The organism is Streptomyces sp. NPDC060031 (assembly GCF_042736805.1).
GTDB lineage: Bacteria > Actinomycetota > Actinomycetes > Streptomycetales > Streptomycetaceae > Streptomyces.
On record NZ_JBHWVM010000001.1, the window covers coordinates 168317 to 211927 of the forward strand.

31 protein-coding genes (1 of these 31 running past the window's edge) are annotated in these 43611 nt (G+C 72.6%); 19 read left to right on the top strand and 12 right to left on the bottom strand.

Features of this window, described 5'->3' with window-relative positions; translation table 11 throughout:
* Positions 1-1489, top strand: the 3' portion of a protein-coding gene (katG, locus tag ACFWB8_RS00740; RefSeq protein ID WP_385220391.1) for a catalase/peroxidase HPI. Its footprint begins 740 nt before the window's first position; the window shows 1489 of its 2229 coding nt (coding positions 741-2229); its start codon lies beyond the left edge, outside the window; its stop codon occupies positions 1487-1489.
* Positions 1490-1529: 40 nt separating this feature from the next.
* On the opposite strand, the gene ACFWB8_RS00745 is transcribed toward katG, so the two are convergent.
* Positions 1530-2849, bottom strand: a complete 1320-nt coding sequence (locus tag ACFWB8_RS00745; protein WP_385220393.1) for a M1 family metallopeptidase — start codon at positions 2847-2849, stop codon at positions 1530-1532.
* A 28-nt stretch (positions 2850-2877) separates the two neighbouring features.
* On the bottom strand, positions 2878-6801 hold the full coding sequence (locus tag ACFWB8_RS00750; RefSeq protein ID WP_385220396.1) for a Pls/PosA family non-ribosomal peptide synthetase: 3924 nt from the start codon (positions 6799-6801) through the stop codon (positions 2878-2880).
* 403 nt (positions 6802-7204) lie between these two features.
* Between ACFWB8_RS00750 and ACFWB8_RS00755 the strand changes: the two genes are divergently transcribed.
* The 6 genes from ACFWB8_RS00755 (at position 7205) to ACFWB8_RS00780 (ending at position 18565) form a co-directional block, all read left to right on the top strand.
* Positions 7205-8863 carry a glycosyltransferase gene (locus tag ACFWB8_RS00755; RefSeq protein WP_385220399.1) on the top strand — a complete coding sequence of 553 codons (1659 nt, stop codon included), beginning with the start codon at positions 7205-7207 and terminating at the stop codon, positions 8861-8863.
* A gap of 14 nt (positions 8864-8877) precedes the next feature.
* Positions 8878-11874 carry an SGNH hydrolase domain-containing protein gene (locus tag ACFWB8_RS00760; RefSeq protein WP_385220402.1) on the top strand — a complete coding sequence of 999 codons (2997 nt, stop codon included), beginning with the start codon at positions 8878-8880 and terminating at the stop codon, positions 11872-11874.
* A gap of 243 nt (positions 11875-12117) precedes the next feature.
* Positions 12118-13788, top strand: coding sequence for a carbohydrate binding domain-containing protein (locus ACFWB8_RS00765; RefSeq protein WP_385220405.1), 1671 nt, complete (start codon positions 12118-12120; stop codon positions 13786-13788).
* 298 nt (positions 13789-14086) lie between these two features.
* Positions 14087-14203 (top strand): class III lanthipeptide, encoded by a 117-nt coding sequence (locus ACFWB8_RS00770; RefSeq protein WP_385220408.1) that lies wholly within the window; start codon positions 14087-14089, stop codon positions 14201-14203.
* Positions 14204-14309: 106 nt separating this feature from the next.
* Positions 14310-17024: a class III lanthionine synthetase LanKC gene (gene lanKC, locus ACFWB8_RS00775; protein ID WP_385220411.1), complete on the top strand. Its 2715-nt coding sequence runs from the start codon at positions 14310-14312 to the stop codon at positions 17022-17024.
* Entirely contained in the window at positions 17021-18565 is a 1545-nt protein-coding gene (locus ACFWB8_RS00780; protein ID WP_385220414.1) for an ATP-binding cassette domain-containing protein, read from the top strand. The genes lanKC and ACFWB8_RS00780 overlap by 4 nt, the downstream gene beginning before the upstream one ends.
* Here ACFWB8_RS00780 and ACFWB8_RS00785 read toward each other — a convergent pair.
* The 6 genes from ACFWB8_RS00785 to ACFWB8_RS00810 form a co-directional block, all read right to left on the bottom strand.
* A complete protein-coding gene (locus ACFWB8_RS00785; protein WP_385220417.1) occupies positions 18562-21411 on the bottom strand; it encodes an AAA family ATPase in 2850 nt (949 codons plus the stop codon). The genes ACFWB8_RS00780 and ACFWB8_RS00785 overlap by 4 nt on opposite strands.
* 129 nt (positions 21412-21540) lie before the next feature.
* Complete coding sequence (locus ACFWB8_RS00790; RefSeq protein ID WP_385220420.1) at positions 21541-22215, bottom strand: response regulator; 675 nt, start codon at positions 22213-22215, stop codon at positions 21541-21543.
* A complete protein-coding gene (locus tag ACFWB8_RS00795) occupies positions 22203-23327 on the bottom strand; it encodes a sensor histidine kinase (RefSeq protein WP_385220422.1) in 1125 nt (374 codons plus the stop codon). Before ACFWB8_RS00795 ends, ACFWB8_RS00790 begins: the two co-directional genes overlap by 13 nt.
* A 243-nt stretch (positions 23328-23570) precedes the next feature.
* Complete coding sequence (locus ACFWB8_RS00800) at positions 23571-24560, bottom strand: hypothetical protein (RefSeq protein ID WP_385220425.1); 990 nt, start codon at positions 24558-24560, stop codon at positions 23571-23573.
* Complete coding sequence (locus tag ACFWB8_RS00805) at positions 24557-25813, bottom strand: MFS transporter (RefSeq protein WP_385220428.1); 1257 nt, start codon at positions 25811-25813, stop codon at positions 24557-24559. The genes ACFWB8_RS00800 and ACFWB8_RS00805 overlap by 4 nt, the downstream gene beginning before the upstream one ends.
* Positions 25813-27162 carry a discoidin domain-containing protein gene (locus tag ACFWB8_RS00810; RefSeq protein ID WP_385220431.1) on the bottom strand — a complete coding sequence of 450 codons (1350 nt, stop codon included), beginning with the start codon at positions 27160-27162 and terminating at the stop codon, positions 25813-25815. Before ACFWB8_RS00810 ends, ACFWB8_RS00805 begins: the two co-directional genes overlap by 1 nt.
* Positions 27163-27475: 313 nt before the next feature.
* Between ACFWB8_RS00810 and ACFWB8_RS00815 the strand changes: the two genes are divergently transcribed.
* Positions 27476-28963: a DUF2079 domain-containing protein gene (locus ACFWB8_RS00815; RefSeq protein WP_385220434.1), complete on the top strand. Its 1488-nt coding sequence runs from the start codon at positions 27476-27478 to the stop codon at positions 28961-28963.
* 26 nt (positions 28964-28989) lie between these two features.
* Here ACFWB8_RS00815 and ACFWB8_RS00820 read toward each other — a convergent pair whose 3' ends face one another.
* Complete coding sequence (locus ACFWB8_RS00820; protein ID WP_385220436.1) at positions 28990-29523, bottom strand: flavoprotein; 534 nt, start codon at positions 29521-29523, stop codon at positions 28990-28992.
* A 113-nt stretch (positions 29524-29636) separates the two neighbouring features.
* Here ACFWB8_RS00820 and ACFWB8_RS00825 point away from each other — a divergent pair, with 113 nt between their 5' ends.
* The 3 genes from ACFWB8_RS00825 to ACFWB8_RS00835 all read left to right on the top strand — a co-directional run bounded on the left by ACFWB8_RS00825 (position 29637) and on the right by ACFWB8_RS00835 (position 31755).
* The gene (locus ACFWB8_RS00825) at positions 29637-30812 is read left to right on the top strand and encodes a helix-turn-helix domain-containing protein (protein ID WP_385220439.1); all 1176 of its coding nucleotides are present in this window, start codon (positions 29637-29639) and stop codon (positions 30810-30812) included.
* 92 nt (positions 30813-30904) lie between these two features.
* A complete protein-coding gene (locus tag ACFWB8_RS00830; RefSeq protein WP_385220441.1) occupies positions 30905-31222 on the top strand; it encodes a hypothetical protein in 318 nt (105 codons plus the stop codon).
* Positions 31223-31431: 209 nt separating this feature from the next.
* Positions 31432-31755 carry a hypothetical protein gene (locus ACFWB8_RS00835; protein WP_385220444.1) on the top strand — a complete coding sequence of 108 codons (324 nt, stop codon included), beginning with the start codon at positions 31432-31434 and terminating at the stop codon, positions 31753-31755.
* Between the two features lie 148 nt (positions 31756-31903).
* On the opposite strand, the gene ACFWB8_RS00840 is transcribed toward ACFWB8_RS00835, so the two are convergent.
* Positions 31904-33190, bottom strand: coding sequence for a ricin-type beta-trefoil lectin domain protein (locus ACFWB8_RS00840; protein WP_385220446.1), 1287 nt, complete (start codon positions 33188-33190; stop codon positions 31904-31906).
* Positions 33191-33313: 123 nt separating this feature from the next.
* Complete coding sequence (locus ACFWB8_RS00845) at positions 33314-34060, bottom strand: PP2C family protein-serine/threonine phosphatase (RefSeq protein ID WP_385220449.1); 747 nt, start codon at positions 34058-34060, stop codon at positions 33314-33316.
* A 316-nt stretch (positions 34061-34376) separates the two neighbouring features.
* Here ACFWB8_RS00845 and ACFWB8_RS00850 point away from each other — a divergent pair, with 316 nt between their 5' ends.
* From ACFWB8_RS00850 to ACFWB8_RS00870, 5 genes are all read left to right on the top strand, one after another.
* On the top strand, positions 34377-35951 hold the full coding sequence (locus ACFWB8_RS00850; protein ID WP_385220452.1) for a sensor histidine kinase: 1575 nt from the start codon (positions 34377-34379) through the stop codon (positions 35949-35951).
* Positions 35948-36355, top strand: a complete 408-nt coding sequence (locus ACFWB8_RS00855) for a roadblock/LC7 domain-containing protein (RefSeq protein ID WP_385220455.1) — start codon at positions 35948-35950, stop codon at positions 36353-36355. The genes ACFWB8_RS00850 and ACFWB8_RS00855 overlap by 4 nt, the downstream gene beginning before the upstream one ends.
* The gene (locus tag ACFWB8_RS00860; protein ID WP_385220458.1) at positions 36352-36714 is read left to right on the top strand and encodes a DUF742 domain-containing protein; all 363 of its coding nucleotides are present in this window, start codon (positions 36352-36354) and stop codon (positions 36712-36714) included. Before ACFWB8_RS00855 ends, ACFWB8_RS00860 begins: the two co-directional genes overlap by 4 nt.
* Positions 36695-37315 (top strand): ATP/GTP-binding protein, encoded by a 621-nt coding sequence (locus ACFWB8_RS00865; RefSeq protein WP_385220461.1) that lies wholly within the window; start codon positions 36695-36697, stop codon positions 37313-37315. The genes ACFWB8_RS00860 and ACFWB8_RS00865 overlap by 20 nt, the downstream gene beginning before the upstream one ends.
* Before the next feature lie 218 nt (positions 37316-37533).
* Complete coding sequence (locus tag ACFWB8_RS00870; RefSeq protein WP_385220464.1) at positions 37534-38799, top strand: serine hydrolase domain-containing protein; 1266 nt, start codon at positions 37534-37536, stop codon at positions 38797-38799.
* 48 nt (positions 38800-38847) lie between these two features.
* Here ACFWB8_RS00870 and ACFWB8_RS00875 read toward each other — a convergent pair whose 3' ends face one another.
* Positions 38848-39360 (bottom strand): universal stress protein, encoded by a 513-nt coding sequence (locus ACFWB8_RS00875; protein ID WP_385220467.1) that lies wholly within the window; start codon positions 39358-39360, stop codon positions 38848-38850.
* A gap of 307 nt (positions 39361-39667) precedes the next feature.
* Between ACFWB8_RS00875 and ACFWB8_RS00880 the strand changes: the two genes are divergently transcribed.
* The 3 genes from ACFWB8_RS00880 to ACFWB8_RS00890 all read left to right on the top strand — a co-directional run bounded on the left by ACFWB8_RS00880 (position 39668) and on the right by ACFWB8_RS00890 (position 43590).
* Positions 39668-40027 (top strand): SAV_915 family protein, encoded by a 360-nt coding sequence (locus ACFWB8_RS00880; RefSeq protein WP_385220470.1) that lies wholly within the window; start codon positions 39668-39670, stop codon positions 40025-40027.
* Positions 40024-41358, top strand: coding sequence for a diaminopimelate decarboxylase (gene lysA, locus ACFWB8_RS00885; RefSeq protein WP_385220473.1), 1335 nt, complete (start codon positions 40024-40026; stop codon positions 41356-41358). The genes ACFWB8_RS00880 and lysA overlap by 4 nt, the downstream gene beginning before the upstream one ends.
* A gap of 240 nt (positions 41359-41598) precedes the next feature.
* Entirely contained in the window at positions 41599-43590 is a 1992-nt protein-coding gene (locus tag ACFWB8_RS00890; protein ID WP_385220491.1) for a discoidin domain-containing protein, read from the top strand.
* Positions 43591-43611 lie beyond the last annotated feature (21 nt).

A 43611-nucleotide genomic window follows, 5' to 3' on the forward strand; every position in this document is an offset into this window, starting at 1 on the left:
CGACATCCGCGAGACGTTCCGCCGGATGGCCATGAACGACGAGGAGACGGTCGCCCTGATCGCGGGCGGCCACACCTTCGGCAAGACCCACGGCGCGGGCCCGGCCGACAGCGTCGGCCCCGACCCCGAGGCCGCCCCGATCGAGGCGCAGGGCTTCGGCTGGAGCAGCTCCTTCGGTACCGGCAAGGGTGGCGACGCGATCACCAGCGGTCTCGAGGGCATCTGGACGAACACCCCGATCACCTGGGACAACAGCTTCTTCGAGATCCTGTTCGGCTACGAGTGGGAGCTGTTCGAGAGCCCCGCCGGTGCCCACCAGTGGCGGCCGAAGGAGGGCGCCGGGGCGGGCACCGTGCCCGACGCGCACGACCCGTCCAAGAGCCACGCCCCGACGATGCTGACGACCGACCTCTCGCTCCGGTTCGACCCGGCGTACGAGCGGATATCCCGGCGCTTCCTGGAGAACCCCGCCGAGTTCGCCGACGCCTTCGCCCGGGCCTGGTTCAAACTGACCCACCGCGACATGGGTCCGGTCGTGCGCTACCTCGGTCCGGAGGTGCCGGCCGAGGAGCTGCTGTGGCAGGACCCCCTGCCGGCGGTGACGCACGAGCTCGTCGGAGCCGACGACATCGCCTCCCTCAAGGAGCGGATCCTCGCCTCGGACCTGTCGGTGTCCCAGCTCGTCTCCACCGCGTGGGCCTCGGCCTCGTCCTTCCGCGGCAGCGACAAGCGCGGCGGCGCCAACGGCGCGCGCATCCGCCTCCAGCCGCAGAGCGGGTGGGAGGTCAACGACCCCGACCGGCTGGCGACGGTCCTGCGCACCCTGACGGGGATCCAGGAGTCCTTCAACTCCGCCCAGAGCGGCGGCAAGCGGGTCTCGCTCGCCGACCTGATCGTGCTCGCGGGCGCCGCCGCCGTCGAGCAGGCCGCCAAGGACGCCGGTTTCGACGTCGAGGTCCCCTTCACGCCGGGCCGCGCGGACGCCTCGCAGGAGCAGACCGACGTGGAGTCCTTCGCCGCGCTCGAGCCGGCCGCCGACGGTTTCCGCAACTACCTCGGCAAGGGCAACCGCCTGCCGGCCGAGTACCTGCTGATCGACAAGGCGAACCTGCTGAACCTGAGCGCCCCCGAGCTGACGGTCCTCGTCGGTGGCCTCCGCGTCCTGGGCGCGAACCACCAGCAGTCCCCGCTCGGTGTCCTGACGACGACCCCCGGGTCGCTGACCAACGACTTCTTCGTCAACCTGCTCGACCTGGGCACGACGTGGACGGCGGCCTCCGGGGACGCGAACACCTTCGAGGCCCGCGACCGCGCCACGGGCCGGGTCAAGTGGACCGGCACCCGGGCCGACCTCGTCTTCGGGTCGAACTCGGAGCTGCGCGCGCTCGCGGAGGTCTACGCGAGCGACGACGCGAAGGAGAAGTTCGTGAAGGACTTCGTCGCCGCGTGGGACAAGGTGATGAACCTCGACCGGTTCGACCTCGTCTGATCACGACGTCCGGGCCGGCCCGAACCGGCCGGCCCGGACGTCACGGCAACGGCGGCAGGGACGGCTCGTACAGCCAGGCCGAGTACAGGTCGTCCAGCGGCTCGGCCGCGTAGCCGGCCGCGTGGGCGGTGAAGGCGGCGGTGCTCACCACGCCGTGGCGGTACACGACGGCCCAGTCCCGCAGCATCCGGAAGAACGCCGCGTCGCCCAGGGCGCGGCGGATCGCGTGCACGGCGAGCCCCCCGCGCTCGTACAGGCGGTCGTCGAACATCAGCTTGCGGCCCGGGTCGACCAGCCGGAGATCCTGCGGCCGGGAGGCCAGCAGCCGGTGGGCGGCGGCCGCCAGCTCGTGCGCGGTGCGGCCGCCGGAGCGCTCCGACCAGAGCCATTCCGCGTACTTCGCGAAGCCCTCGTTCAGCCAGATGTGCCGCCAGTCGGCGATGGTCACGCTGTTGCCGAACCACTGGTGCGCCAGCTCGTGGGCGATGAGCCGCTCCGAACCGCGCACCCCGTCCACGTGGTTGGCGCCGAACAGCGAGAGGCCCTGGGCTTCCACCGGGACGTCGAGTTCCTCGTCGGCGACGACCACGGCGTACTCGCCGAAGGGGTAGGGCCCGAACAGTTCCTCGAACAGCCGCATCATGGCGGGCTGCCGGGCGAAGTCGCGGGAGAACCTCGGCAGCAGGTGGACCGGCACGTGGGCGCTCTGCGGGACGCCGCCGAGCCCGGGATCTCCGAGCAGCACCGTCTGGTACATGCCGATGGACAGCCCGACCAGGTAGCTGGAGGTCGGCGCGGACTGCTCGTACACCCAGGTGGTCGTGCTGGCCTTCGTCGTCCTGGTGAGCAGCCGGCCGCCGGCCACCACCGTATAGGCGGAAGGGGTGTTGACCGAGATGTGGTACGAGGCCTTGTCGGCGGGCCGGTCGTTGCACGGGTACCAGGACGGCGCGCCGACGGGCTGGCTGGCCACCAGCGCGCCGTCGGTCAGCTCCTCCCAGCCGAGGCCGCCCCAGGGGCTGCGCACCGGTTTGGGGTTGCCCGCCCAGTGCACCTCCACGGTGAAGGCGGCGCCGGCGGGCAGTGGCTTGGCCGGCCGGATGCGCAGCTTGCCGCCCCGGTGGCTGTGGTGCGGCGCCCGGCCGTTCAACAGGACCCGGCCCGTTTTGAACTCGGCCAGGTTGAGGTGGAACTCGGCGAGCGGTGCCCGCCCGGCGATCGCACTGAGCCGGGCCGTCCCGGCCAGCCGGTTGGGGCCGGGCCGGTATTCCAGAGCGAGTTCGTAACGGTGCACACGGTAACGGGAATCGCCGTTGGCCGGAAAGTACGGGTCCGATACCGCTGTCTGCTGGCCGTTCACTGCCGCTTCCGTTTCCGTTCTGGCCCTGTCAGGGCCGCCACGCCTCGATCGGATTGCCCAGCCACCGGGTGTCGGCGGGGACGGATTCCCCGGCCATCACGAGCGAGGCGGGACCCAGTGTGCTGCGGGCCCCGATCGTGCTCCCGGGCAGGACGATGCCGCCCGGGCCCAGGGTGGCGCCCTCACGGAGGACCACAGTATCCGTCCTCAAGATCCGGTCGTGGAAGAGGTGTGTCTGCAATACACAGCCGCGGTTCACGCTGACCGCGTCGCCCAGTGAGACCAGGTCCGTCTCGGGCAGCCAGTAGCTCTCGCACCACACGCCCCGGCCGATCCGGGCGCCGAGCCCGCGCAGCCACAGGGCCAGCAGCGGCGTGCCGGGCACCGATCCGGCCAGCCACGGCACGGCCAGCACCTCGACGAAGGTGTCCGCCAGCTCGTTGCGCCATACGAAGGAGCTCCACAGCGGGTGCTCCCCCGCCCGGTGGCGGCCCACCAGGAGCCACTTCGCGGCCACGCTGACCGCGCACGCGGCCGTGCCGGCGGCGATGAGGACCGCTCCGGACAGCAGCGCGGTTCCCCCGGTCCCCAGACCGCTCGCCGTGATCAGCGCACAGAGCGCCGCCACGGTCAGTACGGCCAGCGCGGCCGAGCAGCAGACCGGAACGAACCGGCACAGCTCCACCAGGCCGCGCGCCCACAGCAGTCGCGCCGGCGGATCGTAGGTCCGGCTCCGGTCGGCGGTCGCGGCGGACCGCGGCAGCCGGACCGGCGGCAGGCCGAGGTAGGAGCTGCCCTTCTTGGCCTTCTTCGGGGTGGCGGACAGTACGCCGACCAGCCCGTCATCGGGTACGGCGCGGCCCGGCGCGGTCATCCCGGAGTTGCCGAGGAAGGCACGGCGGCCGATCTCGGAGTGTCCGATCCGCACCCAGCCGCCGCCCAGTTCGCACGGGGCCGTCAGGGTGTCGTCGGCGAGGAACGCGCCTTCGCCCACGGTGGTGAGGCTCGGCAGCGCGAGGACGGTGGAGACCTCCGCGCCCCGGCCGATCTTCATGCCGAGCAGCCGCAGCCACACCGGAGTGATCAGCCCGGCGTAGAGGGGGAAGAGCGTTTCCCGGGAGAGGTCCATCAGCTGGGTGACCGTCCAGGCCTGCCAGCCGACCCGGCTGTGCGTGGGGTGGACCCCCGTACGCAGCCCCAGGCTGAGCAGACGTACCGAGACCAGCAGGAGCAGCGCGTACGCGAACCCGAAGGCGAGCGCGCCGGGCACCACCGCGAGCAGCGCTCCCCGCAGCGCCTGGGCGAACCCGGCGTCGGCGGGCACGAAGCGGCTCACCACGAGCAGGGCGGGCAGGGTCGCGAGCACGGGCAGGGCCGTGAGGCAGAAGCCGGTCGCCCCGTACATGGCGCGCCAGTGGACGGCGCGCGGCGGGCGCTCTCCCGGCCAGTTGTGCTTGGCCTTGCCGAGCTTGACGGCGGGCGCTCCGGCCCAGCGCTGGCCGGTCGGGACCTGTCCGACCACGGCGGAGCCGGGGGCGACCTCGGCGCGCTTGCCGACGCGGGCGCCGGGGAAGAGCATGCTGCGGGTGCCGACCACCGCGCCCGCCCCGACCTTGACCGGGCCGATCTCGAGGCGGTCGCCGTCGAGCCAGTGCCCGGAGAGGTCGACCTCGGACTCCACGGCGCAGCCGCGGCCGAGCTTGAGCATGCCGGTGACGGGGGGCAGCGAGTGCAGGTCCACCTCGGGGCCGACCTTGGCGCCGAGGGCCCGGGCGTAGCGCTCCAGCCAGGAGCCGGTGAGCGAGGTCGCGCCGACGTACTCGGCCAGCCGCTCGGCCGTCCACAGCCTCAGGTGCACGCTTCCGCCGCGCGGGTGGCGTCCGGCCTTGACCCCGCGCAGCAGCAGGCGCGCGCCGCCGGCCGCGAGGGCGAGGCGGCCCGGCGGGCTGTAGAGCAGCAGCGCGCCGGCGGCGACGAGCCACCACGAGGCGGTCGGCGCCCACGGGTACGCCCCGAACCGGTGCAGTACGTTGCCCAGGGCCAGCAGGGCCACCGTCCAGCGCAGGCCGACCAGGGTGAACAGCGGGAGCAGCAGGAGCGACTGGATCACCTTGGTCCGCAGCGGGACCGGCGCGATGGTGCGCGTCGCGCCGTCGTTCTGGGCGGACTTCTCCAGCCGGCGGGCCAGCTTGCGCAGGGTGGGCTGCTGGTAGATGTCGAGGACGGCCGCGCTCGGGTAGCGGGTGCGCAGCCGGGTGGTGAGCCGGGCGGCGGCGAGGCTGTTGCCGCCGATCGCGAAGAAGTCGTCGGCGGCGCCGGTGACGGCCACCCCGAGGGTCTCGCTCCACTGCTCGGCGAGCCAGGCCTCGGTGCCGTACAGCTGCTCGGCGTGACCGGTGTTCTCCGCTTCGGGCAGCGGCCAGGGCAGCGCGTCCCGGTCGACCTTGCCGGAGGTGCGGGTCGGCAGCTCGTCGACGGTCGCGAGCAGCGGGACGAGGGCCGCGGGCAGCTCTGCGCGCAGCCGCTCCACGGCGGCCGCGCGGTCCCAGCCCTCCTGGGTGACGAGGTAGCCGACGAGCAGCTGGTTGCCGCTGCGGGCGGTGCGTACGGCGGCGGCCGCGCCCGCGACGCCGGGCAGGGCCTGCAGCGCGGCGTCGACCTCGCCCAGCTCGATGCGGCGGCCGCCGAGCTTGATCTGCTCGTCGCCGCGGCCGAGGAAGACCAGTCCTTCCGGTTCGGCGCGCACGAGGTCGCCGCTGCGGTAGGCGCGCTCCCAGCCGAGGGATTCCAGCGGGGCGTACTTCTCGGCGTCCTTCGCGGGGTCGAGGTAGCGGGCGAGACCGACTCCCCCGATCACGAGTTGGCCGCTGCCGCCCATGGGCACCGGCTCGCCGGACTCGTCGACCACGGCCAGTTCCCAGCCGTTCAGCGGCAGGCCGATGCGGATCGGTTCCTCACCGGTCAGGAGCGAAGCACAGGCGACGACGGTGGCCTCGGTGGGGCCGTAGGTGTTCCAGACCTCGCGGCCCTCGGTGACCAGGCGCTGCGTGAGTTCGGGCGGGCAGGCCTCGCCGCCGAAGATCAGCAGCCGGACCTCGCCCAGCGCCTCGGGCTCCCAGAGTGCGGCCAGGGTCGGCACCGTGGAGACGACGGTGATCTCCTGTTCCACCAGCCAGGGGCCGAGGTCGGCGCCGCCGCGCACCTGGGAGCGGGGGACGGGCACGAGACAGGCGCCGTAGCGCCAGGCCAGCCACATCTCCTCGCAGGAGGCGTCGAAGGCGACGGACAGTCCGGCCATGACCCGGTCGCCGGGTCCGATCGGCTCGTCGGCGAGGAACAGGGCGGCCTCGGCGTCCACGAAGGCGGCGGCGCTGCGGTGGCTGACGGCGACGCCCTTGGGCTTGCCGGTGGAGCCGGAGGTGAAGATGATCCAGGCGTCGTGTTCGGGGCCGGGCCGCGCGGCGGAGCCGGCGGCGTCCGCGAGGCCGGTGGCGTCGATGCGCGCTCCGGCGCCCAGCACCGCCCGCACCCCGGCCTCGCCGAAGACCAGCTCCGCCCGTTCGTCGGGGTCCTCGGCATCGACGGGCACGTAGGCGGCGCCCGCGGCGAGGACGGCGAGGATGCCCGCGTACAGCTCGTTGGTCCCGGACGGCACGCGGACGCCGACCCGGTCGCCGAGCCCCACTCCGGCGGCTTCCAGGGCCCGTCGCCGGCGCTCGACCTCGGCGGCCAGCGCCCGGTAGGTCAGCTGGACGGTGCCGTCGTCGAGGGCGGGCTCGTCGGGGTACGCCCGTACGGAGGCCTCGAAGACGTCGACGAGGGTGCGCGCGGGGGCGGCGGGTCCGGCGGCGAACCGGGCGGACTTCCCGAATTCCCCGGAATCCCCGGCATCCCCGGGCACGTCCTCGTCTTCGAGCAGCCCGGGATCCCCGCGCTCAGGTGTGGCTGCCATCGGCCCTCGCGTCTCGTTCCCGGAACCTTCCGGGTCGGCGGGCGGAGCCCGGGTCTGCCCAGGTTGTTCCGGTCCAGCGCCAAACAACCCGCCAGTCTAGTGCGTCATCCAGCAACTTCTGGTTGATGTCTTGCGCGTGGCCGGAAGGAGCGGTATTGGGGCGGCCTTCCGCCCCACCGCGACGCGGTCTTCCCGGACTGTTCACCCCCCTGTGGCTTGCACCTTCCCGGACCGGTGGGGCGCGGTCGGTCAAATGAAGCCACTACAGAGGTCTGGACCATTTCAATCACGCCAACCCCGTGTGTCATTCCGTCCGTTGCACCGCTCTCGGGGCAATGGTCTACACCTTTGGCATTAGGGTGGGTCATCTGAAGCGGGCGCATACACAGCCGTGGGGGGCTTTATGACCGTTCATCATCTTCCGCAACCTCCTTCCGACGAAGAGCTCTACTGGTACTTCGGGCCGCAACGCCGCTGGGTCCTGGTCAGCACCTCGCTCGCCTTCGTGTTCACGGCGGCGACCATGTTCACCTTCGCGCTGCGCACCCCGGCCCTGTGGGCCTTCCTCGCGGTCCTCGGGCTCAATGTCGTGGCCCTCGCGCTCTCCTCGGTCAACAGCCTGCGCCAGCGCCGGCTGACCCGGCAGTCGCACGAGGTGCTCGTGCACGCCTGGCGGCCCGCCCAACTGCCCGGCGTGGACCTGTACCTGCCGACCTGCGGGGAACCGCTGCCCGTGCTGGCCAACGCCTACCGCGCGGTCGCGGCCGTCGACTGGCCCGGCGCGCTCACCGTCTGGGTCCTGGACGACGCCGACCGGCCCGAGGTCGCCGCGCTGGCGGCCTCGTACGGCCACGAGTACGTCGTGCGCCCCGACCGGGGGCACCTGAAGAAGGCAGGCAACCTCAACCACGCGCTCACCCTGAGCAGCGCCGAGTTCATCGCCATCCTCGACGCGGACTTCGCGCCCCGGCCGGACTTCCTGCGCCATCTCGTCCCCTACCTGGCCGATCCCGCCGTCGGCATCGTGCAGAGCCCGCAGTGCTTCGACACCGACGAGACGATGGGCTGGATCCAGCGGGCGGCCGGCTCCGCCCAGGAGTGGTTCTTCCGCTGGATCCAGCCGTCGCGCGACGCGAGCGACGCCGCCATCTGCTGCGGCAGCAACGCCGTCTACCGGCGCGCCGCGATCGACCTGGCCGGCGGCTTCGCCCGGCTCGACCACAGCGAGGACCTGTACACCGGACTCGCGCTCCACGAGCGGGGATTTCGCACCCTGTACGTACCGGTACTGGTCGCCAAGGGCACCTCGCCCGACCAGCTCACCTCCTTCGTCAACCAGCAGTACCGCTGGGCGATGGGCAACCTCCATCTGCTCTCCGCCCCCGTGCTGCGCCGGATGCGCGCGCCCTGGCGGATGCGGCTGTGCTTCTACGAGGGCATCGTCGGGTACCTGGCCACGGCGGTGAACACCTTCGCGGCGCCGCTGCCCCCGCTGGTGATGATGTTCTGGTACCCGGATCACATCCGGCCCTGGCACGTGCTGCCGCTCCTCGCCCCGCTGTGGCTCTGGCACGTGCTGCTGCCCCGGGTCAGCCGGACCCGCTGGCGGGTGGAGGTGATCCGGGCGAACGTCCTGACCAGCGTGGCCGCCGCGACCGCGTTCCTGCACACGCTGCGGGGCCGCAGCGCCGCCTGGGTGCCCACCGGCGCGCGGGGTGCGGCGGCGGGCGGGATGGCCCGCCGGGTGGTGGCCGTCTCACTGGTCTGGCTCGTCCTCTCCAACGGCGCGGCCGCCGCGGGCCTCGCGCTGGCCGTGGCCCGCAACGGCTGGGAGCCCAACTGGGGGCTGCTGCTCTACCTCCTGGTGCAGTGCCAGATCAACGTTCCGCTGATCCGGGACCTGACGGCCGAGCTGCGCACCCGCGTACGGCCCCGCCGGAGCTCCCGCACCGGGATGCTGCCCCGTCGCTGGCCCGAGACCATCGCCGCTTCGGCGGTCCTCCTGCTCACCGGCCTGCTGGCGTCCGGGTGGGTCAACCCGATGCTTCCCTGGCTGAGTTGAAAGGCGTCCACATCGTGTCGTTCCTCGTGGCACCCGGCCTGCGCCACCCCTGCGAACCGGCCTGCGGGTCCCGCTCCGGCGGCGAATCCGGGCCCAGCCCGCACCGCTCCGCCTTCCGGCCCGACATCGAGGGTCTGCGGGCGGTGGCCGTCCTCGCGGTCCTCGCGTTCCACGCCGGGATTCCGGGGGCGGCGGGCGGCTTCGTCGGCGTGGACGTCTTCTTCGTCATCTCCGGCTACCTGATCACCGGCCTGCTGGTCCGGGAGGCGATCACCACCGGGCGGATCCGGCTCGGGGACTTCTTCTCGCGAAGGGCCCGGCGGCTGCTGCCCTCCGCCGCCGTGGTGCTCGCCGCGGTGGCGCTGGCCGGGGCCTGGCTGACCGTACCGCTGCGCCGCGCCGACCTGGAGCACGACGTCGTCGCGGCGGCACTGTCCGTCGCCAACTGGCGCTTCGTCTCGCAGCAGACCGACTACCTCGCCGCCGGGCACGACCAGAGCCCGCTGCTGCACTTCTGGTCCCTGGCCGTCGAGGAGCAGTTCTATCTCCTCTGGGCCCCGTTGCTGGCGGTGATCGTGCTGTGCGCGGCCCGGGCGGTCCGCCGGGGCCGGGCCGTACGCTCCGCCGTGGCGCTCGTCACCGTCCTGCTGGCCCTCTTCTCATTCGTACTGTCCCTGGACTGGACCGACCGCTCCGCATCGCTCGCGTACCTCGCAACCCCTTCGCGCGTCTGGCAGTTCGGTGGCGGTGCGCTGCTGGCCCTGTTGCCCTGGCACCTGATGCGCGGGCCCGGGCCGCTGCGCCTGCTGTGCGGCTGGGCCGGGGCCGCGGCGATCGGCTGGTGCGTCGTGGCGTACGACGCCTCGACCCCGTACCCCGGCTTCGCGGCGCTCGTACCGACCCTGGGGACCGCGGCGGTCATCCTCGCCGCGATACCCGGCAGGGGCGAGCGGAGTGCGATCGGCGCGTACGGGGTCGGGCGGCTCCTCGCGGGGCGTGCGCCTCGCGCGGTCGGGCGGCTCTCCTACAACCTGTACCTGTGGCACTGGCCGGTACTCGTCCTCGCCGAGGCCCGGTTCGGGACGCTCGGCTGGCCGGCGAAGACCGCGCTGACGTCGGCGGCGGTACTGCCCGCCCTGGCCGCCATGCGCTGGGTCGAGCAGCCGCTGCGGCGCAGCCGTACGGTCCGCGAACTCCCCCGGCGCGGCCTGTCGGTGGGTGTGACGGCCATCGTGCTGCCGGTCGTGCTCGCCCTGGTGGTGGGCACCACCACGCTGCAACTGCTGGGCCCGGCCACTGCGGTCGAGCTGAACGGCCTGCCGCCGGGCGCCGCCTCCGGCCCCTCCCTGCTCGCCCGGACCCCCGGCGCACCGCTCGCGGACGGCCCGGTGGTGCCGGGTCCCGTGCAGGCGCGGAAGGACTTCCCGCCGGACGGGCCCTGCGAGGTAGCCCCGGCCGTGACACACAGCCCGGACTGCCTGTTCGGCGCGGTGGACAGCCCGGACCGGATCGTGCTGCTCGGCGATTCGCACGCCGGGCAGTGGTTCTCCCCGATGCTGGCGCTGGCCTCCCAACGGGGCTGGGCTCTGCAGGAGTTGGTCAAGCAGGGCTGCCCGCTGCCGCAGCTGGCGGTGGACAGCCCCCAGCTCGGCCGCGCCTACCGGGAGTGCGACACCTGGCGGGCGGACACCCTGGACCGGCTGCGCCGGCAGCCCAGGCCCCGCCTCGTCGTGATCTCCTCGCTCAACCGCTACACCGACGACCCCGGACTGCTGGAGGCGGGCTGGGAGAAGACGCTGGCGCCACTGCGGGAGCTCGGGGCGCCGATCGTCTACGTCGAGGACACCCCGGTACCCGGCACGGACATCCCGGCGTGCGTCTCCGGCGCACCCGAGTCACCCGACGCCTGTGCCTTCAGCCGCAAGGACGCCCAGCAGCCCGATCCGCTGGCGCGGCGGATCGCGTCCGGCGCGCTGCCCGGCGTACGGAGCATCAGCGTGAACCCGGTCCTGTGCCCGGGCAGCGGCCCGACCTGCCCGGCCGTGCTGGACCGGATCCTGCTGTACCGGGACGACGCCCACCTGACCAACGTGGCGGCCGTCGTGCTGACCTCGCGGCTGGAGCGGCTGCTCGCGGAGTCCGGCGCGCTGCCCGCCGCGGCCGGATCCGGGGCTCCCGGGGCGGACGGGTGGGTCCGGTTGCTGCGGGACGACTTCGACGGCCCGGCGGGCAGCGGGCCGTCCCCTGTGAACTGGATCCACGACACCGGCACCTGCTATCCGGGCTGCCCCGCCGCGCAGTGGGGCACCGGTGAGATCGAGACCATGACCGACCGGACCGACAACGTCCGCCTCGACGGGAAGGGCGCGCTGGAGATCGTGCCCACCCTGAAGGACGGCGAGTGGAGTTCGGGGCGCATCGAGACCAGGCGCTCCGACTTCGCGCCGCCGCCCGGCGGGATCCTGCGGATCGAGGCGTCGATCGCCCTGCCGGACGTGACCGGGGCGCGGGCGGCGGGCTACTGGCCCGCGTTCTGGACCCTGGGGGCGCCGCTGCGCGACGGGTACACGGGCTGGCCGGGCGTCGGGGAGCTCGACGTCATGGAGTCCGTGAACGGGCGGGACACCGTCTTCGGTTCCATGCACTGCGGCGTGCTCGAAGGGGGCCCGTGCGGGGAACCCGTGGGCCTGACCTCCGGTCCGCAGCCGTGCTCCGGGTGCCGTGCGGCGTTCCACTCGTACGCGGTGGAGGTCGACCTCTCCCCCGGCGCGCAAGAGGTGCGCTGGTACCTGGACGGCCGCGCGTACCACCGGGTGGCGGCCGACCGGATGGACGCCGGGACCTGGAAGCGGGCGGTGGACCACGGGCTGTTCCTCATCCTGAACGTGGCGGTCGGAGGCAAACTCCCGATGGCCGACGGCGCGACGGCGGGCCCGGCCACCGAACCGGGCCATCCGATGCGGGTCGACCACGTCACCGTCTCGGCCCGGAGCGGGGAGGCGCACCGCTAGGCAACCACCCTGACCGGCCCCGCAGTTGGGGCGCCTTCCCCCCTGGCGTCCTCCAGGGGGGAGGCGATCAGGTCAAGTTGGTCCAGACCTGTTGACGGCGGGCTATGCGGAGGATTAGGTTCCCAGCCACGAGGCGATCAGCACCGGCCGTGACCGCCTCCCCACGCTCTCCCCACGCCCTCCCGGCGGTCGGCGGCCACGGTTTCGCGCCGCTCCCCCCTCTTCCCCCCACGGAGGCATTTCTTGCGTACCCGTACCCGTACCCGCCTGGCCTACGGCCTCGGCGCCACCCTGCTCAGCGCGGCCGCGGTGCTGAGCGCTCCCGGCTCGGCGTTCGGCGCCAACCTCCTCACCAACGGCGGCTTCGAGGCCGGTACGCCGGCCGGCTGGTCCTGCGGCGGGGGCCTGGGCACCGTCGTGAGTTCGCCCGTGCACGGCGGCGGCAAGGCGCTGGCCGGGGCTGCCAGCGCCTCCGACAACGCCAAGTGCACCCAGACCGTCGCCGTCCAGCCCAACACCGCCTACACGCTGTCGGCCTGGGTCCGCGGCAGCTACGTGTACCTCGGCGTCACCGGCGGCGCGTCCACGTGGACCCCGTCCGCCACCGCCTACACGAAGCTCACCGTCTCCTTCACCACCGGCGCCTCCCAGACCAGCGCCGAGGTCTACCTCAACGGCTGGTACGGGCAGGGCACGTACTACGCCGACGACGTCACCCTGGAGGGCCCCGGCGGCGCCGCGGACACCGTCGCTCCGACCACGCCGGGCAGCCTCACCTCCACCGGCAAGACCTCCTCCAGCGTCTCGCTCGCCTGGACGGCCTCCACCGACAACGTCGGAGTCGCCGGCTACGACGTCTACCAGGGCGCCGACAAGGTGGCCACGTCCACCACGACCGGCGCGACCGTCGCCGGCCTCAACCCGGGCACCGCGTACACCTTCTCCGTGCGCGCCCGTGACCTGGCGGGCAACACCTCGGCCGCCTCCAATGCCGTCAGCGTCACCACCGGCAGCGGGACCACGCCGGCCGGCTTCAAGCAGGCCGCGCCCTACCTCTACCTCGGCTGGGGCAACCCGCCGAGCGCGACCACGGTCATGAACGCCACCGGGGCGAAGTGGTTCACCATGGCCTTCATCCTCTCCTCCGGCGGATGCAACGCGGCCTGGGACGGCCAGCGCCCGCTGACCGGCGGCGCGGACCAGAGCACCATCAACGCGGTCCGGGCGGCGGGCGGCGACGTCGTCCCGTCCATCGGCGGCTGGTCGGGCAACAAGCTCGGCCCCAACTGCGCCAGTGCCGCAGCCCTGGCCGGCGCGTACCAGCAGGTCATCAACGCCTACGGGCTCAAGGCCATCGACGTCGACATCGAGAACACGGACGAGTTCGAGAACGCCGTGGTCCAGGACCGGATCCTCGGCGCCCTGAAGATCGTCAAGCAGAACAACCCCGGCATCAAGACCATCCTCACCTTCGGCACCGCCACCTCGGGCCCGACCTCGTGGGGCAACCGCCTGATCGACCAGGCCAAGGTGCTGGGCGCCGACATCGACGTCTTCACGATCATGCCGTTCGACTTCGGCAACGCCTCCACCGACATGTACGCCAGTACGGTCAGCGCGACCGAGGGCCTCAAGACCAAACTCAAGTCCACCTTCGGCTGGGACGACTCCACCGCCTATGCCCACATCGGCATCTCCGGCATGAACGGCGTCAGCGACACGCAGGAGATCACCACCGTCCAGAACTGGACCGGCATCCGCAACTGGGCCAACTCCCACCACATCGCCCGGCTGGCCTTCTGGTCCGTCAACCGCGACCGCGGCTGCGCGGGCGGCGGACTGCAGGAGTCCTGCTCCGGCATCGCCCAGAACGACTGGCAGTTCACCTCCATCACGGCGGGCTTCACCGGCTGATCCGCAGCGGACGGAGCGGTCCGCGCACCACCCCTCGACGAGGCGCCTGACCTGGGATTCCCCCGGGCGGGCGCCTTCGTCGTACCCGGATCACCAGGTGGCCCGACGACGCCGGCCACCACCATTCGCGCCCGCCCGGGCCGCCCCTTCCCTGGGGGCGGAACGCGGGGATTACGGGGGTCGATCCCCCATGTGCGGGTGCGGCGCCTCGCGTTGACTCGGGCTCGCCGATCGGCCGGTACGGACCCCCGCTCCAGTTGCGAGCACCGCACACTCGACCACCGAGGAGGTGATCCGGATGAGCGTCCTCAAGCTTCAGAACCTGCAGCCCCGCACCACGCAGAGCAGCGCCGCGACCGTCAGCCTGACGAGCAGCAGCAGCGACTGCTGCAAGTCCCCGAACCGCCCGGAGTGACCTGATGGCGATCCGTGCGGGGCCGCCAGCGGTCCCCGCACGGATCCCGCCGTTTTCTCACCGGCCGCTGCCGGCGGCGGCCCCTCGGACGAACACAGAGGCTGACATGCGCAACGAACGATGGGTCTACCGCTTCCTCTTCGCCTGGAACGACACCCTGTTCTTCGACCCGCTCGACGTGTTCTACGAACCGAGGGCGGACCATTTCCTCGCCGGTCTCGACGAGGAGGTGCGGGCGCGTTTCGTCCGCAGCGGCATCTGGTGGAGCCATCGGCACAACCCGGCCTTGCCGGCACAGGGCTGGAAGATCCACGTGTCGGCGAGTCACCGCCGCGTGCGCGAGGTCGCCGCATCGGTGATCGGACACCTGACGGAACGCGGCATCGACTTCAAGATCGCTCTCGATCTCAACGTCTTCGAGATGCTCAACTCCAAGGCCATGTCCAGGGGCAGCGGCGGCAAGCTCGTGACCGTCTACCCGCACGACGACGACGAGTTCCGGGAGTGCCTGGCGGATCTGGCCTCCCTCCTGGAGGGCGTCGAGGGTGCGTACGTCCTGTCGGACCTGCGGTACCGGGACAGCAAGGCGCTCTACTTCCGCTACGGCCAGTTCCTCGACACCCACCGCGTCGACGTCCTCGGGCGGCGGCTGCCGCAGATCCTGGGACCGGACGGTCCCGTCCCCGACGACCGTCGCCCCGGCTACGCCCAACCCGACTGGGTGGCCTGGCCGTTCGACGACTGGAAGCCCGTCGAGGAGCCCGAGGGGGACGGCTTGGTCGGCGGCCGGTTCCGGGTGACCGGGGCGATCCAGTTCTCCAACAGCGGCGGGGTGTACACGGCCGAGGACACGGAGAACGACGACCGGCCGGTGCTGCTCAAGGAAGCCCGCCCGCACACCAACATCAACCCGCGCCAGGACCACGACGCCGTGGACATCCTCGCCCGCGAGTGGATGTTCCTGAACCGGCTGGCCGACGTCGGCTCGTACCCGGCTCCGATCGCGAAGTTCACCCACTGGGAGCACCACTACATCGCCGAGGAGTTCATCGACAGCTCCGACATCCGCTCGGTGCTCCTCGAACGCAACCCGCTCGCACGACCGGGGTTCGACATCGAGCAGTCGCGGGATTTCCTGCGGATCTTCCTCAACGTGTTCCGCGGGCTGGCCCGTGCGATCGGGGCCGCCCACGAGCGCGGTGTGATCCTCACCGATTTCACCGCCGCGAACCTGCTCATCGATCCCGACACCCACGAGGTGACGATCGTCGACCTGGAGGCCTGCCGGCTGGCCGACACCGGCACCGGCACCGGCACCGGCACAGACAGCGACAGCGCCGAGGCCTCGCTGGGCAAGCCGGTCGAGCTGTACACGCCGGGGTTCAGCCTCTCCCGCAACCGCTTCAAGGCGTTCGGGCCGGAGGGTGACCTGTACGCCCTCGCCACCACCATGGCGTACTTCATCTTCCCGATCGCGGCGATGTCGTACCTGCGCGAGGACGTCCTCGACTCGTACCGGATCTTCATCGAGGGCCTGGGCTGGCCGATGCGGATCCACGACCTGCTCACCGACCTGGCCGGCAACCGGATCACCCTCGCCGACGTGCTCGAGATCCTGGAGGACGAGGCGGACCTGCTCGGCCAGGTCGCGGCCACACCATCGCGTCCGGTCGTCGAGGAGCAGCTCGGGCTGGTGGAGGCCGAGTCCGGGGTGGCCGCGTTCGTCGAAGCCGTGGCCGACACCGGCCGCAGCACGCTCTTCCCGGTGGACCCGTTCGCGCACGTCACCAACCCGCTGAGCCTGGGCTTCGGGGCGAGCGGCGTCCTGTGGGCGCTGGACTCCTCCGGCATCCCGATCCGGCCCGAGTGGCGCGACTGGCTGAGCGGCGAGCTGGCCGGAATCGACGTGGCGCAGTACCCCGACGGCCTCATGAACGGCCTGTCCGGCATCGCCTGGGCGGCCGACTCCCTCGGCCTGCGGAGCCGGGCCAGGGAGTTGCTGGCCCAGGCCAACCGGCGCGCGGAGGACAAGGGCGACCACACCTTCTACTACGGTCTAGCCGGGGTGGGGATGGCGAACCTGCGCTTCTTCCTCCGCGGCCACGACCCGCGCGATCTCACCGCTGCCCGAAAGTGCGCGCGTGCGCTGCACGACTCCGTACAGCGCGACGGAGGGCACGCCTTCTGGCTGAACGAGTTCTCGGACAAGGGCCCGCTGACCGGCCTGGGCTTCGGGCAGGCCGGCGTCGCGATGTTCCTGCTGAGGATGTACCAGGTCGCGGGCGAGGAACGCCATCTGCGGCTCGGGCGGGAGGCGCTCGCCTGGGAGATGGCGCAGGCCAAGCCCATCGACGACGACGGCGGCCCGGTCATGTTCCAGCACGAGGGAACCATGGAGCCGTACGTCGAGGTGGGCTCCGCGGGCGTGGTGCAGGTGCTGCTGCGCTACGGGGACCTGGACGCGGCGCGCACCGTCCTGCGCGGGCTGGACGTCAGGTACTCGGTACTGCCGGGGTACGGCTTCGGCATGAGCGGGGTCGCCGACGCGCTGCTGGACGCGGCCGAGTTCACGGGCGACCGCTCGTACCGCGACACCGCGCTGCGCCAGCTCGACTTCGTCCGGAAGGTGTTCCTGTTCGAGCCCGCCGAGCGCTTCGCGCTGCCGCGCCTGGACGGCCGGACCCCGCTGGGCCTGCCCGGGGAAGGACTGCTGCGCTGCTCCTGCGACTACCTGACCGGCTCGGCGGGTGTGCTGCGGGTGCTCCACCGGGTGAACAACGGCGGCGCGGCCGACTTCCTGCTGGACGAGGCGGCGCGGTGAAGCAGTTGTGGCGCACGCTACGGGGCCACCGGGTCCCGTTCGTGGCGATCCTCGCGGCCGAGGCGGCCACGGGCGGGCTGGAGGCCCTGCTGCACCCGCTGCTGCTCAAGGCCCTGTTCGACCAGGCGATCCTGACCGCGGACTTCCGCCGGTTCCTCTTCCTCGGTCTCGGCTACCTGCTGCTCGGGCTGACCCTCAACCTCGCGGGTTACGGGATCTCCTGCCGGCGCAAGCGGTTCGAGAACTCGTTCATGCTGGTGCTGGAGACGGAGCTGCTGGGCCGCACGCTCGGCCTGGACGGCCGCAAGGTGTCGCAGGCCGGGAACGCCTCCTACGTCAGCCGCATCCACAACGACGTCTCCGAGGGGGTCCTGCCGGCCGTCGACGTCTCCATCCGCATCGCGCGGCAGGCGGTCGCGTCGGTCGTCTTCCTCGGCGTACTGCTGTACCTGTCCTGGCAGGCCAGCCTCATCCTGCTGGTCATCGTGCCGCCACTGGTGCTCGTCAGCAACCGGCTGGCCAGGCGGATCGAGGGCAACACCGAGCCCGAGCGCGAGGCGGAGGCCCGGTACATCAACAGGCTGACGCGGACGCTCGAGTCCTTCCACGCACTGCGCGGTCTGCCGTCGCTGGTGCCCGGCACCCGCGCGGCGAACCAGGACGCGCTGCGCGGGTTCCTCGGCATCACCTTCGTCAACTTCCGGCTGGCGCAGCGGCAGCGGACCCTCAGCGACCTGGTCATGAACCTGTCGGACACCGCTGCGATGATCATCGGCGCCTTCTTCGTGTTCTCCGGCAGGATGTCCTTCGGCAGCTTCCTGGCCTTCGTGAACTCGCTCTGGCGGGCCGTCACGGGGATCTTCGACCTCGTCAACATGATTCCGCAGGCCCGCCGGAGCACCGCCGTCCTCAAGCGGATCGAGACGCTGCGCACCGCCCGGCAAGCGCCCTACCACGACGAGGGAGCCCTGGTACGGGTCCACGGCGCCCGGGTCAGGTACGGCGATGTCGACAGCGACGGCGGCGCGGACGGCGCCGATGTGGGGATCGACGACTTCGAGCTGCGCGCCGGCGAGCACGTACTGCTGCGCGGGCCCAACGGCTGCGGGAAGACCACGCTCCTGCACATCATCTCCGGGACCCTCGCCCCCGACACCGGGACGGTCACCCTGCCGCCCCGGGTGGCGAGCCTGACCACTCCGGTGAACCTGCCCCCGCTGCCGGTGCGCGAACTGGTCGCCGACGAGCGCCTGCGTACGTCGATGGGGCTGGAAGCCCTGGCCGACCAGCTGCCCTCGGAGCTGTCGTCCGGCCAGCGCCAGCGGGTCGGCGTCGCCGCGCTGCTCTGCGAGGACGCGGACGTGTACCTCGCCGACGAGCCGTTCGCGAACCTCGACGAACACGGCCGGGAGCTGGTGTTCCGGATGCTGCGGGAGCGGACCGGGAGCCGCGCCCTCCTGGTCGTGCACCACGGGGACGAGGACCTCGACGGCCGCTTCGACCGGGTGGTGACCCTGGCGGGGGCCGCCGCGCTCTCCTAACCGGTGGCCAGGCCGCGGGCGGCGGTGGCGAACGCCGCCCGGTTCGGGTGGCCGGTCTTCTGCAGGAGGCTCGCCACGTGCTTCTCCACCGTGCGCGGCGAGATGTGCAGCCGCCCGGCGATGTCCTTGTTGCCGATCCGTTCGGCGAGCAGCCGGGCCACCTCGAACTCGCGGACGGTGATGCCGAACCGGCGCAGGTCCGGCGGCACCTGCTCGGTACCGGCGCGCCGCTGCCGTACCGGCGCGCCCATCCCGCGGAGCAGGGCCCGGCAGGCGCCCGCGACCGACGGGAGGCCCGCGCCGTGGAAGTGCTCCTCCGCCTCGCGCAACCAGTCGACCGGCGCGCCCCAGCCGTCCTGGTACGCCGACCGCGCGACCAGCCGCAGGCACAGGTGGCGCGCCATCGGGTAGGGCTCGGCCGCCTCCAGCGCGGCGCTCGCGGCGGCTGTCGCCTCGCCGGGGCGACCCTCGCGGCCGAGCAGCACGGCGTGCGCCAGGCCGACGAACTGCCGGTTCCAGCGGGTGGCGCTGACGCTCGCCTCCGCGACGTCGGCGTGGTGGCGCCGGCCCATGCGCCCGGCCAGTACGCCCAGCAGCAGGATCACGCCGTGTCTGCCGAATTCGGCGGTCGCCGGGTTCTCCGCGTCGTAGGCGAGCGCCTGAGCGAACTCCTGTTCGGCGGCCTCGTGGTGCTCCTCCAGCAGCGAGCAGAACCCGCGCGCCGGACCGTACGCCATCGACCGCAGGCCGGGCGCCGCGTCGATGAGCGGGGCCAGGGCCTCCAGCGCCTCCTGCATCTCGGCGCGCCGGCCCTGGTGGGCGCAGCGCACCGCCTCGGCCAGCCGCCACATGGACAGCGCCCGGCCCATCCCCAGCCGCGCGGCTTCGCCCGCGCCCTCGCGGATCCGGTCCCGGGCCGCCTCGAACTCGCAGCGCTGGATCCGGTCCAGCGCGAGCACGAAGCCGGCGTCCTGTGCCACCGGCCACGCGCCCATCCGCCGGGCCAGGGCCCCGGCCTGCTCGACCCGGGCCGTCCCGCCGCCCTGCCGGGCCGTGATGCTCGCCAGGTACACCTCGGCGGACACCCGCAGTACGGGGAGCCGGTGCACGTGGGCGATCGCTCGGGCCCGCATGAAGCGTGCCGCCGCGGCGGGCTCGTCGCGGTCCCACGCCAACCGCCCGAGCAGCAGCAGGGCTTCGCAGGCCACGGCCGGCCGCCCGCCCCGCTCGGCCGTTTCCGCCGCCCGCCGGGCGAACGCGGCGGCGGTGGCGAGCCGGTCGGGCGCGCACCCGCTCAGCTCCACGTGCGCCGCGGCGAGGTCCACGGGGGCGGCACGGGCCGGGGCGGGCCGGCCCCCGAGCAGCGAGCGGGCGGTGTCGAGGTGCCGGAGCGCTTCCGCGGGCCGGCCCCGCAGGGTGGCGATGCCGGCCAGTCGCGCGTGGAGCCCGGCCCGGCGCTCGGCGGGTACGCCGTGGGCGACGCCCGGGGCTTCCAGGTCGGCGGCCAGCGCGGGCGCCATGTCGAACCGTGCCGAACAGGCGACGGCGTCGAGCAGACGCTCCAGCACCGTCGCGAACAGGTCGGGCGCGGCGTCGGGGTCCGCGAGACGGTGCGCCCGGGTCAGCAGCTCCACCGCCCGTTCCACCGCCCCCTCGGCGGTCGCCCGCCCCGCCGCCCGGCAGTACAGGCGGGCGGCCTCCCCGGTGTCGCCGGCGTGCCCGTGCAGTTCGGCGGCGTGTGCGCACCACGCCCCCGGCAGCCCCGGGTGCAGGTCGGCCAGTGCGCGCGCCGCCCGCCGTGCGTACCCGGCGCGCTCGCCCGGTCCGAGGTCGTCCAGCAGGGCCTGCGCCGCCCACTCGTACCGGAAGGCGTACCACTGCGTGCTCGCCACGTCGGGCACGATCAGGTACGAGGCGACCCCGGCGCGCAGGATCGCGGACAGCTCGCTGTGCTCCCGGCCGAGCGCGTGGTGCAGCACCGGCAGCGGGAAGCGCCGCCCGAACAGGGCCGCCGTGCGCAGGAACTCCACGCCGAGCGGGCCGAGTGCCCCGGCCCGGCGTATGACGCTGTCCGCGACGGCGGCGGGGACGCGGCCGGTGCGGTCGTGGACGAGCTCCTTGACCACGAACGGGATCCCGGCACCGCAGGTCACCGCCCGGTGCACGAGCTCGGAGCCGACCTCGCCCGGGGCGATCCCCAGCTCGGTCGCGACCAGGAGGTGCACGTCGGGGCGGTCGAGGGGGCTCAGGTCGACCACGGCCGCGGCGCCGCGCTGCCGTGCCCGCGCGGCCAGCTCGGTCGCCGCGCAGGGTTCGCGCCCCGCGATGAACAGGAGCACGGCCGGCTGTTGCCCGATGTGGTCCAGGAGGTACTCGACGACCGCCAGGGTCGCGGCGTCGGCCTCGTGCAGGTCATCGAGGACGAGCAGACACCCCCGCCGGCGGCCGACGACGGCGATCAGGCGCAGCACGGTCTCGCCGACCATGATGTGTGACGTGGCGTCTTCGCCCGCGCCCCGGGTGTCGGTCAACAGCCGGGCCAGCACCGGCCCGTAGCGCCCCAGCTCGTCCGGGTCCGGCAGCAGGCCCGCCCGGGCGAGCTGGAGCAGCGCTTCGACCACCGGCCGGTACGGGACGACCGGGCCCACCGTCCCGGCCCGCCCCTGCGCCGTGACCATGTCCGCCGAGGCCGCCGCGGCGACGGCCTCGGCGCCGAGCCGGGTCTTGCCGACGCCCGGCTCGCCGGTGACGAAGAGCGCTCCCCCGTGCCCCGACCGGGCGGCGGCCAGGGCGGTCACGATCTGCCCCATCTCGGCCTGGCGGCCGATGAGTTCCCCTCGCCTCAAATGCCGGCCTCCGGATATGTGAACGGCACGTACCCCTGCAGGACGATACGGAGGGGGCGGCCGCCGCCAGTAGCCGCCCGTTTGGGGGGCTTGCGCCGAGTTGTCGGCCCGGGTTGTCGGCCCGGTTCGTCAGCTCCCCTCGATGCTGTCCTCGCGTACCCGCCGGGCCAGGTCGAGTTTCGTGTGGGTGGGTCGGCCCGCCTGCTGGTACTTGGCCTTGACCCGGTCCAGGTAGTCCTTGGCCGTGTGGACCGTGATGCCCGCGCGCCGGGCGGCCGACTTGAGGGTCATCCCGGACGCGTAGTCGAGCAGGATCTGCCGTTCCCGGGGGGCGAGCCGGGGGCGGGCAGGGCTGCTGTCGTAGGCGCAGGCGAAGGCGAGTTCGGCGGAGTGGGCGCCCCGGCCCGCCGCGACGTCCTGGATGGCGGCGACCAGCGTCGGCAGGCCGTTGTCCTTGGTCAGGTAGCCGTCGGCGCCGGCCTGGAGGGACTCGATGATCCGGGAGCGGTCCGGCACGGTGCTGATCACCAGGACGCGGCTCCCGGAGCCCCGCAGCCGCCGGATGTTGTCGGCGGGTGCGGAGCCGTCCCGCAGGAGGAGGTCGAGGAGGACGACGTCGGGCGGCGCGCCTGCCGACTCGTGCGGCTCGCGGGGCAGTTCCGCGTCCGGCTCGCCGAGGAGTTCCCCGACCGTGGCCGCGGTCGCCACCAGCCGCAGCTCCGGTACCCCGCCCAGCCAGGCCCGCATCCCGTCGAGGAGCATCCGGTCGTCGTCGACCACCGCGACGGTGATCACGCGGGCCATCTCAGCTCCACCCGTACGCCCTCGCCGGGGGCGGTGTCCACGCTCGCCCGGCCGCCCGCCTGCGCCATCCGGCCGTGGACCGAGCCGCGCAGCCCGAGGCCGGGCACGTACCGCTCGGGGTCGAATCCGGGCCCCCGGTCGACCACGGTGACGACGGCCCCCCCGAGCCGGTCGGGGTCGTGCGTCGCGGTGAGGTAGGCGTGTCCGGTGCCCGCGTGCCGGCGTACGTTGTTCAGGGCCTCGCGGACGGCATCGGCGAAGGCGGCGGCGACCTGCGGCGGCACCGTCGGCAGGTCGTGGTACTGGGCGGTGACCCGCAGTTGCAGGCTCTCCACGGAGCCGACCGCCTCCTCCAGGGCCGCACCGATCTCCCGGTGGGGCACCTCGTCGGCGGTCTGCTGGATCAGCCGGCGCAGGTACGCGGCCTCGCGCGCGCACCGCTCGCGCACCGCGGGGGCGTTGGCGTCGACCCCGCCGGCGGCGAGGGTGGTCAGCGTGGCGAGAACGGTGTCGTGCAGCGCCCTGTGGTGCTCCAGACGCTCGGCGTAGCGCGCCTTGTGCGTCTCGGCGCCCAGGGCGCGGGCGTTGGCGTCGTCGAGGAGGCGGCCCTGTCGGCGCAGGTACCACCAGAAGACCCACGCCATCACGGCCGATGACAGCACCGAGTTGACGTGGCCCACGACCGCGGTGCTCGCGCCCACCAGCTGATAGCCGACGAGGTGGGCCGCCACGAGGAGCGCGAGGGCGGCGAGGGCCTGGAGCCGTTCGAGGGCGATGGACGCGGCGGCGCTCGCCGATCCGCCGAGCAGCATCGCCCACTCGAGCGAGGCGGGCTCGCGCGCACCGCCCCACGTACAGAGGAGGAACGGCAGCGCGCACCCGGTGACCATGACGTCCGCCCAGATGTGCCGCGGGTCGAACCAGCCGCGGCGCAGGGCCGCGCCGTAGCCCAGGACGCTCAGGCCCAGGGCCACGGCGAGCCCGATGTACTGGGCGGGAAGGACCCGCTGGTGCTGGGCGACCGCCAGTGCGCCGGCCGTCAGATGGCTCGCCCGGTAGAGCATGGTGGCCAGGATCATGAAGGACTGGGCGCGCTGGCGCCCCGACCCCACCCCTGGCGTCCCCCGCAGTGCCTGTAATCGCGGTATCGCCGACAAACCGGCTGACAACCCCACTGATATCCCCATGGAAACCACGCCTCCCCGCACCGGCGGCACCGCGGGATCCCAGACGTCATCCCGTGCGGAACGGGGGTTGGGGCCACGCTGCCCGCCCATGGTCGTTGACGTCTCGTATTTTGCCGCAGCGGGGATCAGGCGTCTGTCCGATGGCAGCCAGGTGGCGGCCCATTCCGGTCAGTTCACGGCGGCGGGTGAGGAGCCGCCGGGGACGAGGAGGCGGGGCTCGGCCGTACCGTCCGCCGGGACCGCCCAGATGTCGCTCGCGCGCCCGCCCTGTCCCGGGAGGGCGTAACCGATGGTCGTGTCGTCCAGCCAGGCCGCCTGGTCGTCGACGCTGCGGGACTCGGCGAGCGGGTGTTCGCGCATGTCCGCCAGTTCGAGGACGTACAGCCGCCACGGCGCGGCGGGGTCGTCGGAGACCTTCTTCTTGAAGGCGACGCGGGTGTTGTCCGGGGACAGCGACGGGCATTCGGCGTTCTCGCGCAAGGCCTTCGCCGACCAGTTCCGCAGATCGCCCTCGACGAGGTGGGTGCGGCCCTTGGTCGACACCGTGGCGTAGAAGCGATTGTCGTCCCGGGCGAAGGTCACTCCCCAGTAGTTGACGTCGGGGGCGTGGTAGCGGGCTCCGTCGATGGTCAGCGGGATCTCCTCCATCGACTTGATCAGGTAGCCGGTGCGCAGGTCCATGATGGACGTCCGGGTGGAGAAGGCCGAGGTGGCGTAGGAGTCTCCGGTCGCGAAGGCCGTCCATGACAGCAGGTTCCCCGAGGCCGAGACGCGGGCCCGGTTGGGGATGCCGGGGACGGTCACGCGGTTGACCTCGCGCAGCTGCCGGTCGAGTACGAGGGCCTGGGTGCGGGCCGGGATGCCGGGCAGCTTGCGCAGGCACAGGACGCGGTCCCCCGCGGTGTGGAAGCGGTCGCAGGAGGGGCCTCCCGTCGCGCGCGGGCCGCCGGCGCCGCTTTGGCGGGTGACCAGCCCGGTGGCCGAATCCCGGAAGTAGAGCCCGGGCTCGGCGAGGCTGAACGAGCCGTCCGCAGGGGCCTGTCGGGACGGCAGGTCCCGATGTCTGGCGTGCAGTACGTAGCCCAGGGAGCCGCCCGCGAGAAGGAGAACTGCGGCCACGACGAGGGCGAGGCGGAGCTGCTGCGGGCGGGGTTTCACGGTGCCTCCGGGGCGTCGAGCGAGGGCGGCGGTGCGGGCAGGATGCGCCAGGCGGCCGCGAGCGCCCCGGCCAGCGCGAGCGCCGCCGTCCACAGGGCGGGCCCCTGCCCCCAGAAGGTCCAGGCGGCCCCGAAGCCGGCCGCGCCGAGGAGGCGGGCCAGGGCCTGGCCGGTCTGGAGCACCGCGAGCCCGCCCGCCCGGCCGTGCGCGGGCAGTACGGGGCCGGCCAGCGCCATCAGGACGCCGTCGGTGGAGGCGTAGAAGACGGCCAGGAGCCCCAGTACCACCACCACGGTCGGCCAGGCGACCGGGACGAGCAGTACGGCGTACGCGCCGAGCAGCGCGGCGTGCCCGAGCAGGAACGGCAGCCGGCGCCCGGTCCGGTCGGCGGCCCGGCCCACCGGGACGGCGAGCAGCAGGTAACCGGCGGCGGCGCCGAGCGGGAGCAGCGGGAACAGGGCGGGCGGCAGGTCGAGTCCGCGCTGGATCAGCAGGTAGAGGAAGGCGTCGCCGATGGTGGCGGCCCCGAGCAGGGACGCGGCGTACAGGACCCGGCGGAAGGCGGGGTCCCGAAGTGGCGTGCGCCGCGGCGGGGTTGAAGTCGGCGTTGCCGGGACGGCCGTGCCGGGGGCGACGGCCGGGACGTACAGGACGAGCAGGAGCACGCCGAGCAGGCCCGTGCAGAAGCTGACGGCGAACACCGCGTCGTAGGCGTCGGCGGTAGCCCACAGCACGGCGAAGGCGGCGAGCGGGCCGAGGAGCGCGCCGGTGGTGTCCATGGCGCGGTGCACGCCGAAGGCCCGGCCGAGCGTCTCCGGCGGGCCGCTGAGCGAGATCAGGGCGTCGCGCGGGGCGGTGCGGACGCCCTTGCCGAGGCGGTCGGCGGCGAGCGAGGCGGCGATCGCGGCGGTGGCGCCGCCGGCGAGGAGCAGCCCGAGCCGGGAGAGCGCGGAGAGCAGGTAGCCGGCGCCGGCGACCCGTTTGTGCCGGCCGCCGCGGTCGGCGAGCCGGCCGCCGAGGAGCCGAACGAGCGCGGTCGCGCCGTTGAACATGCCGTCCAGGAAGCCGAACTGGAGTGGGGAGAGGCCGAGGCCCAGTACGAGGTAGAGCGGCAGCACCGCCGCGACCATCTCGGAGGAGACGTCGGTGACGAGGCTGACCGCGCCGAGCGCGAAGACGGTGGCGGGGACGCGCCGCCGGGCCCCTGGGGGGCGGGGCGGCGCGTCCGGGCGGCCGGTGTTGGCCAGGTACATCAGTGGCAGCTGTACTTCGGGCTCGTGTCCTTGACCTGCCCGTCGCTGCCGACGTAGGTCCACCCGTAGCCCGAGTCGGTGAACTCCAGCTTCAGGACCCCGTATTGGCCGCTGATGCGCTTTTGGCTGTTGGGCTGGACCTGCTCGATCGGGTAGGGCTCGGCGCCGCCCATGCCCCCGACGATCTCCACGATCCCGTCGGCGGCCGCCTTGCCGTCGGGGTTCTGCGGGGCGAACCGCTCGTAGTGGTGGTCGTGCCCGTTGAGGACGAGGTCGGCCTTGGCTGCGTACAGGATCTTCCAGACCGGCTTGGAGACCGGGTCGTTGCCGTGTCCGCCCGACGAGTACAGCGGGTGGTGCCAGTAGGCGGCTACGCACTGCTTGCCGTTGGCGGCGAGGTCGGCCTTGAGCCAGTCGATCTGGGCGGCCTGGTCGAAGGAGTTGGAGTCGAGGGCGATGAAGTGCCAGTTGCCCTCGTCGAAGCTGTAGTAGCTCTTGCCCTGCGGGTAGGCGATGTTCCCGAAGTACGCCTTGTATCCGGAGAGGGGGCCGGCCGGGTCGTAGGTCTCGTGGTTGCCGGGCACGGGGCGGGTCTTGGCCTTGAAGGCGCCCCAGGTCTTGTCGTAGTAGGCGCGGAAGTCGGCGAGCCGGGCGTCGTCGTACTGGTTGTCGCCCATCGTCAGGTAGAACTTCGGGTCGATCTGCCGGGCGAGCGCGGCGGTCTTCGGGTGCGCGCAGCCGCTGTCGGAGGCAGTGCACTGGGCGGCGATGTCACCGGCGGCGACCACCGTGAAGGCGCCGCCGGGGGGCGGTCCGCCGTCGACGGCGCCGTACACCTCGGCCTCGAAGAGCGAGTAGCCGTACGCCGTGCCGCGGGCGGTGCCGTACACGCGCAGGTACCTGCCCTTGCCGGACAGGCCGGTCCAGTCGTCGGTGGCGCCGTTGCCGGCCTTCTCCTCGGCGATCGGGGTCCAGGTCGCCCCGTCCGCGGACACCTCGACGCGGTAGGCCTTGGCGTACGCGGCCTCCCAGGTCAGCTTGACCCGGGAGACGGTGGCGGTGGCGCCGAGGTCGACGCGGATCCACTGCGGATCCTTGCCCTCGGCGCTGGCCCAACGGGTCGCGGGGGCGCCGTCGAAGGCTTGGGCGGCGCCGAGCGAGGAGCTCTCGGAGGAGGAGGCGGTGGCGGGTTTGCCGCGTGAGATGAGCGGGTCGGCGGCGGCTCCGGCCCGTCCGGGCCAGGCGAGGAGGAGCCCGCCGACGAGCGCGAGCACCGCGGTGACGACGAGGAGGGCGGGGTGGAGTCCGCCGCGGGACGTTGGGGGGTGGGTGGAGGTGTTCAGGCGCATACCTGGACTCCTTGGCGGGGGGCGGCGAGAGCTGGGCACCGGTGCGGGACACCACCACAGACCGGGGAGCGGCAGGGGGCAGTGTCACGGCGGCCGGGTCAGAGCTCTCACTGAGCGCGTCATGCCCGGGGTTCGGGCACCGCGCCAAGCCGCCGACGGGGAGCGTAGCGGACAGGAAAGTTTCCTACCAGTGGTTGAACCCGACCTGTGGTCCGCATCCACGGGGAACCCGGGCGAGCGGGCTACGATCGACAGTCGCCGCCCCCGCCCCGTCCCCCGCCCCGTCCCCTCATCCGACCGACCATGGGTAGACATGTCGATACATTCGGGCCTCGAGCGTCCGCACCAGGACTCCCCCGCACGCCCCGGCCCGCGCACGAACGTGCGCGCGCGGGCTCGCGAGGCCGCCCTCCCCGCGGCCGTGGTCGCCGTGCTCTTCGTCTTCTACACCGTGTTCTCGGTCCGCCGTCACTCCCTGATGCTCACCACCGGCTATGACCTGGGCATCTTCGAGCAGGCGGTACGTTCGTACGCCGCGGGGCACTGGCCGGTCGCCTCGCTGAAGGGGCCCGGCTACAACCTCCTCGGGGACCACTTCAGCCCGATCACCGCGACGCTGGCGCCCTTCTACCGGATCTGGCCGTCGGCCCTCACGCTTCTCGTCGCCCAGGCGTTCCTGTTCGCGCTCGCGGCGTATCCGCTGTGCCGGTGGGCCCGGCGCGCGGTCGGCAGGGCCGCCGCGATCACGGTCGGTTTCGCGTACGGGGCGTCATGGGGGATCGCGTCGGCGGTGGTGTTCGACTTCCACGAGATCGCCTTCGCCGTGCCGTTGCTGGCCTTCTCGCTGGCCGCGCTCGGTGAGCGCCGGTGGCGCGCGGCCGTCTGGTGGGCGCTGCCGCTGGTCCTCGTCAAGGAGGACCTCGGATTCACGCTGGCCGCGATCGGGCTGTACGTCGCCTGGTACGGCTCCCGGCGGCTCGGCCTGGCGACGGCGGTATTCGGAGTGGCCGCCTCCCTCGTGGAGATGTTCGTCGTCCTCGCGTCCGTCAACCAGAACGGCTACGCCTACACGGAGTCCCTCGGCGGCGACGGGCCGACCGGGACCGCCGCCGCCGTGGAGCGCCTCCTGGGGCTGCCCCTGCAACTGGTGTGGCCCGAGCCGAAGGTCCACACGCTGCTCTTCCTGGCCGCCATCACGGGGTTCATGGCCTTGCGCTCCCCGATGGTGCTGCTGTGCCTGCCGACGCTGGGCTGGCGGTTCGTCTCCGACAACGCGTCCTACTGGGAGACGAGGTTCCACTACAGCGCCGTGCTGATGCCGATCGTCTTCGCGGCCTTCATCGACGTACTGGCCCGCCGTCGGCACGCGGCCGAGGCGGGCGACGCGGAGGTCCGCAAGGCGGCCAGGACCTCGCAGCGGGCCTCGCTCGGGATCACCGCGGCGGTCGCGCTGATCGTGCTCCCCCTCTTCCCGTACCGGCAGTTCCCCGACCTGTTCGCGGACGATCCGCACGTCACGGCGGCGCGTTCGGCCCTCGCCGCCATCCCCGACGGGGCGAGCGTGACGGCGTCGAACCGCTTCGTACCGCAGCTCACCGGCCGCTGCGACGTGACCGTCCTCGGCTACCCGGACATGAGGCCGCGGTACACGGCCCAGTGGATCATCAGTGACACCAAGGCCCCGTCCGGCTGGCCGATGTCGGCCGAAGGCGAGTCGGCGGCCCTCGACGAGGCCTTGGCGCAGGGCTACCGGATCGTGACGGAGCAGGACGGCGTGGTCCTGCTGGAACGCTCGGCGTAGGCCGGGAAGGTCGTCCTACGGGTTGGCTACGGGCGGTGCTCGTCGACCGCGTCCAGCGCCGCAGCCCACGGGTACGGCCGCTTCTCGCCCGGTGCGTTCGGCTCGAACCCGCCCGGGCCGTGCAGCACCCGGACCCCGGCCCCTCGCAGCGTGTGCACCGACACCGGGAACTGCGGGTGCTGGGCGTACGCCGAGTTCACGCACGGCATCGCCGTCAGCGGGATGCCCTTGCCGATGGCCTCCGCGATGAACCCGACCAGCCACGTGCCAGTGATTCCGAGCGCCCAGGAGTTCAGCGTGTTCATCGTCGCCGGGGCCACGAGCACCGCGTCTGCCGGCGGCCACACGTCCGGGTGACCGGGCCGCTTGTACCGCGAGCGCACCGGGTGTCCGGTGAGGGCCGTTAGGCCGGGCAGGCTGTCGTCCAACCAGTCGGCGGCCGTCGGTGTGAGGCCGAGGCAGACGTCCCAGCCGCGGCGCTGCGCGTCCTCGACGACGCCAGCGATGTCGAACACGGGCGGGGCGGCCGAGCAGAGCAGGTACAGGGTCCTCGTCGTCATGACGCCCGAGCCTATGCAATCGCCCCCGATCCGCTCGGAGTCGGGGCGATCGGTGACCCGGCGCGCTGTGCGCAGGTACCGTCCTTGATGACGAGTTTTGGACGGAGACCAGTATGCCTCTACTCGAGGATGAGCACACCGGTTCCCGGATTCGGGAGCAGCGGCGCCTCGCCCGCCTGACGCAGCGCGAGCTGGCCGACCGGATCCCGTACAGCCTCAGCCTGCTGAATCAGGTGGAGTGCGGCGCACGCCCCGCCACTCCCGGCTTCGTGGCGGCCGTGGCCCACGCGCTGCGGGTGGACTCGTCCAAGCTGACAGGACCTCCCGCTGAGACCGCTCTAATTGCTGACCGACTCCTCGCGCTGGTCGCCCCGATCCGGGAAGCCCTCGACCGCTTCGACCTCGGGCCGAACCCCGACCTCGTCCGCGTGCGGCCGGCGTCGGACCTGATCGCCGAGGCGGACGCCCTGTGCCAGCAGGTGCGAGCCACCCACCTTCGCGCTGCCGCGAAGGCGCTGCCCGCGCTGATCGTCGAGTTGACCCACACGGTCTGGACGGCCCCGTCCACCGCAGCGTGGCGGGCACTGGCCTCCGCGTACCGGACCGCCCACGACGTCGCGCTCAAGCTCGATTACCCGGACCTTGCCCGCGTCGCCTTGGACCGTATGGGCTGGGCCGCAGGACGAGCGTCGGACCCGTGCATCGAGGCGGTACAGCGGTACAAGCGCGCGACGCTGTGGCGCTGTGCCACGTCCGCACCGCTGATCGCGTCGGGGCACGCGCTGCTCGCCGGCCAGACGAATCGCGAGGCTCTGGCCGTGACCGGACAGCTCCACCTCGGGCTGGCCACGGTGGCCGCAAAGGCCGAGGACGCGACCGCGGTGGAAACCCACCTGGGCGCGGCTCGGGAGCTGGCGGAGCGTGTCGGAGGCGAGGCCGGTGATGTGCACTGGCTCAGCTTCGGGCGGGTCAACGTGCGGCTGCACGAGCTGGGCACGGCGATCACCATGAGCAACTTCGATGAAGCCCTCGGCCGGGCCCGCACGATCAAGCTGCCGGAGTCGACGCTGACCTCGCGCCGCGCCCGCTACCTGGTCGACCGGGCGCTGGTGGAAATGGAGGCGGGCTCGGCAAAGTCGTCGCTCAAGTTCCTATCCGAGGCCCGGAAGGTGTCGCCGGAGCAGACCCGGCATCTGCCAGGCACTCGGGCCACGATCCGCAGGCTGGTGCACATGTCGCGGCGCGCGCCGGACAGCCTGGGTGGGATGGCCCGCTGGGTCGGGATGTAGCACCGGCAGCACTCACAAATCTGTGAGCATTCAGAGCCGTTCCCGCTGCCAGGCTGGTCTCACCACCCGCTGACGACGGTAGGGAGCACGCCGTGACCAAGAGCCCGGAGGACCTCATTGCGAGAGCCCTCGTACCGTACGGAGACCGCCCCGACGCGGTACAGGTCGCCCGTCTCGTCGATGACCTGCTGACCGCCGGCCTCCAGACGGGCTACAAGCGGCATGCCGTGCCGGAGGCGGAGCAGTCCCACGCGCTCAAAGCCGCCGTGCAGGAGTGGTGCGACCTGGTGCGGACCGGGCCCAGGTCTGAGACCGGCAATCCGAACTGGGACTTCGCCCGCGCGCTCGCCCGAAACCTCCAGAGGCTCGTCGCCGCCCTGCCGCAGCAGCAGCCGGCCGTGTCGCCGTGAGCGAACTGCAGGGTCAGGCCCTGTACGTCTTGAGCGTCCTGGCCGTGCTCGGCGCGATCGCCATCGGCATCATCCGCCCCTGAGGCTCCCGGTCGTCTGCGCGTCGGCGTGCACGCAGGCGACCGTGCCTCCCGCCCCGGCCCCGGCGACCCCCTTCACGGGGTCCGGGGCGGACCACGCACCACTCGACCGCACACCGAGGAGAAGACATGGCCTGCAAGAGCAAGCCCGCAGGACCGCCCCCGCCCTGCTCCACCGGCGGACCGGTCACCGACACGACGTCCACCATGCCGCTGGCCGTCAAGCCGGGCAGTGTCCGCTCGCTGCTCAGCGACGCCCAGTTCAACGACGTGATGCACACGGTTCTCGACAACAACCCGGGCATGGAGCCCGGCCTCGCGGCGATGTGGATCGACCCCGGGTACGCCGATGTCGTCGAGGCCATGCGCGCGGTTCGGTACGCGCAGACCCCGGACCGGCAAGGTCCCGCGGTGGTCCGGGGGTTCGTCGTGGCGGAGCCTGACGAGAGCTGACCTGCGCCACCAGCCCCGGCCGGGTTCCCTTCCGGCCGGGGCTGTTCCCTGACCAGCTGCGCGCTGGACGTCTGGACATGGCCGGCAGCCCAGCGGTACGCCGATCGCGTCCGCGATCGGGATCAGGGTGTCGAGGAGCGCCGTGGGGTCATCGGGTGAGCGTCCACTTCTGGTTGGCGGCTCCGGTGCAGGTCCAGATCTGCAGCCGGGTGCCGTTGGCCGAGCTGTTGCCGGCGACGTCGAGGCACTTGTTCGCCTGTGGGTTGACGATGTCCCGGGCGGCCGGGACGGCCCACTGCTGGGCCGCCGTGCCGTTGCAGTCCCACAACTGCACCTTCGTACCGTCGGCCGTGCCACCGGACGCCACGTCCAGGCACTTGCCCAGCGCCCGGATCGTGCCGTCGGACCCCGCGGACCAGCTCTGCGCGGCCGTGCCGTTGCAGTCGTAGAGCTGTACGGCCGTCCCGTTCGCGGTGCCCGCGCCCGCCACGTCGACGCACTTGCCGCCGAGGCCGGTGATGGCACCGCCTCCGGTGGGCGGGGCGGGGTCGCTGGTGACCCGGACGTAGTCGACCAGGAGCTGCTGGGGGAAGGCCGTGCTGCCGTCGGGGTCTCCGGGCCAGTAGCCGCCGACCGCGAGGTTGAGGATCACGAAGAAGGGCTTGTCGAAGACCCACTGCCGGCCGCCGAGGTCGGCGGGGGTGCGCCGCTGGTAGACGGCGCCGTCGACGGTCCAGGTGATGGCGTTCGGGCTCCAGTCGACGGCGAAGGTGTGGAAGGCGTCGGCGAAGGCCTGGCCGCCGGGCAGGGTGTACCCGGCGCCGATGCCGCCGGAGCCGGAGTACCCGGGACCGTGCAGGGTGCCGTGGACGGTGGCCGGTTCGAAGCCGACGTTCTCCATGACGTCGATCTCGCCCGAGGCGGGCCATCCGACCTGGCCGATGTCCTGGCCCAGCATCCAGAACGCCGGCCACATGCCCTGCCCGCGCGGGATCTTCATCCGGGCCTCGACGCGACCGTACGTCGTGGTGAACCGGCCGGAGGTGTTCAGCCGGGCGGAGGTGTACTCGCACCTGCCGTACCAGCACTGGTGGTTGTCGGGGTTCTCCCGGCGGGCGGTGATGGCCAGATGGCCCTGGCCGTCGAGGGCGGCGTTGCGGTTGCCCGCGGTGTAGTACTGCCGCTCGTGGTTGTTGACGTTGTCGCCCGTCTCGATCTGCCACTTCCCGCCGTCGACGGCGGCGCCCGCGGGCCCGTCGAACTCGTCGGAGAACGTGACGGCGACCGACGCGGCTGACGCGGCTGACGCGTCCGCGACGGCCGCGGGGGCACGGCCCGCGGGCACGCCCCGGGCCAGTCCGGTGGACAGCGACGCGAGGGCGAGGACCGAGGCCAGAGACAGCAGCAGGCGGCGGGATAAGCGTGGGGAGTCCATGACTCTCCCTTCCGGGAACATGAGGAGCCCTGCTTAGTTCACTGCGTGATTTAAGAAGTGAACAAATCCCGTGTCAAGGGTTCGCGTCCGCATCCACGTCATGAAGGCGCGGACCTTGGCGGCCTATCCGCCGTCGCCGATCCGCACCAGTGCGAGCGTGATGTTGTCCGGACCCCCGGCATCGATCGCGGCCTTCCACAGCGCGAAGGCCGCCCTGCCGTCCTCGTTCACCCGCAGCAGGGCCTCGATCTCCTCGTCGGGCACGGGATCGGTCAGCCCGTCGCTGCACACCAGGTAGCGCTCGCCCACGGACAGCGTCCGGGACGCCACGTGGGGCGTCACCGCGCCGAACACCCTGCTGCCGCCGAGGGTCTGGGTAACGGCCGATGTGGTGCGCTGCCCCGGCGCCGGCGGCGGGCTGTCGTCCACGCTCACCTGGCGAAGTCCGCCCGGCGCCACGTCGTACACCTTGCTGTCGCCGACGTTGAACGCCAGCAACGAATCGGCCAGGACCAGGACGCCCGCCACGGTGGTTCCCATGGCGGTCAGCGCCGGGTGGCCCCGGGCCGCCGAGTACACCTCGTCATTGCACAGGTCCACAGCGTCACGAAGGGCGCTCGCACCGTCGAGCGAAGGACCCAGCGTGGAGAGCCGACGTACGACCAGCGCGCTGGCCACTTCACCGGCCGGGTGCCCGCCGAGCCCGTCGGCGACCGCCACGACGAGGGGTCGGCCGAGCGGGAACACGAGGGTCTGGGGATTGTCGGTCACGGTCGCGCACAACGTCCACGGTCCGATGACGAGACTGTCCTCGTTGTGCTCGCGAACCAGCCCGGCATGGCTCAAGGCGGTCACGGCTATGTACGGCACTCCTCCATTGTCGCGCCGATGCGGCGGCGACGGCGGACCGTCGGGAATCAGCCGAAACGGCGGAGCCCGGCCCGGTCGCGGACCGGCGTGCGACACGGGCGCCTGGAGGGGCCCGACGGGCCCTGAAGGCGCGTACGACGGAACCGGCCGGTCCGGACGGCAGGACCGGGCAGCACTCATTTCAGGACAGGACGCATCACCTGAACTCGGTTGGCCGGTCCGCATCATGACCTGTTGTCAAGACACGTACACGGAACCGATAAGATCCCGGGCTGTTGTCCAATGATCTTTCGTTTTCGATCGTTTGAGGGTTCTGATGGTTCGAGAGGGATCGTCGCCCGGAGGTACGGGGCCCAGCTCACCCGTCGCGTGGGCGCTGCCCGTCCTGGTGACCGCCGCAGTCGCGGTGGCCGCCGTGGCCGTGGTCTCCGCACCCGCCCGCACCCCGGTGGCCTGGATCGGAGCCGCGGCGTTCGTCGCGGTCGCCCTGGCTTGCGGTGAGGCCGCCCGGCGCGGCAAGACGGTGGCGGCGCTGCGGGCCACGGTCGCCGCGCAGGAGGCGACGCTGTCGCGACAGCAGGCCGAGACCGTCCGGCTGGCCGAGACGCTGTTGCCCGACGTCGTGGCGCGGCTGCGCAAGGGTGAGTTCCCCGAGGATGTGCTGACCTCCCTGGAGGACCCCGGCCGCCACCAGCCCGGTCTGACCCCGGAGTTCAGGAACGCCCACGACGCGGTGCTGCGCTCCGTGCTCGACGCCGTGGTCGCGGAAGAGGACCTGCGCGACTCCGCGCAGCGCGCCTTCGTGAACATCGCCCGCCGCGTACAGGCGATCGTGCACCAACAGGCCCAGGAACTGCGCGAGATGGAGGACCGGCACGGCCAGACCCCGGCCGTCTTCGGCGACCTGCTGCGCCTCGACCACGGCACCGCGCTCATCGGCCGGCTCGCCGACTCCATCGCCGTCCTCGGCGGTGCGCGGCCGGGCCGCCAGTGGAGCAAGGCCGTGCCGCTGTACAGCGTGCTGCGCGGCGCCATGTCCCGGATCATCGACTACCAGCGCGTGGAGCTCCACTCCGTCTCGCAGGTCGCCGTCATCGGGCCCGCGGTCGAGCCGCTCATCCACGCACTGGCCGAGCTCCTGGACAACGCCACCCGCTACTCCCCGCCGCAGACGAAGGTCCACCTGACCGCCGTCGACGTGAACTCGGGCATCGCCATCGAGATCGAGGACGGCGGCCTGAGCATGAGCGAGGAGGCCCGCAAGCGGGCCGAGCGCATGCTGCGCCAGGCGCAGGAGGGCATCGACCTCACCGACCTCGGCGAGACGCCGCGCCTGGGCCTGGCCGTGGTCGGCCGTCTCGCGCAGGCGTACAACTTCCGTGTGTCGCTGCGATCTTCGGCGTACGGCGGCGTGCGCGCCGTCCTGGTCGTCCCGCAGGACCTGATCACCACCGTCACGACCGCGACCGGTGTCGCCCACGGCATCGGCACCTCCTCGGGGCCCCGGGCGGCCCTGGAACCGGCCGCCGCGGGCCATGCGGACCGGGCGGACCATGCGGACCGGTCGGACCGGTCGCAGCCGATGCCGCGCCCGGCCACCGGCCCGCAGTCGCCGGCCGCCACGGACGAGGACGAGGCCCCCGCCGTGACCGAGCGGACCCCGAACGGGCTGCCGCAGCGGCGCCGCAAGACCCGCGCCACGGCGCCCGCCGAAGCCGCCGCCCAGCCGGCCACCGCCCCGGTCCCGCAGCGGGCCGAAGCGCAGCCGGGCCTGTGGCTGGCCGCCTTCCAGAGCGGCCTGTCCGGGGACGGGGACGGGGACAGCCAGACCACTGCAGGGCAGAACACAGACGTCTCGCCGGTCTCGGCGGGCAAGGGGGAACAGCCATGAGTCAGCAGCAGACCAATATGGACTGGATGCTCAAGGACCTGGCCGAGAGCGTTCCGCAGACCCGGCACGTCATCGTGCTCTCCGCCGACGGCCTGCGGATGGCCCAGTACGGCGCGGAGACCGACACGGCCGACCGCCTCGCCGCCGCCTGCGCCGGCCTGCAGAGCCTCGCCGGCGCCGTCGCCTCCGAACTCCCGCACAGCAAGGGCCGGATGCGGCTGGTCGTGATCGAGATGGACGGCGGGTTCTTCTACCTGATGGCGGCCGGTGCCGGGGCCTATCTCGCGGTGCTGGCCGACGAGGGCGTCGACGCCGGACTGATGGGCCAGCGCATGCGCGACCTGGTGGCGCGGATCGGAGAGCACCTCAGCAGCCCGCCCCGCAGCGACAGGCAGACCGCGTGAGCGACCCCGGGGGCCGCGACTGGGAGGACGGCATCCCCGAGCGGCTCTACGTCATCACGGGCGGTCGCAGTGGGCCGTTAGTGCCCACCGACCTCGACCTGGTCACGCTGATCGTCGCCAGGTCCGGGCCCCGGCCCGGCATGCAGCCGGAGCACGCGGCGATCATGCGGCTGTGCCAGGCACCGCTGTCGGTGGCCGAGATCTCCGCGTACCTCGGTCTCCCGGTGAGCGTGGTCACCGTACTGCTCGACGATCTGCTCACCGCGGGGCAGGTGCTCTCTCGCGCACCCGTCACCCGCGCCCAACTCCCCGACCTGGCATTGATTGAGGCAGTGATCGATGGACTTCGAAAGCTCTGAGCTGCCCGCGGGGCCGCGGCGCGAGGACGTACTGCCGGCCACGGCCGCCGCCGCGGTCAAGGTGGTGATCGTAGGCGGTTTCGGGGTCGGCAAGACGACCCTGGTGGGCGCGGTGAGTGAGATCCGGCCGCTGACCACCGAGGAGACGATGACCCAGGCCGGTGTCGGCGTCGACGACACCGCGGGCGTGGAGCGCAAGAGCTCCACCACCGTCGCCATGGACTTCGGCAGGATCAGCATCAACGAGGAACTGGTGCTGTACCTCTTCGGCACCCCCGGCCAGCAGCGCTTCTGGTTCCTGTGGAACGGCCTGTTCGAGGGTGCGCTGGGCGCGGTGGTCCTGGTCGACACCCGCCGGCTGGAGGTCAGCTTCGACGTGATCGGCCGGCTGGAGGAGCGCGGGGTGCCGTTCGTGGTCGCCGTCAACTCCTTCCCCGACGCTCCCGAGCACTCCCTCGAGGAGCTGCGCGGCGCCCTCGACCTGCCCGCTGCCGTACCGCTGATCGCCTGTGACGCCCGGCGGCGCGACTCCAGCCGTGACGTACTGATGACGCTGATGCGCTACCTGCACTCCCTCGCCGTGGCCCCGGAGGCATCGTGAGCACGCGAGCACCTGCGGCTGGCGGTGATCGCGGCAGGCGCGTCTCGTCGTAGCCGTCGAGCGGACGGGGCGCAACCGGACGGCATCGTCGGAACATCTAAGCTCTTGATCGTTCCGGCCGTCGGGGGGTCGTCTCCCGGGATGACTCGGCTGCCGCGGACGCTTCGTATCCGGTACCCCATGAACCGAATGAGTCGAGGAAATACGTGCTCCTGCCCATGAACCGACGTATCGCCGTCAGCGCCGCCCTGCTGGCCGTGGTGGCCGGGGTGGCGCCGGCCACCGCCGCCCAGGCCGCGCCGACCCTGCCCGCCGGGGCCGCACGGACCGCGGCGCCGACCCTGCCGGCGCCCGATCTCGAGGGCCTGGTGCAGGCGTTGACGAACACCACCGCCGCCGGGGCGCCGGGCGCGATGGCTCGCATCAGCGGCCCCGAGGGCGTCCAGACCAAGACCGTGGGCGTACGCGACAAGACCACGGGCGCGGCCATGGACACCAAGGCCCGCTTCCGGATCGGCAGCATCACCAAGACGTTCTCGACCGTCGTGCTGCTGCAGCTGGTCAACGAGAAGAAGATCGACCTGGACACCTCGGTCAACCACTACCTGCCGGGTCTGCTGCCCGACGACCGGATCACCGTGCGCCACCTGCTGACCCACCGCAGCGGGCTGGCGGACTACACGAATTCCATGTTCGCCCAGACCGTTCCCGGTTTCGAGGCCGTGCGCAACAAGGTGTTCAGCTACCAGGAGCTGGTCAAGCTCTCGCTGAGCGATCCGCGCACCACCGAGCCCGGCGTGTCGTACAAGTACTCGAACACCAACTTCGTCGTCGTCGGCATGCTCATCGAGAAGGCCACCGGCCAGCCGGTGGCCAACGAGTACGACCGCCGCATCATCAAGCCGCTCGAGCTGAAGAACACCGCCTACGTGCACCCCGGGACGAAGATCTCCGGCCTGCACATCCGCGGCTACCTCACCCCGGACGAGGCCGGCGCACCGCTGGTCGACTCCACCGAGCAGACGGTGTCCTGGGCGCAGTCGGCCGGCGCGATGATCTCGAACCCGGGTGACCTCAACGTCTTCATCTCCGCGCTGCTGCGCGGCCGGCTGCTGCCGGCGAAGCAGCTGGACGCCATGCTGACGATGACCCCCACCGACACGACCAACACCCGCTTCTACGGGCTGGGCCTGCGCCGCTACGACCTCTCGTGCACGTCCGTCTACGGGCACACGGGCACCGTGCAGGGCTTCTACAGCTACGTCTTCACCACCCGCGACGGAGTGCGCAACCTCACCGCGATGGCGAACACCTCGAACCGCGGCCAGGCGAACACGGCCCTGGGCGGCACGCTCGAAGCGGCCTTCTGCGGCAAGAAGCCCGCGGCGGCGACGACCGCGCGCGGCCTCTCGGCCCAGGACGCCCCGTCCTCCGCGGCCCTGGCCCCGGCCGAGGTCGACCTGCCGGAGCGCAACGCGCGCTGACGCGACGGCTGCCGCCGCGGGCATCGGTCCCGCGGCGGCAACGCCTCCCTACGGCGCCAACTCCCTCGCGTCCAGCGGCAGGTGCCACAGGTTGCGTCGGTGTACGGCGTCCAGATCGGCCTGGAGCGGCGGCGGGGGCACGGTCAGCACCGGGCAGGCCGCGTGCGCCAGGCAGTAGCGGGCCACCGAGGGCCGGACCAGGCGCCGCAGCCGCGCACGGGACCCGGCACCCACCACCAGGAGGTCGTCGCAACCCCGGGCGGCGTCCACGAGCGCCGCGCCCGGGGTCGCCCGTACGCTCACCCCGGCGAGCGCGACGCCCGGCGGCTCGGCGCCGAAGGCCAGGTCCAGGAGCCGGCGCAGCCGCTCCACCGCCGCGCCGCGGCACTGCGCGAGCACCGGGGCGGCGCAGGAGCCCCGGCTGCCGAGGCCGCCTCCGGGAGCCTGCCAGGCCATGACGGCCCACAGCTGCGCGTCGCGCACCCGGGCCTCGGCGGCGGCCCGGTGCAATGCGGCCAGACTTCCCGGTGTTCCGCTGACTCCGACCACGACTCTGCGCACGACCTGTTTCCTCTCCCCTGTCTCGTCCTGACGGTTCCCATGAAAGGGCCGACCGGCGGGGCGCGGGCGGTTTCTGACGGCCCTTTGACGCCCGGCGCGGCTTCCCTTGCGCCGCCTTGACGCGGCGCCGGACCTGTCCGGCGCCGGCCGTCAGCGAGGCGTATGGACTCGGCCGCCCGACGTATGGGACCCGTCAGGGGATGCAGACCGGCGGGCGGCGCCGGGGATAGCTTCGGCGACACGCCCCGGACCGCCTCCCCGCAGCCGGGGCGCCGATCTCCGGACTTGGTTCCTCTGGGAGGGCCCCATGTGTTTGGTCCAGTACGCCGACGACCCCGAGCCTGAAGAACGCTTCCCGGCCGGGCCCCTGTACGTGCCGGTCCGGCCGGGCGGAGCGCGGGTGACGGTACGGATGTTCCGCACCCCGCTCGGAGCTCGTACCGCGGTCGGCTTCACCAGCGAGGGACGGCTCGCCGCCACGCTCGGCGCGGCGCAGCCGTGGATCCGTCTCTCGTCGGCCGCGTTGCGCTCGTTGGCCGAGCCGCTCGGGGTGGCCACGGTGACCGTCGACCCGACGCTCACCGCGCCCGCGGTCACCCCGGGCCCGGTCGCGGCCGTCCCGGCGGCCGAGACCCCCGTACCGCAGGCCACCGGGCTGACGCGATGACCGTCACCCTGCCCTCCGGGATCTCGGCCGAGGCCGATGACCTGTCGATCTGGCCCGCCTCCACGACCCGGCTCCCGCACGGCGCTCTGGCGGTCGGCGGGGTGTCCCTGGCCGAGCTGGCCGAACGGTTCGACACCCCGGCCTACGTCCTGGACGAGGGCGAGGTGCGCGAGCGCTGCCGCACCTACCGCGCCGCCTTCCCCGAAGCCGATGTGCTCTACGCCGCCAAGGCGTTCCTCTCCCGCGCGATGGTCCGCTGGGTCCGGGAGGAGGGGCTGGGCCTGGACGTCTGCTCCGCCGGGGAGCTGGAGCTCGCCGTCACGGCCGGCTTCCCGCCCGAGCGCATCGTGCTGCACGGCAACGCCAAATCGCCGCGCGACCTCGCGAGCGCGCTGCGCCTCGGCGTCGGGCGGATCGTCATCGACAGCGCGTCCGAGATCGCCCGGATCGCAGCCGCGGTCGGCCCCACGGGACACCAGAAGGTGATGGTGCGGGTGGTGCCGGGGGTGTCGGCCGGCGGCCACGACAAGATCCGGACCGGGACGGACGGCCAGAAGTTCGGCCTGTCCCTCACCGACGGATCGGCGCAGCACGCCGTCGCCCGGATCCTCGGCCAGCCGCAGCTCGAACTGGTCGGCCTGCACTGCCACATCGGCTCCCAGATCACCGACTGCAAGCCGTACGTCACGGCCGTGCGCCGGATGGTGGGTCTGCTGGCCCGGCTGCGCGACGCGCACGGCGTCACCCTCCCCGAGCTGGACCTGGGCGGCGGGCACGGCATCGCGTACCGGCCCGGCGAGCCCGCCCTCGACCTGCCCGGCCTCGCCCGGCGGGTGTACGCCGAGCTGACCGGGAGCTGCGCCGCCGCGGGGCTGCCGGTGCCGCGGCTGGCCGTCGAGCCGGGGCGGGCGATCGCGGGCCCGGCGGGGGTCGCCGTGTACCGGGTGCTCGCCGTCAAGCGCACGGGCGAGAAGGTGTTCGTCGCCGTCGACGGCGGCATGAGCGACAATCCGCGGCCCGCTCTGTACGGGGTGTGTTACGCGCCCCGGCTGGTCGGCCGCCGGTCGGCCGCCGGACCTCGTACCGCCACGGTCGTGGGCCGGCACTGCGAGGCCGGGGACATCCTGGCCGCCGACGTCGAACTGCCCGGCGACATCCACCCCGGAGACCTGCTCGCCGTGCCGGTTGCGGGTGCCTACCACCTGTCCATGGCCTCCGGCTACAACCTGGTGGGGCGCCCGCCGGTCGTCGCGGTCCACGAGGGAGCGGCGCGCCTGCTGGTGCGGCGGGAGACGCTGAACGACATCCGTCACCGCGACGTCGGCGACTGATCACGGCCGGCCGGGTTGGCCGGGTTCGTCGGGTTGGTCGGGTTGGCGGGCTTGGCGGATCCGACGATCCATCAGGTCATCTGTCCCGGACTATTGACTCTGCTCGCGGCAGTCGGGATCCTCAACGCGATATTTGCGTTGGACATGACAATTCAAGCCGGAGGGGTGGACTTGACCAGACACTCGTACACCAGGCGAAAGCCGATCGCGGTTCTGTCCTTGCTTCTCACCGTGCTGGCCATGGCGCTGGGCCCGATGCCCAGCGCCGCCTCGGCCGAAACCGACTGGTGGACCCCGTCCGCCCGACCCTCCCCGGACTCGGCCGTCAACGTCACGGGTGAGCCCTTCAAGGGCACCGACGCGAACGGCCGGGTCAGGGGCTTCGTCGACGCACACGACCACCTGATGGCCAACGAGGGCTTCGGCGGCCGGCTCATCTGCGGCAAGCCGTTCTCCGAGGCCGGGGTCGCCGACGCGCTCAAGGACTGCCCCGAGCACTACCCCGACGGCTCGCTCGCCATCTTCGACTTCGTCACCAAGGGCGGCGACGGCAAGCACGACCCGAACGGGTGGCCGACCTTCAAGGACTGGCCCGCCCACGACTCGCTGACCCACCAGCAGAACTACTACGCCTGGGTCGAGCGGGCCTGGCGCGGCGGCCAGCGCGTACTCGTCAACGACCTCGTCACCAACGGCGTGATCTGCTCGGTCTACTTCTTCAAGGACCGCAGCTGTGACGAGATGACCTCCATCCGCCTGCAGGCGCAGAAGTCGTACGAGATGCAGGCGTACATCGACAAGATGTACGGCGGCCCGGGCAAGGGCTGGTTCAGGATCGTCACCGATTCGGCGCAGGCCCGCCAGGTGGTCGAGCAGGGCAAGCTGGCCGTGGTGCTGGGGGTGGAGACCTCCGAGCCGTTCGGGTGCAAGCAGATCCTGGACATCTCGCAGTGCAGCAGGGAGGACATCGACCGGGGCCTGGACGAGCTGCACGCCCTCGGCGTGCGCAGCATGTTCCTGTGCCACAAGTTCGACAACGCCCTGTGCGGCGTCCGGTTCGACGAGGGCGCCCTGGGCACCGCGATCAACGTGGGCCAGTTCCTGTCCACCGGAACCTTCTGGCAGACGGAGACGTGCAAGGGGCCGCAGCACGACCACCCCATCGGCCTCGCGGCCGCGCCCGGGGCGCAGAAGGAGCTGCCGCCGGGTGTGGCGGTCCCCTCGTATGCCGCCGACGCGCAGTGCAATACCCGCGGTCTCACCGAGCTCGGCGAGTACGCGGTGCGCGGCATCATGAAACGCAAGATGATGCTGGAAGTCGACCACATGAGCGTCAAGGCCGCGGGCCGGGCCTTCGACATCCTGGAGACCGAGTCGTACCCGGGCGTCCTGTCCTCGCACAGCTGGATGGACAGCGACTGGACCGAGCGCCTCTACCGCCTCGGCGGGTTCGCCGCCCAGTACATGGGCGCCGCCGAGGGCTTCAGCGCCGAGGCCAAGCGCACGGACGCCCTGCGCGAGAAGTACGACGTCGGGTACGGCTACGGCACCGACATGAACGGTGTCGGCGGCTGGCCGGCCCCGCGGGGCGCCGATGCCCCGAACCCGGTGCGCTACCCGTTCCGCAGCGTCGACGGCGGCTCCGTCATCGACAAGCAGACCGCGGGCCAGCGCACCTGGGACTTCAACACCGACGGCGGGGCGCAGTACGGCATGGTCCCGGACTGGCTGGAGGACATCCGGCAGGTCGGCGGCCAGGGTGTCGTGGACGACCTCTTCCGCGGCGCCGAGTCCTACCTCCGCACCTGGGGGGCGTCCGAGAAGCACAAGGCCGGGGTGAACCTGGCCGCGGGCGCGCCCGCCTCGGCCTCCTCGGCGGAGCGGAACCCGTTCACCAGCTACGCCCCCGGCCGGGCGGTCGACGGCGACTCGGGCTCCCGGTGGGCGAGCGACTGGAGCGACGACCAGTGGCTCCAGATCGACCTCGGCTCCGCGAGCCTCGTCAAGCGGGTCACCCTGAACTGGGAGCGCGCGTACGGGAAGGCGTACCGTATCGAGGTCTCGACGGACGGGACGAACTGGCAGACCGCGTGGTCCACGACGACGGGGGACGGCGGCCTGGACACGGCGCAGTTCAACGGGGTCTCGGCCCGCTACGTGCGCATCCACGGGGTGCAGCGCGGCACGCAGTGGGGGTACTCCCTCCACGAAGTCGGCATTTACAGCAGCTGACGGCGCCTGCGGGTGTCCGGG

Bases quoted from the DNA above. Each gene is read 5' to 3' on its own strand.
- ACFWB8_RS00750 (WP_385220396.1), bottom strand. From the start codon at position 6,801: ATGGCAGCCACACCTGAGCGCGGGGATCCCGGGCTGCTCGAAGACGAG.
- ACFWB8_RS00755 (WP_385220399.1), top strand. From the start codon at position 7,205: ATGACCGTTCATCATCTTCCGCAACCTCCTTCCGACGAAGAGCTCTAC.
- ACFWB8_RS00770 (WP_385220408.1), top strand. From the start codon at position 14,087: ATGAGCGTCCTCAAGCTTCAGAACCTGCAGCCCCGCACCACGCAGAGC.
- lanKC (WP_385220411.1), top strand. From the start codon at position 14,310: ATGCGCAACGAACGATGGGTCTACCGCTTCCTCTTCGCCTGGAACGAC.
- ACFWB8_RS00790 (WP_385220420.1), bottom strand. From the start codon at position 22,215: ATGGCCCGCGTGATCACCGTCGCGGTGGTCGACGACGACCGGATGCTC.
- ACFWB8_RS00805 (WP_385220428.1), bottom strand. From the start codon at position 25,813: ATGTACCTGGCCAACACCGGCCGCCCGGACGCGCCGCCCCGCCCCCCA.
- ACFWB8_RS00810 (WP_385220431.1), bottom strand. From the start codon at position 27,162: ATGCGCCTGAACACCTCCACCCACCCCCCAACGTCCCGCGGCGGACTC.
- ACFWB8_RS00815 (WP_385220434.1), top strand. From the start codon at position 27,476: ATGTCGATACATTCGGGCCTCGAGCGTCCGCACCAGGACTCCCCCGCA.
- ACFWB8_RS00820 (WP_385220436.1), bottom strand. From the start codon at position 29,523: ATGACGACGAGGACCCTGTACCTGCTCTGCTCGGCCGCCCCGCCCGTG.
- ACFWB8_RS00825 (WP_385220439.1), top strand. From the start codon at position 29,637: ATGCCTCTACTCGAGGATGAGCACACCGGTTCCCGGATTCGGGAGCAG.
- ACFWB8_RS00835 (WP_385220444.1), top strand. From the start codon at position 31,432: ATGGCCTGCAAGAGCAAGCCCGCAGGACCGCCCCCGCCCTGCTCCACC.
- ACFWB8_RS00840 (WP_385220446.1), bottom strand. From the start codon at position 33,190: ATGGACTCCCCACGCTTATCCCGCCGCCTGCTGCTGTCTCTGGCCTCG.
- ACFWB8_RS00850 (WP_385220452.1), top strand. From the start codon at position 34,377: ATGGTTCGAGAGGGATCGTCGCCCGGAGGTACGGGGCCCAGCTCACCC.
- ACFWB8_RS00855 (WP_385220455.1), top strand. From the start codon at position 35,948: ATGAGTCAGCAGCAGACCAATATGGACTGGATGCTCAAGGACCTGGCC.
- ACFWB8_RS00865 (WP_385220461.1), top strand. From the start codon at position 36,695: ATGGACTTCGAAAGCTCTGAGCTGCCCGCGGGGCCGCGGCGCGAGGAC.
- ACFWB8_RS00870 (WP_385220464.1), top strand. From the start codon at position 37,534: ATGAACCGACGTATCGCCGTCAGCGCCGCCCTGCTGGCCGTGGTGGCC.
- ACFWB8_RS00880 (WP_385220470.1), top strand. From the start codon at position 39,668: ATGTGTTTGGTCCAGTACGCCGACGACCCCGAGCCTGAAGAACGCTTC.
- lysA (WP_385220473.1), top strand. From the start codon at position 40,024: ATGACCGTCACCCTGCCCTCCGGGATCTCGGCCGAGGCCGATGACCTG.
- ACFWB8_RS00890 (WP_385220491.1), top strand. From the start codon at position 41,599: ATGGCGCTGGGCCCGATGCCCAGCGCCGCCTCGGCCGAAACCGACTGG.